We start from the raw sequence: 56,284 nt of genomic DNA on the forward strand, positions 1-56,284 counted from the left end.
ACATCGACTCAGCGAAATTGAATTGCCTGTCAAGATGCAGGCTTCCCGCGGTTAGACGGAAAGACCCCGTGCACCTTTACTACAGCTTCAGACTGGCAACAGGACTGGGATGTGCAGGATAGGTGGTAGGCTTTGAAGCAGGAACGCTAGTTTCTGTGGAGCCTCCCTTGAGATACCACCCTTCGCATTCTTGTTGTCTAACCGCGGTCCGTTATCCGGATCCGGGACCCTCTGTGGCGGGTAGTTTGACTGGGGCGGTCGCCTCCTAAAGAGTAACGGAGGCGCGCGAAGGTTGGCTCAGAGCGGTCGGAAATCGCTCGTTGAGTGCAATGGCAGAAGCCAGCCTGACTGCGAGACTGACAAGTCGAGCAGAGTCGAAAGACGGCCATAGTGATCCGGTGGTCCCGCGTGGAAGGGCCATCGCTCAACGGATAAAAGGTACGCCGGGGATAACAGGCTGATGATGCCCAAGAGTCCATATCGACGGCATCGTTTGGCACCTCGATGTCGGCTCATCTCATCCTGGGGCTGGAGCAGGTCCCAAGGGTATGGCTGTTCGCCATTTAAAGAGGTACGTGAGCTGGGTTTAGAACGTCGTGAGACAGTTCGGTCCCTATCTGCCGTGGGTGTAGGATACTTGAGAGGAGTTGCCCCTAGTACGAGAGGACCGGGGTGAACGATCCACTGGTGGACCAGTTGTCGTGCCAACGGCAGTGCTGGGTAGCTATGATCGGAAAGGATAACCGCTGAAGGCATCTAAGCGGGAAGCCCCCCTCAAAACAAGGTATCCCTGAGAACCGAAGTAGACCACTTCGTCGATAGGCCGGAGATGTAAGCGCAGTAATGCGTTCAGTTGACCGGTACTAATTGTTCGATAGGCTTGATTTGATCCAGTGAAAGCCAGGAATGGCTTGATTGGACCACAAGCGTCACACACCAATCATCAGTGTGCGCGACTTGGATGATGTTTCTTTTTTGGTTTGGTGGTCATAGCGAGAGCAAAACACCCGGCTCCATTCCGAACCCGGCCGTTAAGTGCCTTTGCGCCGATGGTACTGCATCTTAAGGTGTGGGAGAGTAGGTCACCGCCAAACCTAATAAGAAACATCACCCGTATCTCTCTAACGATTTCCACCTCAGACGCCTTAACAGACGCCACGAGGTGAAAAATTGGCGCGGGGTGGAGCAGCCCGGTAGCTCGTCAGGCTCATAACCTGAAGGTCGTAGGTTCAAATCCTACCCCCGCAACCAAAACCCATTCATGGAAACGAATTAGCGCAACGGCGCGATCGTGTGTGCGATCCGTACATGCGGCTGTCTGACCCGGGCACACACCTCCTCGCAATCAGCGGCACGGGGCGCGCAAGACGGAGCAATAGATACTTAGATCAGGTCAATAAGGCGAAAACCGCCTCAAGACGTGTGTGACTGGTTTCAATTGCAACTGCCCACTGCTACCCCAACCCAATGTCACGTTCCGAATTTCACCTGCCCCATTTTCTGCCCTATCTCCTCAACCAAGCGGCTGAGGCGGCAAGTCATGAATTCCAAGCCTATTACCGTGCGCGGTACGGAATGCTTCGCACAGAATGGCGCGTTCTGTTTCACTTGGGCTGCTACGGTGAACTGTCCGCCAAGCGGATCTGTGAGCTAGCGTCTTTGCATAAAACCAAAGTCAGCAGGGCAGTGGCTGCATTGGAAAGCAAACGCTTCCTCGCCCGGACCGAGACCGAAGCGGATCGACGGATTGAGCGTTTGTCGTTAACCGCGAGCGGACGGCAGACCTTCAAAGACTTGTCGGCTGCGGCTGCGCGTTTCGAATCTGAGCTGGTCGAAGGGCTGCCACCGGAAGAGGTCAGATTGCTGCGCTCCGTGTTGCTGAAAATGTCGGGGTTGGACCAAAAGCATCCCTGATTCGCCTGAAAAACTGCGCCAAACTGCGCGCACAAGCCGCTGTGCTCTGTGACCTCCGCACTGGTCTGAAAACCCTTAAAGGCCAATTGATATACGATTGATATACCGCAAGCGCAGGTTATCTGTCTGCATTCTCAGTTCACTTCTCGGATTGCTCTACTCGTGCGCGCTCGTTGAAAACCTTGACGTTGCGGCCAACCCAGCTGCCCACAATTAGGGTTGGACGCGCCCCCCACTTGTTTTTATCGTTTCGGTCAAAAGAAAAAATCCAATGGGAGGATCTTATGACCAAACTGCAGACTCTGCGGCTGACATGTGCCGCCACCGCTCTTGTCGCTGCGGGCGCCGCCTCGGCCGACGAAGTGAATTTCTTGTGCTACCAGAATGGTAATGAATGCGACGTTCTCGGTGAGCTTGCCGCGGCGTTCGAAGCTGAATCCGGCCACACCATCGCGATGGAAGTCGTGGGTTATGAAATCGTCCGCGATCAGTTGGAAAACCAGCTTCAAACGGATGCCGCGCCTGATGTGGCCCGCGTGACGAACCTGGGCGGACTGAACCAATATTACCTCGACCTGACCCCATACGTGGACGCGGACTACATGGAGGCGTCCTATGGCGCAGTTCTGCCGTGGTATCGCGCGCCCGGCGGTGAAGACACGGGCATCTACGGCTGGCCGACCGAGCTGACCGTGACCGGCCCGTATGTGAACGTCACCATGTTCGACGATGCTGGTGTTGAAATGCCTGGCGCGGGCGCGACGTGGGATGATTGGGCCGCGGCCCTTTCCGAGGTTCAGGAAACCCTTGGCATGGACGCCGCGCTTGCGATGGACCGTACCGCGCACCGTTGGGCCGGTCCCGCCTTCTCCTACGGCGCAGCGTTCTTCGATGATGCTGGTGAGCCGATCCTCGTCGACGAAGGCTTCCGCAACTATGCCGAGACCTTCGTGGGCTGGCACGAAAGCGGCCTGATGCCCGCCGATGGCTGGCCCGCCGGCACCGGCACCAACTATCGCAACGCGGCGCCACTGTTCCTTGATGGCTCGGTTGCAATGCACATGTCGGGGTCGTGGATGATCGGCAACTATGCCGAGAACATCACCAACTTCGAATGGCGTGCAGTTCCCGCGCCTTGCGGCCCGGGCGGTTGTGGCGCAATGCCAGGCGGCGCAGGCATCGTGGCGTTTGAGTCCACCGATGTGCCGGAAGCGGCAGCCGCTTGGATCGAGTTCCTCGCCCGTGAGGAGAACGCGGCCACGTTCGCGGCGCAAACCCGCTCGATCACGGCACACCAGGGCCTTCAGGCCTCGGGCGTTGATTATGGTGACACCGACCCGGCGGTTGCCTCGGCACTGTCGACTTTCGCGGCCTCCATCGGTGAAGCGGCCAATTCCACGCCGCAGGCCTTTACCTTCCAGGGCTACTCCAAGAACTTCGTGATTTACGGGGTTGTGCCGGATTACATCACGCAGGTGATCACCGGCGAAATGAGCATGGATGACGCGCTGGCCGCCATCGACGCGGACGTTGCCGCCCAGATCGCCGAGTAAGACGGCTCAGGCGGGGCCATGTGGGACGCGATTTATAACGCTTTCGCAGGCTCCTCCTGGCCTCTGGGCTTTCTGATTTACCTTATCGTTGGGGCGGTCGTTGCCCGCCCCAGCGGATCCTTGGGGTCTCGCGCCATGGCCGTGCTCGGCTGGCCGGTCGAATTGGCGCAGAAGATGCGCGGCCACGGGCCGCTGCCATATGTCTTTCTGCTACCGAACCTCCTTGTCTTCGGAATTTTCACGTTTGCGCCGTTGTTCATCAACGTGGGTTTCAGTGTCACCGAAGGGCAGTCAATCAACTTCGCCGATCGCCCCTATGCGGGGACCGACAACTGGTCGCGCCTGTTGGCAGAGACGCAGATTGATACAGGCCAACCGAACCTTGAAGACGACCAATTCCGTCAAGCGGTTCTGGATACCTCCGTCTTCGTGATCTTTCAGGTTCCGATCATGGTGCTGTTTGCGCTGATCACAGCGCTCGTCCTGAACCGTCCGATCATTGCACGCGGTTTCTGGCGGTCGATCTTCTTCTACCCCGTAATGCTGTCGCCCGTGGTGGTGGGTTTCTTGTGGACCCTGATCCTGAAGCGGCAGGGGGTTTTGTCCCTAACCCTGATGGAATGGGGTTGGATTGATGAACCAATCCAATGGCTGGTCGATCCGGCTTGGACGATGTTCTGGTCCGTCTTCGTGTTCACGTGGGCGCATCTGGGCTTTTACATGCTGATCCTGTTGGCAGGCCTTCAGGCGATCCCGGGTGATCTCTATGAGGCAGCGGAAATGGACGGCGCCTCGCCCTGGCGAGTACTGACCAAGATCACTCTGCCGCTTCTGATGCCGACACTTCTGGTCGTGACCGTCCTGTCGCTCATCAAAGCCTTCCAAGCATTTGAGGAACTCTACGCCATGCAGGTCGGCTGGATTTCCATTGTCGCCTACATCTTCGAAACCGCCGGCCTGCGCGGCAACCCAACGCCCAATGGCCTTGGCATTGCAGCCACGGCTTCGCTGATCATTGCGGGTGCGCTGGCGGTGCTGTCGATCATCCAGATATTCCTCAGCGGACGGAACGCGAGATGAGCGCGGTATGGGAGTTCATGGCCCGCACTCAAGGGCGCAATGGGCGGCTGACTTGGACCGATTGGTTGTCCTACGCGTACCTGATGCTGGGTTTCTTGATCATCCTGCTGCCAGTGCTTTGGCTCGGTCTGAACTCCATCAAGACGCAGTTCCAGATTGAGTCGCAGGATCTGTCGCTTCTGCCAGGTGATTTTGACCGCGTGGCGCGGGCGACTGTGAACGGCCCGGACGGCCGAGAGATTTTCGTGATCGGAGATCTTCCCGGTTGGGTGCTGAACTGGTCCGACCTCAGCGCAGCAGAGCGCGCCGATCAGGATGTGGCCGGGTTCCTGGCCGGGCTGGAGGGCAATGCGCTTTACGCCTTGCGTTCGCACTTGGGCGAGGTTGCGCCCGCGGCCCGCGCCATGATCGCGGAGGAGGGGCTTCCGGAATGGCTCAACCGCTACGGCGCCCTAACCCCTACCGCGCGGGAGGCGTTCGACCTGAACGCGGTGGTCGAGACACTCGACGAGGATCAGCAGCGCCTGCTGCTCGAATATCTCGGCCAACCACCCTATGAGCCCAACCGCATCGTCACCCAGGCCCTTGTGACGGCACCAAACCCGGAGACGGGTGAGGCCATGCAATGGGCTATTCCCAACCCCAACGCGACGTCCGAGTTCTTTCCGGGCCGTGCGGTTGACGGCTCCATCGACGGCGTTGTGCGTTTGCCTGCCGATAGCGTCACGGCCACCCGTACCGTCTCGCCCGCATGGGAAAACTATGCCGAGCCGCTTGCGGGCGATGCCTTTGGCCTGACCATCGACTTCACGACCTGCATCACGAACTCGGTCCTTGTGACGGTTATCGCCACGTTCATCACGCTGCTGATCAACTCCATGGCGGCCTTTGCCCTGTCAAAATACACGTTCCGGGGGCAGACTTTTTTCCTTGTGCTGATCCTGGCGACATTGATGGTGCCGGCCACCATAACGCTTGTGGGAGTGTTCAAGGCCATTGATGCGACCGGCCTGTCAGGCTCGATCTGGGGTGTGATTGTCCCCGGTGCAGCCACGCCTGCGGGCGTCTTCTTGCTGCGCCAGTACATGCTGACGATCCCTGAAGAGCTGCTGGAAGCCGCACGCATGGACAGCGCGTCTGAATGGAAAGTTTTCTGGCGTATTGTGCTGCCGCTGGCCCTTCCGGCCATCGCAGCGCTCGGCATCCTGTCGATCATCTGGCGCTGGAATGACCTGATCATCCCGATGATCGCCATTTCAACGAACACCGAGGCTTATACGATCCAACTCTGCCTGCTGGCCTTCCGGGGGGAACAGGTAAGCCAGGAACATTACCGTCTAGCGATGACGGTGGTGTCGCTGATCCCGACGACCCTCGTGTTCATCTTCCTGCAGAAATACATCACGACCGGTATCGCGAATACCGGCATGAAGTGAGGCCCCAATGGCGCTACTAGAGCTTCGCAACGTTAAGAAATCCTACGGCCCTGTGGACGTGATCCACGGCATCGACATTACGGTTCAATCGGGGGAGTTCTGCGTCTTCGTCGGCCCGTCGGGCTGCGGCAAGTCCACTCTGTTGCGCATGATCGCGGGGCTGGAGAAGATCACGGGTGGCGAAATCGCAATCGATGATGAAGTGCTGAACAACGTCACAGCATCTGAGCGGGGCCTTGCGATGGTGTTCCAAAGCTACGCGCTCTACCCCCACATGTCGGTGCGCGCGAACCTCAGCTTCGGGTTGGAGAACATCTCGACCCCTAAAGCCGAAATTGAGCAGCGGGTGAACGAAGCCGCTCGGATGCTGCAGATCGAAGACTATCTCGACCGAAAACCCGGCCAGCTTTCTGGCGGGCAGCGCCAGCGTGTCGCTATTGGCCGCGCTGTGGTGCGCGAGCCGCGTGTCTTCCTGTTCGATGAGCCGCTATCAAATCTCGATGCCGAACTGCGCGTCGCCACACGCGGTGAGATAAGCGCGTTACACAAACGCCTAGGCAATACGATGGTCTACGTCACCCACGATCAGGTCGAAGCCATGACCATGGCCGACAAGATCGCCGTCCTCCGCGCCGGGCGCCTTGAGCAATTCGGTCCGCCGCTTGAGCTGTTCAACGCCCCCGCCAACCGCTTCGTCGCGGGTTTCATTGGCTCTCCCAAGATGAACTTTGTGAAGGGCACGATGGGCGAGGGCGGCAAGTTCATCTCCGCAGGCGGGGCCGAAGTCCAATTGGATGCAGCCCGTTTCAACACGCGCCCAAATCAGGCGGTCGAGCTCGGCGTCCGCCCCAGCCACACCTCGCCCTCCGATGGCGGCATTCCTTTAAAGGTTCGCGCGGTTGAGCAACTCGGAACCGAAACTTTTGTCTACGGGTCTGTCGACGGGGCCGAAGAATTTGCCATGCAGCTGGCAGGCCAAGTGGGTATCCAGCCAGATACGATACAGCACGTCGCCATCGACGCATCCTCCGCACACCTCTTCGACCTCGATAGCGGTCTGTCCTGCGCAAACTAACTGTGCGATGGGGCGGGTATGAAACACGGCTTGACTCTGTGAGTGGAACGTTCCAGTAATCCAAAATCGGAACGTTCCAATTGTGTCGGAGAAAAGCCATGCGTTGGGGATTGATCGGGGCCAGCACCATCGCTGCCGAGCACATGATCGGCGCGATCCGTGCTTCCGGTGGACAGATTGCAACGGTGATGTCTTCAGATGCCGACCGCGCGGCCAGTTATGCCGCCGCGCATGACATCGACGCAGGCGTGACTGATCTTCATGCGGCGATGGATGGCGTGGCCGCCGTCTACATCTCCACCACAAACGAAAAGCACATGGCGCAGGCGATGGCGGCCATCGAGGCGGGCAAACATGTGCTGTGTGAAAAGCCGCTTGCCATGAGCGTGGCCGATGCCGTGACCATGGTGAAGGCTGCGGATGCGGCGGGTGTCACGTTCGGCACCAATCATCACCTGCGCAATGCGGGCTCCCACCTCGCGATCCGCGAGTTGATCGAGACGGGCCGCATCGGCGATGTCCTGTCAGTCCGCGTTTTCCACGCCGTCCACCTGCCGCCGCACCTGCAAGGCTGGCGCATCGACAACCCAGATGCGGGTGGGGGTGTGATCCCTGATATCACAGTGCACGACGCCGACACGGTGCGGTTTCACTTGGATGAAGACCCGGTTGAGGTCGTCGCGATGAAAACCGCGCGCGGCATGGGGCAGGGAGTGGAAGACAGTGCAATGTCCGTCTGGTCCATGCCCTCGGGCGCGATGGTGCAGACCCACGAAAGCTTCACCCATGCCCATGCTGGCACGGGGATTGAGGTGCATGGCACCGAGGGCTCCATCATCGCGCGCAACGTGATGACGCAGCAGCCCACGGGCGACGTCATGCTACGTTTTGACGGGGGTGAGCAGGCGGTCGAGTATTCCGATCATTCCCTCTATGAGCGGGCCGTAGGCCTGTTCGCCAAGGCCTGCGCGGGCGAAGCTCGCCCCGCTGCCGATGGTGTGGATGGCGTGAAATCACTGGCCGTGGCCGCCGCCGTCAGCGAGGCCGCTGAAAAAGGCCAGCGCGTCACTGTCGACTATGGCGGAATCTGAGATGTCGAAGCTTGTCTCCGCCGCCGAAGCTGTCGCCCGGATAAAGGACAACGCCGTTGTCACTGTCTCAAGCTCTTCGGCGCTCGGTTGCCCGGACGCCGTGCTGGAGGCGCTGGGGGCGCGGTTCGACCAAGAAGGTGCACCGCGCAACCTGACGACGATCCACCCAATTGCGGCGGGTGACATGTATGGCGTGAAGGGCGTGGACCATATCGCCAGGGACGGGCTACTGGCGCGCATTATCGGCGGCTCCTACCCATCCGGCCCCTCCTCTCTGCCCATGCCTGCGATCTGGCAAATGGTCGTCGAAGACCGCGTGGCCGCCTACAACGTGCCGTCCGGTATCCTCTTCGACATGCACCGAGACGTCGCCGCGCGTCGCCCCGGTGTGTTGACACAAGTGGGGTTGGAGACCTTCGTCGACCCGATCCGCGAAGGCTGCGCGATGAACGACAGCGCCGCGAAAGCCCCCATCGTCCAGCGCACGGAATTTGCAGGCGACACCTGGCTGCACTTCCCAAATATCGTGCCGGACGTAGCCATCATTCGTGCCACGACCGCTGACGAAAACGGCAACCTGACCTACGAACATGAGGGCGCCTATCTGGGCGGGCTCGACCAGGCGATTGCCACCCGCAATCATGGCGGGCTTGTCATCGCGCAGGTCAAACGCATGACCGCCGCCGGATCGCTGCGCCCGCATGACGTGCATGTGCCCGGCCACCTTGTCGACCTTATAGTGCTGGCCCCCGACCAGAAGCAAACTACAGAAACGCCGTATGATCCCGCCATAAGTGGAGAGGTCATGCGCCCTTGGTCGTCCTTCAGTCTTGCGGAACACGGCGTTGAAAAAATTATCGCCCGCCGCGCTGCGATGGAATTGCAGACGGGCATGACCGCCAACCTCGGCTTTGGCATTTCGGCTATGGTGCCTCGCATTCTGCTAGAAGAAGGCGCCCATGACGCGGTCACTTGGGCCATTGAACAAGGCGCCGTAGGCGGTATGCCCCTGACCGGTTTCGCATTCGGTTGTGCCTCCAACGCCGACGCATTCGTCCCCTCACCCAATCAGTTCAGTTACTTTCAGGGCGGTGGGTTCGACGTCTCGTTTCTGTCGTTCATGGAGGTCGACGTGGATGGCAACGTCAATGTCTCCAAGCTTGGCAAAAAGCCCTACCTAACCGCCGGGTGCGGCGGCTTTGTCGACATCACGGCGCACGCGAAGAAGATCGTTTTCAGCGGTTATTTTGAAGCGGGCGCTCAGCTGGAACTGAAAGACGATGGCCTCCACGTCGCAAGCCCCGGCAAGTTCACCAAGATGGTTCAGGCCGTGGAGCATGTGACCTTCGCGGGTCGCCGTGCCAAGGCGCGTGGCGCAGACGTGCTCTACATCACCGAACGCTGCGTGATGCGCTTAGGCGAAGACGGTCTTGTCGCCCATGAAGTTATGCCGGGCATCGACCCGCAGCGCGACATCGTCGATGCCTCCGAGGGGCGGGTGTCCGTGGCACAAGACGCCACGACTATGCCGCTCTCCCTCCTGCGCGACACGCCAATGGGGCTTGAGCTATGAGTGCCGTTCACCTCGACATCGAAGGCGAAATCGCCCGTATTCGCCTCGACAATCCGTCGAAGCTCAATGCGCTCACGATGGAAATGTTGGAGCAGCTTGAACAAGCCTGCGCGACACTTGAACGTTCGCCCAATATCCGCGCCGTGATCCTTACGGGTGATGGTGACCGCGCCTTTTGCGCCGGGGCCGACATCAAGGCTTGGGGCGAGCTCAGCCCCACCGACTTCGCCCGCAATTGGGTGCGTGAAGGCCATCGCATCTATGACCGTTTCGCACGGCTATCCATCCCGACCATCGCCGCAATCCACGCTCCCGCAATGGGCGGCGGGTTAGAATTGGCCGCCTGCGCCGATATCCGCGTCATGGCCCCAATGGCGACGCTGGCCTTACCAGAGGCGCAGGTCGGCATCGTGCCCGGCTGGGGAGGGACAAACCGCCTACTTCGCCTGCTGCCGGAACCTGTCGTCAAGGAAATGGCGCTCTTCGGGCGCAAACTGACCGCCGACAAGGCGTGGTCGCTCGGCTTCGTGGCCGAGGTCGCAGAAAACCCGCTGGCCACGGCTGTGGCCATCGCCGAGCAAGCCGCGCAAGCCAGCCCCCGTGCCCATGAGGTCGCTAAATACCAAATCCACGCGGCTGTCGGCGAAGACCGTGCGGCCCTTATCGAGGCCCTGGGCGGCGGCATGATAGGCGCAACCGATGATCGCGCCGAGGGCGTGGCGCGCTTCAAAGACAAACGCAAACCAGTTTTTCCGGGGACGTGAAACATGACCGAGATGACGATTATTCCCGGATCGCCCTTCAAGGCACCTCCACTCTTCGAGGGGCGGCACCTGATTGATGGCGTATGGACGAAAAGCGCCGACGCCGAGCAATCGGCCCGCAAATCCCCGGCGCACGGTGCCTTGGTCAGCACCGCCGCGCTTGGCGGTCGAGCCGACGCCGAAGCCGCCATTGCAGCGGCGCGCAAGACCTTTGACGCGGGGGATTGGGCGTTTTCCAGCGGGGCGTCCCGCGCGAAGATCCTGCTCAAGACCGCCGATCTGATCGAGCGTGATCTTGACCGCATTGCCGCTATGGAAACCCTCGAGTCCGGCAAACCGATTAGCCAGGCGAAGGCCGAGATTGCCGGTGCCGCAGACCTTTGGCGCTATGCCGCCAGCCTCGCCCGGATGATCCACGGTGACAGCCACAACAGCCTTGGTGCCGACATGCTGGGCGTCGTACTGAAGGAACCCATTGGTGTCGTCTCTCTCATCACTCCATGGAACTTCCCGTTCCTCATCATCTCGCAGAAACTGCCATTCGCGCTCGCTGCTGGCTGCACCGCCGTCATCAAGCCCTCCGAACTGACGCCGTCGACCACCTGCATTCTTGGGGAGTTGCTGATCGAAGCCGGTCTGCCAGCTGGTGTTGCCAATATCGTCTTGGGTTTCGGTGATCCGGTGGGGGAGGTCCTATCCACTGATCCCCGCGTCGACATGGTCTCCTTCACCGGCTCCACTGGCGTCGGAAAGCGCATCAGCGCTGCGGCGTCCGGCACCCTCAAGAAGGTCTCGCTCGAACTGGGCGGCAAGAACCCGCAGGTGATCTTCCCCGATGCCGACCTCGATCAGGCCGCCGATGCCATCACCTTCGGCGTCTATTTCAATGCTGGCGAATGCTGCAATTCCGGCAGCCGCATCATTGTGCATGAGGATGTAGCGGAGGCGCTGACCGACAAGGTCGTCGCCCTGTCCCGCAAGGTGCCCTTCGGCGACCCGCTCGATCCCGCCACGCAGGTTGGCGCGATCATCAGTCCGGAGCATATGGCAAAGATTGACGGCTACGTGCAGGATGCTGTGGCGGATGGGGCCAAGATCGCAATCGGTGGCGCGGCCCTCAACGTGGATGGTGCCAGCCCGCAATTCTACCAGCCAACAGTCGTCACAAACCTTCGCCCCGACATGCCCATTGCGCGGGAGGAGGTGTTCGGTCCGGTCCTTTCGGTTCTCACCTTCAAGACTCTCGATGAAGCCCTAAGCCTTTGTAACGACGCAGCCTATGGACTGTCGGCTGGCGTTTGGTCGAAGGACATGTCGACCTGCCTCGATTTCGCGCGCCGCGTGCAGGCGGGCACCGTATGGACGAACACGTGGATGGATGGCTACCCCGAAATGCCCTTCGGCGGCGTCAAGGAAAGTGGGCAGGGGAGGGAGCTTGGGCGCTACGGCCTCGACGAATTCCTCGAAGTGAAAACCGTGCAAATGCGTATCGGTGACACGCGTCAGCCTTGGGTTTCGTCCGAATGATGCAGCCGCTCGAAATCCGGCATCAGGATATGCGACAGGGCGCCGGGGTCCTCGCCCTGCATCCGACGCAGCAGCATTTCTGCCATCTTGCGCCCGGTCTCGCGCAGATCCTCGAACACGGTGTCGATACGTGGCCGGATATTGTCGAAGATGGGCGAGGCGCGTTTGGCAAAGACATCGGCGTCCCGACCCAGAACGGCGTCGCTGTCCGCCATTGCCGACAGCGTGACAAGCGCCGTCACCTCACCCACGCAAACATAGCCATCGGGCGGCGTGTCGCCCGCGCGACTGGCGCGCAGCGCCTCGGCGATGCGGGCAGCGGGGCTGTCGAGCGTCACGCCTTCGACAATCTCATGTTCGACACCAACATTCCGCGCCTCGCTCAAAAAGCCGTAGCGGAGGTGTTGCGTGAAGGTGAACCGATCCTCCGGCAGGATCAGCGACAGCCGAGTGCGCCCCTTGGCGACAAGGCGTTGGACCGCCTGCCGCGCGAAGGCTTCATTGTCGAAATCGACGTAAGGGTGTGGGGCGGTGAACTCCGTCCGGCCATGGCTGACGAAGGGGAAATCGTTTTCCATCAGCAGGCGCACGCGCGGATCGAACGCTTCTGTTCGCGTAAACAGAACGCCATCGGCCAGATGGTTGCGCAGAATGTTGCGAACAGGCGCAAGGCGGTCATCGCCGACGTCATCGGGAACGACGTTGACGGAATATCCTGTGCCTTGCAGCGCCTCTGTGATGCCCGAAAGAAACTCATGAGTGAATCCAAGGAATTCGTGCTCGGTGTTGAGAAGCAGGGTAACAACCTGAGTGCGTCCGGTCCGCAATCTGCGAGCGGCGCGGTCGGGCACATAGCCTGCCAGGGCCGCAGCCTCGGCCACCAGCGCGCGCGTCTTCGCAGCGATTCGCGGATCATCGGCCAATGCGCGGCTGACCGTCGCCACCGAGAAACCCGTCGCCTCCGCAAGGCTGCGCAGCGTCGGCTTGTCCCCGCTTGGCGCGGTCGGCAGGTCGGTTGTTTCGCGGCTCATGGCGAGAGGTCGCCCTTTGGTTGCATCGCGCACTATATTGCGCGAGATTTCAAACGTTTCAATAGCCGTCTTCAGACATGCGATCATTCCGCACTGCAGCAAAACCCAAGCATTTATGCTGTTGTGCAGCGATGCTTGCATGTGAAAGTCTCAATTTCTGGTTGACTTCAACCGGATTTATAACGTTTTAATTCTGTCAGCCCCGGTAAGGGGATTGGTCAATAGGGAGGAAACGACATGACCATGATGAAAAAACTACACCTCGGTGTGGCGGCTCTGGCCATCACGGCAACCGGTGCTGTGGCTCAGGAAGTTGAGGTTCTGCACTGGTGGACGTCGGGTGGCGAAGCGGCCGCTCTGAACGTTTTGCGTGAAGACCTTGCCGGTGGCGGCATCGGCTGGACCGATATGCCCGTTGCCGGTGGTGGCGGCTCCGACGCCATGACCGTCCTGCGCGCCCGCGTCACCGCAGGTGACCCGCCGACCGCCGTTCAGATGCTCGGCTTCGCCATTCAGGACTGGGCCGCCGAAGGTGCGCTGGCTGACCTGAACGCACTCGCAGAAGAGCAGAACTGGAACGAAGTGGTTCCTGAGGCGCTTCAGCGCTTCTCGACCTATGAGGGCAATTGGGTTGCCGCACCCGTGAACGTGCACTCGACCAACTGGGTCTGGGCCAACACCGCGCTCATGGAAGAGCTTGGCATCGAACAGCCCGGCACTTGGGAAGAATTCGTCGCCGCCATGCAGGCCGCTCAGGATGCAGGCTACACGGCACTGGCCCACGGTGGTCAGGCTTGGCAGGACGCCACGGTGTTTGACTCGATGGTGATGGGTGTTGGCGGGCCTGAGTTCTATCAGGCAGCTTTCGTAGACCTCGACCCCGAAGCGCTCGGCAGCGACATGATGGTCGAAGCCTTCGACCGCATGAGCACCCTGCGCGGCTTCGTGGACGACAACTTCTCGGGTCGTGACTGGAACCTGGCCTCGGCCATGGTCATCAACGGCGAAGCTCTGTTCCAGATCATGGGTGATTGGGCGAAGGGTGAATTCGTCAACGCGGGCATGACCGCTGGTGAAGAATTCCAGTGCTTCCGCGTGCCCGGCACCGAAGGCACTGTGACCTTCAACTCCGACCAGTTCGCGATGTTCAACGTGGAAGACGAAGGTGACCAGGCCAGCCAGGTTGCCATGGCCTCCGCCGTGATGAGCCCTGAGTTCCAGATCGCGTTCAACGTGGTCAAAGGTTCCGCGCCTGCACGCACCGACATCGACCCGTCTTCGTTCGACGCTTGCGGTCAGGCTGCTATGGCAGACCTCGCGGCAGCCGGTGAATCCGGTGGCCTCTTCGGCTCCATGGCCCACGGCCACGCCAACCCGCCGTCGATCCAGAACGCGATGTATGACGTGATTACCGCGCACTTCAACGGTGAGTTCGACTCCGCAACTGCGGCTGAAGAAATGGTCACCGCTGTTGAGCTGGCTCAATAATCACTGACCCGGACCGGCCCTTTTGTGGGGCCGGTCCACTCTAATCGACCCACCCGATTTCGAAGGAGAGGCCCCATGGCCGCCACCGATCCCATGTTGGACAGCGGTGCGGATTTCCGCACGCGTCTTCAGGCCTGGTTGCCGAAGATCGTCCTCGCCCCATCCTTCGCCGTGATGGTGATCTTCGTCTACGGTTTCATCGCCTTCACGCTTTATCTTAGCTTCACCGACAGCCGGATGCTTCCCAGCTACGATCTAGTCGGCTGGCAAAACTACGAGCGCCTCTTCCGCGTCCGCCAGTGGGACACAGCGATTATCAACCTCGGCATATTCGCGGGCCTGTATATTGTGATCTCCACGATCATCGGCCTGTTGCTCGCCATCTTCCTCGACCAGAAAATCCGCGGCGAAGGCCTGCTGCGCCCGATTTTCCTCTATCCCATGGCCCTGTCGTTCATTGTGACAGGCACCGCTTGGAAATGGATCCTCGACCCCGCCATCGGGCTAGAGACGACCATGCACCGCTGGGGGTTTGAGAACTTCCAGTTCGACTGGATCAAGGACAGCGACATGGCGATCTACACCATCGTCATCGCCGCCGTCTGGCAATCGTCGGGCTTCGTGATGGCCATGTTCCTTGCGGGCTTGCGCGGGATCGACAACGAAATTCTCAAAGCCGCGCAAATGGACGGCGCGTCGAACTTCCAGATGTATCGCCGCATCATCCTGCCGCAGCTGCGCCCGGCCTTCCTGTCAGCCTTCGTGATCCTCAGCCACCTTGCCATCAAATCCTACGACCTCGTCGTCGCAATGACAGACGGCGGCCCCGGCACGTCCACATGGCTGCCCGCGCTCTTCATGTATGAATACACCTTCACGCGGAATCAGATGGGGATCGGCGCCTCGTCGGCCGTCATCATGCTGATGACCATCGCCGCGATCATGGTCCCCTACCTCTACGCCGAATTGAAGGAGCAGAAGTAATGGCCGTCGCATCATCCGACACCGCGATCCGCTCCTCCAAGGTGACGCGAACGTTCATCTACCTGTTCCTGCTGCTGTTTGCGCTGTTCTACCTGATGCCGCTGGGCATCATGCTGGTGAACTCGCTCAAACCCCTCAGCGAGATCACGGCTGGCGGCATGATCGCCATGCCCAACGAATGGACGATTGAGCCGTGGCTCAGCGCATGGTCCACCGCTCAGATCGGGGTAGAGCCCACGGGCCTGCGCCCCTATTTCATCAACTCCATCGCCATGGCTGTGCCCGCTGTCGCCATCTCCACCGTTGCAGGCGCGCTGAACGGATATGTCCTGACGAAATGGCACTTCCGGGGCGCCACATGGATCTTCGGCCTGCTGCTCTTCTCCTGCTTCATCCCCTTCCAGATCGTCCTGATCCCCATGGCCCGCATCCTCGGCCTGCTGGAAATCGCTGGCACGACCTACGGGTTGATCCTCGTGCACGTCGTCTACGGTATCGGCTTCTCCACGCTCTACTTCCGCAACTACTACGCGGCCTTCCCGACCGAGCTTGTCCGTGCCGCGCAAATCGACGGGGCAGGGTTCTTCCAGATCTTCTGGCGCATCATGCTGCCGTCCTCCGGCCCGATCATCGCGGTCTGCTGCATCTGGCAATTCACCAACATCTGGAATGACTTCCTGTTTGGGGCGTCCTTCGCCTCTGGCGACGCTGCCCCGATGACGGTGGCGCTGAACAACCTGGTGAACTCGTCAACAGGCGAACGCCCGTACAACGTCCACTTCGCTGGCGCCATCATGGCCGCCGCACCAACTCTCCTCGTCTACATCGTGGCCGGTCGATACTTCGTCCGTGGCCTGATGGCAGGGAGTGTAAAGGGATGAGCGAGCGCGTTTTTCTCAAGAAAAACGGCACGAAAAACTCGAGTTTTTCGCATGCCAAGACTGCAACGGAAGGACTCTGACCCATGGGTTTCCTCGACATCAACAACGTCACCAAATCCTACGGCGCGGTGGAGGTCCTGCATAAGGTCGACATCCAGGTGGAGGAGGGCGAATTCCTTGTCCTCGTCGGCCCGTCTGGCTGCGGCAAGTCCACGCTTCTCAACATGATCGCGGGGCTTGAGGGGATTTCCTCGGGCCAGATCGCCATCAAGGACCGCGTCGTAAATGACGTCACGCCGTCCAAGCGCAACATCGCGATGGTGTTCCAATCCTACGCGCTCTACCCGAACATGACCGTGGGCCAAAACATCACCTTCGGACTTGAAATGCAGGGCACGCCCAAGGCCGAGCGCGACAAGGCCATGAAGGAGGTTGCCGAACTCCTCCAGATCGAAAACCTGCTCGACCGCAAGCCCGGGCAACTCTCCGGCGGCCAGCGCCAGCGCGTCGCCATGGGCCGCGCGTTGGTCCGCGACCCTGACGTATTCCTCTTCGATGAGCCGCTGTCTAACCTCGACGCGAAACTGCGCGTCGATATGCGGACCGAGATCAAGAAGCTGCATCAGAAGCTTGGCACCACCATCGTCTACGTCACCCACGACCAGATTGAGGCGATGACGCTGAGTACCCGGATTGCCGTGATGTACGACGGCTACGTCCAGCAACTCGGCACACCGAAAGAGATCTACGACAGCCCCGCCAATCTCTTCGTGGCAACCTTCATGGGCTCGCCCGCAATGAACGTTTTGCCCGCCAAGCTCGTGGAAATGAACGGCGCGCTTCATGCGGAAGTGGCTGGGGCGGATGGTGACAAGCACCTCCGCATCGAAGACGCGCCCGCCGCCTACCGCAACTACGTCGGTAAATCCGTCATGCTCGGTATCCGACCCGAGGCGATCACCGACCCCGAAGGCGCAGACCGCAACGCGAAGAACATTCAGAGCCTCACCAACGAAGTCACCGTAACCGAGCCCGCAGGTGCGGACACCTTCGTGACCATGTCACTCGGCGGCAAGGATTGCGTCGCCCGGATGCGTGCGGATGCCGAAGCACATCCCGGCCAGCCTTTCGAGTTTGCGGTGAACATGGACAAGGCCGTTCTGTTCGACCTGTCGACCGAGGCCCGCATCGCCTGAACCCAAACCCCGGCTTCGCGGTCGGGGTTACTTTTTCGCTTGGAATTGGAACGTTCCAGATATACGCAGAGAGGGCAATGAGCGACGCGGATATCATCATCGTCGGCTCCGGCATGGGGGGCGCGACATTGGCGGCGGGGCTGAAGGGCTCCGGCCTGCGCGTTCTGATCGTGGAGCGTGGCCAGCTCCTGCGCGACAGCCCCGAAGCGCGTGATCCCGACGCCATCTTTCGCGACGGCCATTACCGCCCGGATGAGACATGGCTGACCCCGCAGGGCGAGCGTTTCAATCCCGGTAACTACGCCTATGTCGGCGGCAACTCCAAGTTTTACGGCGCGGTGATGATGCGCTACCGAGAGGCCGATTTCGCGCAGCACTGGCCCGTCGGTCATGCGACCCTCGCGCCGTTCTACACCCGCGCAGAAGCCCTCTTCCAGGTGCGCGGTGACGCCTCGTTTGACCCGTCTGAGCCGCCCCACGACGCACCGTATCCGCATCCGCCTGTCCCCCACGAGCCCGACATCGCCGACCTTGCCATTCGTCTGAAACACGCGGGCCTTACTCCATCCCCCCTGCCGCTCGCCGTCAACCTCGACCGATGGCTGGCGCGCGGGCAGACGCCGTGGGATGCTCACCCCGATACAAATGGCGGCAAGCTGGACGCCGAAAGCGCGGCGCTGGCTGACGCCTTCAAAGACCCGAACATCACGCTTCGCACGGGCGTCACCGTCCGCAAGATCGAAACCGAAGGCGATCGCGTTACCGCACTTATCACCTCCGGCGGCCGCCTCACCGCCACCCGCATCGTCCTCGCCGCCGGGGCCGTTCACACTGCGGCGCTTCTGCTGAAATCCGCGTCTGAGGCGCATCCCAATGGCCTCGCCAACCGGTCCGATCAGGTCGGACGCAACTTCATGAACCACAACGCAAGCGCTGTTCTGGCCGTCAGCCATCGGCGCAACAGGTCGGTCTACCAGAAGACCCTCCAGATCAATGATTGGTATGCCGAGGGCCTTGGCAATGTGCAGCTTTTGGGGCGGGTCTCCACCCCCATCCTTGCCGCGCAGGCCGGTCTACCGAAGCCGCTCGCAGCCGTCATCGCCAACCACGCAATCGACTTCTACGCCATGTCCGAAGATCTCCCGAACCCCGACAGCCGCGTGACGATCAAAGGCGACGACATCGTGCTCGACTGGAAGCGCTCCAACTGGGACGCGCATCTGGCCCTCGTGGCCAGGCTCAAGAAAACGCTCAAGAAAGCGGGCTTTCCAATCGTTCTCTCCAAAGCCTTCGACCGCCGCACCCCGTCGCACCAATGCGGAACGGCCCGGCTGGGTGATGACCCGGCAAGCTCTGTCTGCGATCCGCTCGGCAAGGCCCACGACCTCGACAACCTCTATATCTGCGACGCCTCACTGCTGCCCACATCCGCGGCTGTAAATCCGTCGCTGACCATCGCAGCGCTGGCATTGCGCCAAGCCGACCATCTCAAGGAAACGACATGAAAGCCCTCATCACAGGCGGTCAGCAGGGCATCGGCCTTGGCATCGCGCAGGCGCTTTACGACGCGGGCTGGCAGATCGCCGTCGCGTCCGAACAGCCGTCTGCGGACCTCCCGTTCGAGGCCGAGTATTACCAGCACGACGTCCGCAACATCGACGCGATCCCCGCCCTGCTCGACGCGATAGGCCCCATCACCACCTTCGTCTCCAATGCTGGTGTCGGCGCACTCCAGCGCGGCGACCTGCTCGATTTGACGCCCGAAAGCTTCGATCGCTGCATCGACATCAACACGAAGGGCGCGTTCTTTTTTGCACAAGAAGTGGCGCGTCGAATGCTCGCTTCACCCGCCGAAAGCTACCGCTCAATCACCTTCATCACCTCGGTCAGCGCCGCCATGGTCAGCCCCGACCGCGCCGAATATTGCGCCTCCAAGGCGGCCACGGCGATGCTCGCGCAAGCCTTCGCCGCCCGCCTCGCACCAGACAATATCGGCGTCTTCGACATCCGCCCCGGTATTATTGAAACGCCCCTGACCGCCCCCGTCGCCGACCGCTACAACGATCGCATCCCGCAGATCGTGCCCTCCGCCCGCTGGGGCCAGCCCGCCGACATTGGCGAGGTCATCGTCCCCCTCGCGCGCGGCGATTTCGCCTTCGCCACCGGCGCGCAAATCCCTGTGGATGGCGGCCTGTCCATCCATCGTCTTTAGAGGCCGCACATGACCGAATCCTACGATTTCCTGATCATCGGCGGTGGCTCGGCAGGCTCCGTCATCGCGAGCCGCCTGTCGGAGAACCCGGACGTCTCCGTCTGCCTGCTGGAAGCCGGCGGATCAGACCGTCACCCGTACTTCCACCTTCCCGCAGGCTTTGCGAAAATGACCAAGGGCATCGGCTCGTGGGGGTGGTCCACGACGCCGCAAAAACACATGCAGAACAAGGTGTTTACCTATACGCAGGCCAAGGTGATCGGCGGTGGATCAGCCATCAACGCCCAGATCTACACACGCGGCCATCCGCTCGATTACGACGAATGGCGGCAAATGGGCTGCGAGAGGTGGAGCTACGAAGATGTCCTCCCCTACTTCCGCAAATCTGAAGGGAACGACACCTACGACAACCGCTACCACGGAAAAGACGGCCCCCTCGGAGTGTCTAAACCCTCCGCACCCCTTCCGATCTGCGAAGCGTATTTCGAGGCCGCACAGGTCCTTGGCATCCCTTTTAACGAAGACGTCACCGGAGAGGTTCAGGAAGGCGCCGCCTACTACCAGCTGACCCAGAAGAACGCTCGCCGATGCTCAGCCGCGATGGCATTCCTGCACCCCAACAAGCGTCGCCCGAACCTGACAGTGAAACTCGGCGCGCAGGTGCGCCGGATGCTCTTTGACAAGGGCAGGGCGGTGGGGGTCGAGATGATCGACCGATCCCTGATCCACGCGGGCACAGAAGTGATCCTATCCTCCGGCGCGATCGGCTCGCCCCGCCTGCTGCAACTCAGCGGCATCGGCCCCGCAGATCATTTACAAGAACTTGGCATCGACGTCCTGCTCGACCAGCCGCAGGTGGGCAGCAACCTGCAAGACCACCTCGACCTCTATTGCATCGCCGAGGTCTCCGGCCCCCACACCTATGACCGCTTCGCCAAGCCGCATCTCAGCGCGCTCGCTGGCATTCAATACCTGCTGACGAAGAACGGCCCCGTCGCTTCCAGCCTCTTCGAGACCGGTGGATTCTGGTATGCCGACGAAAACGCCCGCTCGCCCGATCTGCAATTCCACCTCGGCCTCGGCACTGGAATCGAGGCGGGCGTGGCTGCGATGCCCGAAGGCGGTGTCACGCTGAACTCCTGCTACCTCCGCCCCCGTTCCCGCGGCACCGTCCGCTTGCAATCAGATGACCCCACGAAAGCGCCGCTGATCGACCCCAATTACTGCGCCGATCCTCAGGATCGTGAAATGTCCATCCGTGGCCTCAAGCTGACGCAAGAGATACTCTCACAAGCCCCGCTCAAACCCTTCATCAAGGCCGAACGTCTGCCGGGGCCGGACGTCAAAACCGACGACGACTACTTCAACTTCATCTGCCAGCATTCCAAGACGTCCCACCATTGCGCGGGCACCTGCGCCATGGGGCCGGGCGACAGCGCCGTGGTCACGCCGCGCCTGACGTTCAACGGCATCGAAAACCTCCGCGTGGCCGATGCCTCGATCATGCCGAATGTCGTCTCCTCCAACACCAACGCACCCACGATCATGATTGGCGAAAAAGCCGCCGACATGATCCGCGAAGATCACGGGATATAAACCATGCGATTGCCCACCTACGCCGGAACGCTGGAAGACTACGCGCTGCAAGGCGACCCGCTCACACCTCGCGCGCCGTCCGTCCCACTCACCCGCACCGCCTTCGCCGCCGCCCATGTCGTCAGTGATCCGCTGGCCGAACGTGACCCGTGGCAGGGCCGCCCTGCCGTCGACTGGGACGCCACCCTGCACTTCCGCGAAAGCCTGTGGGATCAGGGCCTTGGGCTGGCCGAGGCGATGGACACCGCGCAACGGGGCATGGGTGTGGACTGGGAAACCGCGAAGGAATTGATCGAACGCACAATGCGCGCCGCCAAGGCCCATCCCATGAAGCCTCGCGTCGCTTGCGGTGCAGGAACCGACCATGTCCCGCTCAATGAACTCACCGACCCCGTCCGCATCAAGGCCGCCTATTCTGAACAGATGGAGGCCATTGAGGCCGCTGGCGGCCAACTCATTCTCATGGCCACCCGCGCGCTGCCTGCCATCGGAGCAGGCCCGGAATCCTATGCCCGAGTCTACGATGACCTCATCGCGCAGGCCTCCGAGCCCGTCATCCTCCACTGGCTCGGCGACATGTTCGACCCTGCGCTGAAGGGCTATTGGGGCAGCGCAACCCTCGACGAGGCCAACCAGATCGTCCTCGACCTCATCACCCGCAACGCCGCCAAGATCGACGGCATCAAGATCTCTTTGCTAGACCAGAGCCATGAGGAAGCCTTCCGCGCCCGACTCCCCGAAACTGCCCGTCTCTATACCGGCGACGATTTCAACTATGCCGATCTCATCGAAGGCGACGGCACGCACTATTCCCACGCGCTCCTCGGCATCTTCGCGGCCATCGCGCCTGCCGCATCGCAAGCCCTCGAAGCGCTGGCCCAAGGGGACCACGAAACCTACCACGCGCTGCTCGCCCCAACCGTTCCCCTCAGCCGCGAAATCTTCAAAGCGCCCACGCAGTATTACAAAGCGGGCATCGCCTTCCTCTCCTGGGTGAACGGCCAACAATCCCACTTCATCATGCCCGCAGGCTTCCAATCCTCGCGAGAGATCACGCATTACGCCGAGGTGTTCCGCCTCGCCGATCAGGCCCGTTTGCTGGCCGATCCAGACCTCGCCACCCAACGCATGAAACAGCTGCTTTCCATACACGGTTTCGGTGGATAACAACGCGTCATGAGCCGCCGTCCCACCATCCTCGACGTTGCCGCAAAGGCGGGCGTGTCCAAGTCGACGGTCTCGCTCGTCCTACAGAACTCCAAGCAGGTGAAGGGTGAAACGCGCGACGCCGTGCGCGCGGCGATGGCCGAGATCGGCTATGTCTACAACCGCGCCGCCGCCCAGATGCGCTCCCAATCCGCGGGCCTTGTGGGCCTTGTCATCAACGACCTGCGCAACCCGTTCTTCACCGAATTCGCCACCGTCCTGCAGATGACGCTGGCCGCCAAAGGCTATGCCACGGTCATCGCCAACAGCGACGAAGACGCCGACCTTCAAGCCAAACTCGTGGGCTCCATGATCGAACATGGCGTCTCGGCCCTTGTCGTTTCTCCCGCCTATGGGGACGGCGGCGCGGCCTTTGACCAGATCGAACGCGCGGGCCTGCCTGCCATTCAGGTCCTGCGCAAAACCGATGCGCGCACCGGCCTCTTCCCCTTCGCCAGCTTCGATTATGCCGCAGGGTCCGCCCGTGCCACGCGTCACCTGATGAACCAAGGTGCGGAACGCATCGCCTTTGTTGGCGGCGTTGAGGGCCGCGAGATCACCGAGGAACGCAAATCCGGCTATTTGGCCGAGATGAAGCGCGCCGGGGCCGATCCGATCACCTTCCATGGCCGCTCCACCCGCGCATTCGGCGTTGAATCCGCCCAATCCCTGATCGACGCAGAGGCAGACGCTGCCGTCTGCTTCAACGACCTCGTCGCACTCGGCCTGCACGCAGGCTTCGCTAAGGCCGGCAAAACGCTTGGCCGCGAGTTCCGCATCGTGGGCTTCGACGATATCGAGGATTGCGCGCTGGTCTGGCCGCAGCTTTCGTCCGTCGCCTGCGATATCGACGGCTTCGCCCGCGCCACCGCCGACCGTCTTCTGGCGTGGATGCAGGATGGCGAAACCCCACCCCCCGAACACCGCGCACCGGTCGATCTGGTGGCGCGCACCTCAAGCACGGGACGAACGCAATGACCCCTGACGCCTTCCTCCGCTCCCTCTTTGCCCGCGCGGTCGAAGTTGCCGATCCGATGCAATCCCTCGCCGCCGCCCTCCCGCCAAAGCCCGAGGGCCGGGTGCTGGTGATCGGTGCAGGCAAAGCCAGCGCCCGCATGGCCGAAGCGGTGGAGGCTGAATGGGGCCCTTGCGAAGGCTTCGTCATCACCCGCTACGGATACGCCCGCCCCTGCCAAGGCATCGAGATTGTCGAGGCCGCACACCCTGTTCCCGACGCGGCCGGCGAAGAGGCCACCAAACGCCTGCTGGAAATCCTCGCCACGGCGGGTGAAGACGATTTCGTCCTCGCCCTCATCTCTGGCGGTGGCTCCGCGCTGCTTACCGCCCCAGCAGGCGACATCACGCTAGAAGAGAAACAGGCACTGACACAGGCGCTTCTGGCCTCTGGCGCGCCAATTGGTGAGATCAACGGCATCCGAAAGGAACTGTCCGCCGTGAAGGGCGGGCGATTGGCCGTCGCGGCCCACCCGGCGCGGATGCTCGCCCTGATGATCTCGGACGTGCCAGGCGATGACCCCGGCGATATCGCAAGCGGTCCGACGGTTGGCCATACCGGCAGCGCAGCCCGGGCCTTGGCCGCTTTGGACGCATGGAACGTTGAACCGCCCGCCTCCATCAGGGCGTTTCTCGAGGCTGGTGGCGACCCTGTCTCACCGGACGATCCGCGCCTCTCGCGGGTTGAAAACGTAATATACGCCGCCCCGTCCCAATCCCTCGCCGCCGCCGCCGATTTGGCGGAAGAACGGGGCTACCACGTGGAAATCCTTGGCGATTCCATCGAAGGCGAAGCGCGCGACGTGGCCGCTGCCCACGCCGAAATCGCCAAAGCCGCAAAGCCCGGCACGCTTATCCTGTCGGGCGGTGAGCTTACCGTTACACGTCGCGGCGACGGTGTCGGCGGGCCGAACGCCGAATACGCTCTCGCGTTGGCAATCGAATTGGACGGCGCTGCAGGCATCCACGCCATTGCCTGTGACACCGATGGCGTCGATGGCGCCGCCGAAGTGGCCGGGGCAGTCATTGGGCCTGAGACCTTGGCCAAAGCCCGCGCCGCCGGGATCGACCCGGCCGAGGCGCTCGCCAACAACGATGCCCACACATTCTTCGCCACCATCAACGATCAGGTCGTGCCCGGCCCGACCCTGACCAACGTGAACGATTTCCGCGCCATCCTTGTCGGCCCAAAGTCCTGAAGGAGCCTTGTAATGCTGATCCACACGGTTTTGCTTGAACCTGCCTCTGACACGGCTCAGGCGGCGTTCGACGAAGCAATGGTGATCCTTGAACAGGTGGCCTCCAACCTGCCGGGCATGATCGCCTTCCATCATGGCCCGAACCGCGACTTTGAAGGTAAATCGCAGGCCTACCCTTATGGCTTCACCTGCCTGTTCGAGGATCAGACGGCGCTGGAGGCCTATGCCGCCGACCCAGAACATCAACGCGCAGGCGGTATGTTGGTGGCCAATTGTAAGAACGGCGCAGATGGGATTTTCGTCTCGGATCTGGAGGTCTGACTGGCGAAATCGGTCAATCCGGGGCAGGGTGTTGCCAGAGCAGTGAAACAGCGGACCAACCGCCATGGCCAATCAAACATCTCTGGGTCTTTTCTACGTCGCCGACGGTGTGCGGCTTGAGAAGCAGTCATGGCTTTTAGCGGCCAGCCTGAAGGCGGCGCATGACGGCGACGACCGTGTGAAGCAATTCGCCTATGTGTCAGAAGCCTACCGGCCTGAACTCAACGATCTCACCCACGCTATGTTCGAGACCTGCGGGGTCGAATTACGAACGCTGGCCAAGCCGCCCAAGTGGAAAGGTCCATACCCGCACGGCAACAAGATTGTCGCGGCCTGCGATGATCGCGCGACATCGCATTCGATCTTTCTGGACACAGACATGGCCTGCACCCGTAGCCTGGCCGAATTCATGGAGCTCGCGCCCGATACCGTCAGCGCCGCGCCTGAGGGACGCCCCACATGGGGGGGCAAGAACGCACGCTGGACGCGGGCCTATGCGCATTTTGGCATGGAAATCCCAACGGAGCGCGTTCGCCTGCTGCGGGGCACGAAGATGGAATATCTGCCGTATTACAACGCAGGCTTCGTGGCGTTCCCCGAGGCGGCGCATCCTGAGGACGGGCTGCGGTTCCCCCAGCACTGGCTCGACACGGCCCTCGATTTCGACAAACGCTGCAAGATCGCCAATAAGCGCCCGTGGCTCGATCAGATCAGCTTGCCCCTGACCATCCATCGTTTCGGCTACAAGACCCGCGTGCTGGACGAGCTGCACAATTACTCGCTCTCGCACCGTGGTGATTACTCCAAGACGCCGGACGCCGTGATCCTGCATTACCACAGGATGCGGTTTCTCTATCAATCACCGCAATGGAAGGGCCTGCGCGACATGTTGCTGGACACGGTGCCGAGTGCCCATCGCGACGGCATCGTGGATTGGGTGAAAGACGTGGAAAGCTCACTCGATCCCGCGCCCGAGGGCGAATAGGAAAACTCCAGTCTTCCTACCGGAAATCTCGAGATTTCCATCGCCCTATAGCAACGCGTCGATGTCCGCGCGCGTCGGCATAGAAGCCGCAGTGCCATGTTTCGTGACAGACAGCGCAGCGGTAGCCGTTGCAAATTGCAAAGCGTCGTCAATAGGTTGACCTTGCGAAAGCGCCCTTGCGAAGCCTCCATTGAAAGCATCCCCCGCACCGGTTGTGTCAACGGTTGGACCAGCATTCATGGGTGGCGTGTGCACCGCCCGCGCACCATCCCAGAACAGCGACCCGTTCTCACCCAGCGTGATCAACGCCCCTTTCCGAACGCCCTGCGCCATCAACGCTTTCGCGGCTTCCAGCGCATCATCGGGCCCCGTCACGGGGCATCCGGTCAGCTCCTCCGCCTCCGTCTCATTCGGCGTCACGTAATCGCACAGTGCCAGCATCCCCTCCGGCAACTCCGCCGCCGGGGCAGGGTTCAAAATCGTCGTGACCCCAGCCTGCGCCGCGATCTGCAAGAACCGCTCCGCAGCCTCCATCGGCTGCTCCAGCTGCGTCATGGCCACCTTCGCGCCAGCAATCTCCGCCGCCCGAGCTTCCACATCCGCAACACCAATCGCCCCTGCCGCCCCCGGCACGATCACGATGGCGTTCTTTCCCGTGGCCTCCTCAATGAAGATCCCCGCCGAGCCGGTCGGCCGTTCCGTATCCTCCACCACCATCGGCTCCACGCCCGCCTCCGCCCAAACGTCGCGCCCCATCTGCCCGAACGTGTCGGCCCCGATCCGGCTCAGAAACCCGACCGATCCGCCCGCCTTCGCCGCCGCCACCGCTTGGTTCGATCCCTTGCCGCCCGGCCCAAGCTGAAACCCCGTGCCAAGCAACGTCTGGCCGGTCACCGGCATCTTCTCCGTCCAGTAGGCGGCGTCAGCGACAAACACACCGAGGATAACAATATCAGGCATCGGACCCCTCTTTCCCTTACCCGCGCAGCGAAGCATGATGGCGGGAACACATTCAAGGGAGCACGCGATGAGACTGGTAAGATGGGGCGAGGGGGGGTCCGAGAAACCGGGTGTCCTCGACGAAAACGATCAGGTCCGCGACCTCAGCGCGATCACCGACGACATCAACGGCGCGTTCCTGTCCGACATGCCCGACTTCGACGTCGAAAGCCTGCCGCCCGTCGGCGACACCCGCCTCGGCGCGTGCGTCGCACGCCCCGGGAAACTGGTCTGCGTTGGCCTCAACTACGCCGACCACGCCGCAGAAGGCGGTTGGGACGTGCCGACTGAGCCGGTGCTGTTCATGAAAGCCACCAGCGCCATCTCCGGCCCCAACGACCCCGTCATCCTGCCCCCCGGCAGCGAGAAGACCGATTGGGAGGTGGAGCTTGGCATCATCATCTGCCAAACCGCCAAACACGCCGCCGACGGGGCCGCCCACATCGCGGGCTATTGCGTTGTGAATGACGTGTCCGAGCGCGCCTACCAGCAAGAGATGGGCGGCCAATGGACCAAGGGCAAAAGCTACGACACATTCGCCCCCATCGGCCCATGGCTTGTGACGGCGGATGAACTCGGCGACCCGACTGGCCGATCCATCTGGCTGGAGGTCGACGGCCAGCGCATGCAGGACGGCAATACAGACACGATGATCTTCAAGCCCGCCTTCCTCGTCGAATATATCTCCCGCTTCATGACGTTGGAGCCGGGTGACGTTATCACCACCGGCACGCCCCCCGGCGTCGGCATGGGTAAACGCCCACAGGTCTTCCTGCGCGGCGGGCAAGAGATGCGGCTTGGCATCGACGGCCTCGGCGAACAACGCCTGCCGGTGCGCGCCTCTTGAACATTGCGCAGTGGCTCGACCGCACCGCCGCCACCCGCGGCGACACCCCGGCACTCCTGCTGGGGGCGGACACCGTCGCCACCTATGCGCAATTCGCCGATCAAGCCGCCCGCCTCGCCGGTGGGCTGCACGCCCAAGGCATCCAACCCGGTGACCGCGTCGGCATCTTCGCCAAGAACTGCCCCGACTACCTGATCGCAATGTTCGGCATCTGGTGGGCCGGGGCTGTCGCCGTCCCGGTCAACGCCAAGCTGCACCCGAAAGAGGCGGAGTTCATCCTGACGAACGCGGGCGCGAAGCTCAGCTTCACCTCCGAAGGTATGCAGGCCCCCAATGCCACGCCCCTGGGCTCCATCACCGCCGAGCCGATCCCCGTCACCGACCGCGCGCCCTCGGACCTCGCGTGGCTCTTCTACACCTCCGGCACCACCGGCAAACCCAAAGGCGTGCAAATCACCCACGGCATGATCGCGGCCACCTCCACCTGCTACCCCATCGATGTCGACCCGGTCAGCCCCGACGACGCCTCCCTTTACGCCGCACCCATGAGCCACGGCGCAGGTATCTACGCCCCGATCCACGTCCGCTGCGGCGCGCGCCATATCTCGCCTATCTCTGGCGGCTTTGACCCCGCCGAAGTCCTCACCCTGTCCAAAACCCACGGCCCGATCTCCATGTTCATGGCCCCCACGATGGTCCGCCGCCTGCTCGACACGGCCAAGTCGCAGGGCGAGACGGGGCAGGGGATCAAAACCATCGTCTACGGCGGTGGCCCAATGTACCGCGCCGACATTGAAGAAGCCGTCGCCCTCATGGGCCCCAAATTCGTGCAAATCTACGGCCAGGGCGAATGCCCCATGGCCATCACCGCGCTCAGCCGCGAAGAGGTCGCCGACCGCACCCGCCCCCACTGGGGCGAGCGCCTTCTCTCGGTCGGACGCGCCCAATCGCTGGTGGAAGTGAAAGTCGATGCCCCGCCGGGAGAGATTGGCGAGATTATGGTCAAAGGCGCGCCCGTCATGCCCGGTTACTGGCAGAACCCGGAGGCGACGGAAAAGACCCTGAAAGACGGCTGGCTGATGACCGGCGATGTGGGCCACCTCGACGAAGACGGCTACCTGACCCTGCAAGACCGCTCCAAGGACGTGATCATCTCCGGCGGCTCCAACATCTACCCGCGTGAGGTGGAAGAGGCTTTGCTGACCCACCCAACCGTGCACGAAGTCTCCGTCGTGGGCCGCCCTAGCGCAGAATGGGGGGAGGATGTGGTGGCCTTCATCGTGTGCACGGACCTTGATGAAGCCGCCCTCGACGAACATTGCCTCGACCAGATCGCGCGGTTCAAACGACCCAAGGCCTACATCGCCGTGCCCGAGCTTCCGAAGAACAATTACGGCAAGGTTTTGAAGACCGAACTCCGCAAAAGGTTGTGAGAACCGCAACAGGGGGGAGAAATCGCCGCGCCTCTCCTTGTTGCCAATGGCCACGCGGCCTACATCGCGAAGGCAATGAAACGTTTTATTCCCTTCCTGAAATCCGAGCCGTTGGTGTCGGTGATCCGCCTGCAGGGTGCGATCGCTGCGGGCGCACGCGGCGGGATAAGTGACGCGGGCTATGCAGCGGTGATCGAGAAGGCCTTCGCCAAAGGCAAGCCCAAGGCGGTGGCGCTGTCCATCAACTCGCCCGGTGGCTCCCCTGTGCAATCCGCTCTCGTCGCAGCTCGCATCCGCAGGCTCGCCGCAGAAAAGGACGTGAAAGTCCACGCCTTCGTTGAGGATGTCGCGGCGTCGGGTGGCTACTGGCTGGCCTGTGCGGGCGATGACATCTGGGTCGATCAGGCCTCGATCGTCGGCTCAATTGGCGTGATTTCGGCCACATTCGGTTTCGTCGAAGCGATCAACAAGATCGGAGTCGAACGCCGCGTCTACACCGCCGGCAAGAACAAATCCGTGCTGGACCCGTTCCGTCCGGAAAACCCTGACGATGTGGAGCGGCTGAAAGAGCTTCAGTTGCAGGTCCACGAGGTTTTCATCGACCATGTGAAATCAAGCCGGGGCGATCGGTTGTCGGATCACGACGACATGTTCACGGGCGCGTTCTGGGCAGGGGCCAAGGGGGTTGAGCTTGGATTGGCCGACGGCATCGGCCATCTCGTGCCCAAGATGAAGGAGCTCTACGGCGACAAGGTCCGCTTTGCCGTGCATGGCCCCAAGAAGGGCCTGTTGTCGCGGTTTGGTGCGCAGATCATGGAAGACGTCGATCTCGGCCTGCAAGAGCGTGCGCTTTACGCAAGGTATGGGCTGTCGTGATCCTCAAGGTCGTCTTCCTTTTCCTGATCGGCATGGCGGTTCTGGCGATGTTCGGGCGGCTCCGCTGGCCGGGCGGCGCGAAAGGTGTGGGTCGTGAAAAGCGCGGCGCGCTGCCGAAACCCAAGACCTGTCCGAAATGCGGTCGCATGAACTTGCGCGGCGGTCCGTGCCGCGCCTGCCGCGAGGGCGGGAATGGCTGACGAGTTCGGTTTTGCGATCCTCGGGCTGGTGATCCTGCTGCTGGCCGGTGATGTGCTTGTGAAGGGTGCGGTCAACCTGGCGCTGCGCCTTGGCATACCCGCGCTGATCGTGTCGCTGACCATCGTAGCCTTTGGAACCTCGGCACCAGAGCTTCTGATTTCTGTCCAGTCGATCCTGGAAGGCGTGCCGGGCCTCGCGCTCGGGAACGTGGTGGGCTCCAACACCGCCAATGTCTTGCTGGTTCTTGGTGTGCCCGCGCTCCTCGCCGGGCTTGGTGCCACGTCCGACACCCGCCGCGAATTCGTCTTCATGCTGGGGGCATCCGCCCTCTTCATAATCCTCTGCTTCTTTGGCCCGCTCACGTGGTGGCACGGCCTGATCCTTCTGGCCGGTCTTGCCATCATGCTGGGCGACGCCGTCCGCTCCGCAAAGGCGCACCGTGATGCCTGCGCTGATGATGCGGATGAGTTGGAAGAAGCCGACCCCAATATGGAATGGTGGAAGATCGCCACCTACCTCGTGCTTGGCATGGTGGGCCTGCCGCTGGGCGCGAACCTCCTGATCGACAGCGCCACGGAAATCGCAACCGCCTACGGCATCTCCGACACCGTTATTGGCCTGACCCTTGTGGCCGTCGGCACCTCACTGCCGGAACTCGCGACCACCGTCATGGCCGCCTTCCGCAGGCAGGCCGATGTGGCCATCGGTAATGTCATCGGCTCCAACGTCTTCAACCTGCTCGCGATCATCGGTATCGCCACGCTTGTTGGTCCCATCCCCGTCGATCCTGGCATCCTGCAATTCGACCTTTGGGTCATGCTCGCCGCCTCTCTGGTGCTGATCCCTTTCGTATTCAAACAGCTTCCCATGGGCCGTGGTGTCGGTCTGGCCTTTTCTGCGCTCTATGCGGGCTATATCGTGATCCTCCTGATCTGAGGGGAGCATCGAGTATGACAGCACTTGTAACAGGCGCCGCGAAGCGGCTGGGCCGGGCCATGGCGTTGGAACTTGCCAGCCACGGGCACGATGTCGCCGTCCACTACAACGGCAGCGCCGACGCAGCCGAGGAAACCTGCGAAGACATCCGCGCCCTCGGCGTGAAGGCCGTCGCCCTGCAAGCCAACCTGTTGGAGGAGGACGAGGTTCAATCCCTGCTGCCCCGCGCGGTCGACGCTCTCGGTTCCGTTGAGATCCTCGTCAACAACGCCTCAATCTTCGATTACGACAATATCGAAAGCGCCAACCGCGAAAGCTGGGACAGGCACCTCGAGTCGAACCTCCGCGCCCCCTTCGTCCTAACTCAGGCGCTGGCTGCCCAACTCCCCGATCCAGCCATCGACGCAAATGATGAACCCGTTGCTCGCGGCCTGGTCATCAACATGTGCGATCAGCGCGTCCACAAGCTGACGCCTGAGTTCATGACCTACACAATCGCCAAGATGGGCCTGTGGGCCTTCACCCGCACCGCAGCACAAGCCCTCGCCCCCAAATGCCGCGTCAACGCCATCGGCCCGGGCCCCACAATGCAGGGCGGTCGCCAGTCGGCCGAGCACTTCGCCAAGCAGCGCGCAGCCACCATTCTGGAGCGTGGCGCCGATCCGCAGGCCATCTGCGAAGCCCTGCGCTATTTCCTGACCGCAAAGTCTGTCACAGGGCAGTTGATTTGCGTGGATGGGGGCCAACATCTGGGCTGGGAAACACCGGACGTCGTCGGAGTGGAGTGACGCTAGGGAACGCGATTCTCCACCGGCCTCTGGAATGCGACGGTTTTGTAAAGGTTTCGTTAGGCTTTATCTATTCGCTGTATACAGGTGGAAAATAACCAACGAAATCAATACTATAAATAACTGCCTAAAAATTGTGCAAAGCGTAGAAACCTGCCAAAAACAACGAAAAAATCGGCATGCCAAATAGTTTTCCGCAAGGTTATCCACAGAAACGGTGGAAAGCTTATGGGTTGATAGGCCCCGGAATTCGTTGCAGCAGGAAATAGAATCACGGAACCGTGAATTTCGATGAAAAATGAGACTCAAAACCAGCCGAAAACCGGCCATGAGGTGATCCAAAGCTACCTCAAGACGCTCGACAACAGCCCGGGCGTCTACCGGATGCTGGATGAGCAATCGCGCGTCCTTTACGTCGGCAAAGCCCGCGCACTCAAGCGCCGTGTCTCGAACTACGCCAAGCCCGCCGGCCATTCCCCCCGCATCGCGCGCATGATCCGCGAAACCGCCTCGATGATGTTCCTCACCACGCGCACGGAGACCGAGGCGCTGCTGCTGGAACAGAACCTCATCAAGCAGCTCAAGCCGAAATTCAACGTCCTCCTCCGCGACGACAAATCGTTCCCCAACATCCTCGTCAGCCGCACCCACGCCTTCCCGCAGATCAAAAAGCATCGCGGCGCGAAAAAGGAGAAAGGCGAATATTTCGGCCCCTTCGCCTCCGCCGGAGCCGTCAACCGCACCCTCAACCAGCTGCAAAAGGTCTTCCTTCTGCGCAACTGCACCGATGCGACCTTTGAAACCCGCACGCGCCCCTGCCTGCTATACCAGATCAAACGCTGCTCCGGTCCCTGTGTCGGCTACATCAGCGAACAGGATTATGAGGCCTCCGTCGCCGACGCCATGCGCTTCCTCAAAGGCGACTCCACCGAACTCCAGGCCAACCTCGCCGAACAGATGGCCGAGGCCTCCAAGGACATGGAATTCGAACGCGCCGCCGCCCTCCGCGACCGCATCCGCGCGCTCACCAACGTGCAATCTGCCCAAGGGATCAACCCCCGTGGCGTGCGCGAAGCCGACGTGATCGCGCTCCACATGGAAGGCGGCCAGGCCTGCGTGCAGGTCTTCTTCATCCGCGCCAACCAGAACTGGGGAAACAAGGATTACTACCCCCGCATCGGCCCCGACATCGATGAACCCGAAGTGCTGGAGGCCTTTGTCGGCCAATTCTACGACACCAAGGATGTGCCCCGGCAGGTCATCCTCTCCCACCCCGTCGAGAACATGGACCTCATGGCCGACGCGCTCTCCCAGAAGCGCGGCACCAAGGTCGAAATCCTCGTCCCCCAGCGTGGCGAAAAACTCGAACTCGTCGAAGGCGCGCGCCGCAATGCCCGCGAAAGCTTGGGCCGCCAGATGGCCGAAAGCCAGGCGCAGGGCAAACTCCTGCGCGGTCTGGCCGAGGCCTTTGATCTGGACGGCCCGCCCAAGCGGATCGAGGTCTACGACAACTCCCACATTCAGGGCACCAATGCCGTCGGCGGCATGATCGTCGCGGGCCCGGACGGCTTCATGAAAAGCCAATACCGCAAGTTCAACATCCGCGGCGAAGAGCTCACCCCCGGCGACGATTTCGGCATGATGAAAGAGGTCCTCAAACGCCGCTTCAAACGTCTGCTCAAGGAAGACCCGGACCGGGAAACCGAGGCCTGGCCCGACCTGCTGCTCATCGACGGCGGCGCGGGGCAGATCTCCGCCGTGAAGGAAATCATGGACGATCTCGGCGTCGAAGACGTGCCCTTCATCGGCGTCGCCAAAGGCATCGACCGCGATCAGGGCAAGGAAGAATTCTACCGCCTCGGCCAGTCGGTCTTCGCGCTGAAACGCAACGACCCGGTACTCTATTTCGTCCAACGTATGCGGGATGAGGCCCACCGGTTTGCCATCGGCGCCCACCGGCAGAAACGGTCAAAGGCCGTCTCCGCCACGCCTTTGGACGATGTGCCGGGCGTTGGGGCGGCGCGGAAGCGGGCGTTGCTGTCCCATTTCGGGTCAGCGAAGGCGGTGACGCGCGCGAACCTCGCCGATCTGAAGGCGGTGGAGGGTGTCAGCGAAGGGCTGGCCCAGAAAATCTACGACTATTTCCATGAGGGCGGGTGAGCGGGCAAACCTCCGCCTCTAAGAGGTTAGCCCCGCCATCGACGGGCCGGGGACTGTCGAACCGACGGCATTTCTAAGCACTTTGTGCCAGCCAAACCCGAACTCAGCTCATTCGATGCGCTCAGCCTCACCAAATCGACCACTGCCCGACAGGCTCTTTTACAACGCAAAAGATGCCGAGAGGGGGCCGCCGGACGGCCCGTCGATAGCGGGGCGGGCAAGCCCGCTGTTAACCCGCTTGGGGGAGGGCTAGTGTTCCGATATCGTGATCAAACAAGGATCCAAAACAGTGTTCAAATCCACTGAAAGAGTCATTTTCTGGCTTAGGGACTCAGATAACCCTGACAGATTTGACATCGTGGTGCAGGAGCCGCGCATAAAGAAGACGCTTGGGGTGCAGCGGCTAGATCGCCTGAGCTGCGATGGTTGTCCTGACGGTATCATTCAATTCGCCAGAGAGCCGGTTGAGCATTTTGCGCCATATTTAGATGAGGTTGGCCTGAAATTCAAAAAAGGCGTCTCACGTGAAGTTCCGGACCGTTTGAGCTACAAGGGCCACACGATCGTTAGCGAGCGTTGCCGAAAGGTTATCGAAAGGATCGATCCAGACGGTGGCCACCTGTACATGCCTACTCGAATTTTGAGCGAGGACGGTGAGCAGTTGGGACGGCAATACTTCTATATGTGGTGCGGAAGGATATATGCGTCACGGGAAAGGTCCAATACTTCAAGTATCACCACCGACGCCATTGGAAATGGCTATCATTATCACACCACGCTGGCGACTCCGGACCGATTTGAATTCTTCGAACATATGCCCGTTTGGTCGGGGAGCACAGTCGCACGCGGACCTGACTTTTTGTCGAGGAGTGTTTTCGAGCAGATTAAAGATGCGGGTCTAACTGGGTTTCGTGAGTATACGCACCGCCACGGAATGGACCTTAAAGACGATCACGACACATGGGCCGATGTGATAACGCCCCAGAACGTTGCCCACATCTGGATGTAGCGGGCCGAGGGACCCGGCAAGCCACCGACGCGCTGTGCTTACCCCGTCCCATCGCACCTCAATCAAAGGAGAAACACCCGTTTGAACCCCTGAACAAAACCTTATCAAAATCCACAATTTCGCTCCTTTTCAATGCCTTAACCCCCGGTTGCAACCTTGCAACCCGACCCACACACCCGCCCCCTCTGGCCCCGGCCCCGCATCCCGGCTAACAAGGCGCTATGCGTTTGAACCTGCCCAACAGCCTGACTCTCGTTCGCCTCATCGCGGCGCCCATGGTGGCGTTTGTGTTCCTCCTGCTGCCCCGCCCCTTCGCCGATTGGGTGGCGCTTTTGCTGTTCATGTCCGCGGCCTTCACCGACTATGTCGACGGCGTTTTGGCCCGCGCCTGGAAGCAGGAAACCAAGTTCGGCGCGATGCTGGATCCGATCGCCGACAAGGCCATGGTGGTGATCGCGCTGGCCGTGGTGTTGGCGCTCTACGGCATCAATTTCAACGCAGGCAGCCTGTCGCTGAACCCGGTCTTCCTGATCCCCATCATCGTGATCCTGCTGCGCGAAATCTTCGTGTCAGGCCTGCGGGAATTTCTGGGGTCAAACGCCAGTCAGTTGAAGGTCACAAAGCTCGCCAAGTGGAAAACGACCGTCCAGATGTTCGCCATCGGTCTGCTGTTCTGCTGGGGTCTGTTCTCTCACTACCTTTGGGCGCTGTCGGTGGGGATGGATGCTGCGATCATCGAGGGCATCATGGCGGGTGAGATCGAGGATGAGTTCAACCTGCGCTGGATCCTCTTCGGCTATCAGTGGAGCGAGCTTCTGGGCGTTGGCCTGCTGTGGCTTTCCGCTCTTCTGACGGCGATCACTGGGATCGACTATTTCCGCAAGGCACGCCCCTTTTTGACGGAGGCCGAGTGATGGAAATCCGCTACTTCGCCTGGCTGCGCGAACGCATTGGAACTGGCCACGAACAGATCGAGACGCAGGCGCAAACTGTGGCTGAGCTGATCGAAGACCTGAAAACCAAGTCCGAGGCCCACGCCTTCGCGCTCGCAGACACTGCCGCCATCCGCGCCGCCGTGGATCAGGAGCTTGTCGCCTTCGACGCCCCGATCACGGGTGCAAAGGAAGTCGCCTTCTTCCCGCCCATGACGGGGGGCTGACCCATGGGTGTCGAGGTCTGTGACCGCGCCTTCGATCCGGGCTCAATCCTTTCGGCGTTCACTCAACGGGTGGACTGTGCGGGCGCCATCGTGACCTTCACCGGCATCACGCGCGATGTGGCCGAAGGCGATTTGCAAGCGATGGAGATCGAGCACTATCCCGGCATGACCGAGAGGGCCCTTGCTGACATTCGCACACAGGCCATGGACCGGTTCAATCTGATCGATGCCCTGATTATCCACCGCCATGGCTGTCTGAGCCCCGGTGAGACGATCATGATGGTTGCAACGGCCGCGCCGCACAGACGGGATGCCTTTGAGGCCGCGGATTTCCTGATGGACTATCTGAAATCCCGCGCACCGTTCTGGAAGCGTGAGATCACCGCACGTGGTGCAGATTGGGTCGTCGCGAAAGATGAAGACGAAGAGGCGCTGAACCGTTGGTAGCGGGCGTACCTAGTTGCCCTGATTGACGCTTTCCACGTAGGTCCGAAGCTCTTCCGCTTCGGTCCGCGCCTCGCGCAGGCCCTCCATCGCGGCGCGCAGTTCCGCTTCGGTTTGGCTCAGCTGGTTGGTCAACTCACCCTCACGCTGCTGCAAATACGCAATCGCCTGATCGCGGGTTTCTTCGGCGTCGTGCAGTGCGCGCGCAAGGTTCTCCATCTCACCCAGATCGGCGGAAGACACCTGATTGAACCGGGTGACAAGCCAATGCGCGAGCCACCCAAGGGCGAAAGCCACGAACAGGATGATGGCGATGGCGATAATAAATTCCAGGCGGTTCATGGAGCTGTTGCTTTCGTCCTAGTTCACGTCGGGCCGGGGCAGGGGGCGGACCTCGAAGGGCCAGTCGGCAATGGCGCCTTGTGCCAGAATACCGGCCCGTGTGCGCGGCTGATCATCTTCACCGGCTGCAATCCCGGCCACTTCGGCAGAGGCAAGAAGGCGGAACTCGATCCGGCGGTTCTGTTCCCGGCCGTCTTCGGTCTCATTGTCCGCAATGGGCTGACTTTCACCATAGCCCTGCGCCGTGAGGTTCGAGATTAGGATGCCGCGTGCCAGAAGTCCGTTCAGAACCGCATCGGCGCGCGCTTGGCTGAGGTTGAGGTTCATCGTCTCGCCGCCCTGCGCATCGGTGTGCCCGCCAATCTCCATCCGGACATGAAGGCAATTCGGCAGAACCTCGGCAATCTGGTCTAAGACGGCACCAGCGGCTTCGTTGATCTCGGTCGAGCCGGGATCGAAAGTGATCTTGGTCTCGTCTTGAATAGCGCGAATGCTTGCTACGCATTCTTCGTCTGTCGGCTGTGAGGCGACGGGATCCAGCGCCTCAACATAGCTGACGTCGAGCTGGAAATTCGCGCCTTGGCCCAAGTCTTCAGACAGCATGCGCGTAAGCTGAGAGACCATTTCCTGATCGCCGGTTTCGCCGGTCAGGCGCAAAGTGTCGGGCTCGACGGTCAATTGGCCAGAGTTCAATTCAGACAGGGCGTTCAGGCCTGCCATCACGCGTACTGACCAACCCTGCGGCAGGTCCGTGACAGAACGTGTGGCCACATCGGTGCGGTCGGCGCCGAACAAGGCTGTTGCAAAGGTCTGCACCGAGGCCCCGATGGCGCCCTCGGGAAGGCGACCCCGCAAGCGCGCACCGGTGTCGGGATCGAGCGTGGCGGTGAACCGTGCAGGTCCGGTGCTGGCGAGGGTCTCAGGTTCCGGCAAAACGGCTTGCAGCGAGAACAGGTCTGGCAGGGCGGCACCGAGTTCGCCGACCACGGTATCGAAATGGTCCTGCTCCGTGCGCTCTGACGCGATCAGGGTGACGTCCGCGTCAGAGAAGGTCACGCTGCCTTCGCCCAGTTCGGTCAGGGCTGCCAATGCGGTTTCCACGGCATCGCCCCACGAAGGGGAGGGCACGCCAAGCCCGATGGTGCATGGGATCGTTCCGGATGCTCCGGCAGCCCGTCCTGCGGTCACGATCTGGTCGCGCGTTTGGACCGTGTCTGCCGTGCAGGTTTCGAACCGTCCCCCGGTTTCGTCGCGCACGAAGCGAAGCGCAAACGGTGTGATGACGGGGCGCGGCGCCGAGATGTCGAGGACGACCTGAACACCTTCTGGTTGGTCCTGCTGCAACCGGGCAATGAACTCCGCCCGTTCTTCGCGGGTCTCGCCCACCGCTTCGATCTCAACACGATCCGCGAGGACCGTCACTTTGGACCGCGGCAGGGTCTGAAGCGCGCGCAGACCGTAGGCGAGCGCGTCGGCCCAAGTGTCGGGCGCGGCCATTTCGGCGGTTTCGATCATGTTCACGACGTCCGCCTCGCCCGCGATGTCGGCGATGGCCTCGGCCACGGCGAAGGCTTCGTCGCCCTCAGGTGCGGGGATCAGACCGATCAACTGGATGCCATCGCCATTGCGCAGCATGTCGAGCGAGAAACGTGGCGGCGCGGAAAAGTCCTGCGCGGCGACGTCGAGGCGGTTAATAACACGGTCCGCGTCGATGATTGCAGAGGCCTGGGTCTGCGCCCGGAAGCGTGCGGCTTCGTCTGGGGCCTCGCCATCGAGGAAGACTTGTAGACCGTTTGCAGAGACCTCAACCCACGTGATCCCATCAGCTTCAAGTGCTGTGCCGATGTCTTCGACCGTGCGTCGCTCGATCACCAAAGCCGAAAAAATCGCGACGCCAACGGACAGCGCACCCGCCACCACGAAGGAGGCTGGTCCGACCAGTGCGGATATGCGTTCGGATATAGACATGGGTGTTGTACCCGGTTTCCCTGCTCGGGGCCTTTATCCCTTAGCCCTAGCCTGTCCGGCGCGGGCTTTCAATCAGACGAATAGGGCAACGGCGAAAAACAGCGCGGGGATCAGCCCGGCGTCGCGGTTGGAACGGAAGAGTTTCAGGCAGAGCTCCGCATCGTCGATCTTGAGCCGGACGAGCTGCCAGGACAGGTGCCATCCCATGGCCCAGACCCCGGCAAGCGCGATGATCAGAGCAAGGAAATTCTGCCCCGGAACAAGGGCCACAAGGATCGCAGCGCCGATCAGGCCAACCGTGGCGGCGAGAAAACCACGTAGCCAGGTTTTCGTGTTCTCTCCAAAAAGGCGCGCCGTGGATTTGATGCCGATGAGCGCATCATCCTCCCGATCCTGATGGGCGTAGATCGTGTCGTAGAACAGCGTCCAGGCAATGCCGCCAAGGTAGAGCAGGACGGGCGCGAGTGAGAGGCTGCCGGTATGGGCGGTCCACGCCAGAAGGGCGCCCCAGTTGAAGGCGATGCCCAGAAAGACCTGTGGCCACCACGTAATGCGCTTGGCGAACGGGTAAATCGCGACGGGGATCAGGGCGATGACCCCCAGTAGGATCGCAGTCCAGTTGAAGGTGATCAGGATGAGGAAGGCGAGCAGCGACTGCGCGATGGCCCAGGCAAGGGCCTGTTTCACGCTGACCTGACCAGATGGGATGGGGCGGGAGGCGGTGCGCGCGACCGAGCCGTCGAAATCGCGGTCGGTGATGTCGTTCCATGTGCAACCCGCCCCGCGCATCAAGAAGGCCCCAATGGCGCAACCAAGGAAGATCCATGCATCGTACAGCGTCGGCGTGCGGCCCGTGTGGGACAGCGCCAGAAGCAAGCCCCACCAACAGGGCAACAACAGAAGCCAGGTGCCGATGGGCCGGTCCGCGCGGCTGAGGCGGAGGTAAGGGCGGGTGGGCGCGGGGGCGAGCCTGTCGACCCAATTCCCCTTCACGGCGTCAGCGACTTGTCCCTGCTCAGTCTCGCTCATAGGGTTCGCTCCATGCCTGTGCGCCCGAAAATCCGCCTCTTTGTAGACCAGCCGTTGGGGGAGGGCGAGCGTGTCGCCCTGTCGCGGGACCACGCAAATTACCTGTTCAACGTAATGCGCCTGCGGGAGGGGGCGGAACTGGCGCTGTTCAACGGCGTGGCTGGGGAATGGCGGGCGGAGGTTGTGGCCGCGGGCAAGCGTGCGGGAGAGGCGGTTTGTGTGGAGCAGGTCGCTAACCAGCGCGACCCGCCGGATCTGTGGCTATTGTTTGCGCCGATCAAAAAGACGCGCACGGACTTCATCGTTGAGAAGGCGGTGGAGCTTGGCGTGCGTCGGATCGTGCCGGTGCAGACGGAGTTCACCAACGCCGAGCGCATTCGGCAGGACCGCTTGCAAGCACATGCCGTTGAAGCAGCCGAGCAGTGCGGCGCGGTGTTCGTGCCAGAAGTTGCAGAATTGCGGCCCTTGGCCAAAGTTTTGGACGAATGGAGTGAGCGGGCCTTGGTGTTTGCGGATGAGGGAGCATCCGGCCTTTCCTCCAGGCTGTCGGCTGTCCTCACAGAGGCTGCGCCGCCTGCGGCGGTTTTGGTTGGTCCGGAGGGCGGATTCTCGGACGCTGAACGCGCGCGATTGCGGGGGATGGAACAGGTGGTGCCGGTGGGGCTAGGTCCGCGCATATTGCGGGCAGATACGGCGGCGGTTTCGGTTCTGACGCTGTGGCAGGCATCAGCGGGGGATTGGGGATGAGTGACCGCCCGCCATGCCGCCTAAGCATCTACTTTGCGTCCGAGAAACCGCGCGCCGTTATCCTGCGCCGGGGTCCGACGCGGAATGTCTGTATGATCGAATGGAACACCAAGACCGACACGTTCAAGGATGGGCAATGGGTCAAACACCGTGTCTATGAGGAGAAATGTGATCTGTCGACGGACAGTAAGCACTTTGCTTACTTCGGGTTCAGCGACCACCAAAGCCATGGGCAGATGACTGGCGGCTTCGCGGCAGTCAGCGAGGTTCCATATTTCACGGCTCTTGCCATCTTGGTTGAAGGCAGCACGTGGGGGCATGGAGGACGGTTCGTGGACCGACATCATGTGCTGTGCCCCTACCTTCACAATGATGGTGTTCCACCTTTACCCGCACCTTTACGCTGGGTTTGGCACCCGAACGCCTTTGGTGTTGCGCGTGATCAGGCCCCGCCGTCGCGAGACGTTCGTCCCACTCATTTCGTACTGTCATCTGGTAAGGCAGCATCGATCCAACCCGCTGCCTTGAAGCGGTTTCTGGAGGCATGGCCGCCCGTGCCCAAAGCACCTGTTTTGCCAAAATGGTGCACAGTCGAAGACGGATGCCTATATCGGATCGGGCCGAAGGGGCGACGCATCTTGCTGAAAGATTTCAATGCCATGGAGTTTGAGGCCATCGAGGCACCCTATAGTGGAGTGGTCATATGAGCAGCTTCTTTCGTCCGGAGGCCATGGCGGCCCTGACCCGTTGGCGCGAAGTGCTGATGGCGGCCGCAATAATGGCGATCGGCCTTTGGATCGCGCTGCGGCCCGGCGGGGTGATCGTGACTGGCTTCGGGTACGTCCTGATCGCGCTGGGCGCGGCCTTCATGGTGCCGGCTTTTCGGCGTGCGCGGTTCATCACGGGCGGCGAAGGGCCCGGCGCAGTTCAAGTGGATGAGAGGCGCATCCTTTACATGGGGCCGGTCACGGGCGGCGCGATGGCACTGGACGATCTGACCGTCCTGTCCGTGCGGCGTGACAGGAACGATGAGGTGTCCTGGGTGCTGGCCGATGCGACGCAACTTCTTGTGATCCCGGTCGATGCGGCTGGCGCTGACGCTCTGTTTGACGCTTTCGCGGCGCTTCCTGGCCTCAACGTCGAAAGGCTGATCCGGGCTGTGCAATCGCGCACAAAGGGGTCGCAGCGTCTATGGGCAAGAGACCGCCCCATGGCCTTGACACCCTGACCGCTGCGGGCCACGCCTATGCCTGACACGACGGCAAAGGCGAACGCGAATGTCCATTCCCCAGCAAGGCGGCGGGCCGATTGAGCGGCACGAGCAACTCGCAGAATATCTGGCCGAAGGCTGCAAGCCGAAAGCCGATTGGCGGATCGGGACGGAGCATGAGAAATTTGGGTTCTGCCGCGATACGCACAAGCCTATCCCTTATGAAGGCGAGCGGTCCGTCAAAGCGGTTCTGGAAGGGCTGCGGGATCGGTTCGGGTGGTCGCCAGTAGAGGAAGGCGGCAACATCATTGGCCTTGAGAAAGACGGCGCGAATGTCTCGCTGGAGCCGGGCGGGCAGTTGGAGCTGTCGGGTGCGCCTTTGGAGACGATCCACCAGACCTGTGACGAGGTGAATGAACACCTTCGGCAAGTGCGCGAGGTGGCTGATATCATCGGCGTGGACTTCATCGGCCTTGGGGCAGCGCCGGCCTGGACGCACGAGGATATGCCCCTGATGCCCAAGGGGCGATACAAGTTGATGGACGCCTATATGCAGAAGGTCGGCACTATGGGTCGGACGATGATGCGGCGGACCTGCACCGTTCAGGTGAACCTCGATTTCGCGTCAGAAGCCGACATGGTCCAGAAGATGCGCGTGGCGATTGCGCTGCAGCCCGTGGCGACCGCGTTGTTTGCGAATTCCCCGTTCTTGGACGGCAAGCCGAATGGTCACAAAAGCTGGCGCAGCCGAGTCTGGCGCGATCTGGATGCCGACCGGACGGGCATGGTGCCGTTTGTCTTTGACGAGGGGTTCGGGTTTGAGCGGTGGGTGGAATACGCGCTCGATGTTCCCATGTATTTTGTCTACCGCGACGGCGAATATGTGGACGCACTGGGACAGAGCTTTCGGGATTTCCTAAGGGGTGAATTGCCAGCACTGCCCGGTGAAATGCCGACGCTGAGTGATTGGGCGGATCATCTGACCACGATCTTCCCCGAGGCGCGCGTCAAGAAGTTCATCGAGATGCGGGGTGCTGATGGCGGGCCCTGGCGGCGGCTTTGTGCATTGCCGGCGTTCTGGGTTGGTCTGATGTATGATCAGGGCGCTTTGGACGCGGCATGGGACCTTGCGAAACGCTTCGACGAAGAAACCCGGCAGGAGATGCGCGTAGCGGCCTCTGTCGATGGATTGCAGGCCGAAGCGGGTGGTCACAAGATGATCGATCTGGCGCGCGAGGTACTGGCGATTTCTGAGGCGGGTCTGAAGTCGCGGGCGATGCCCGGTGCCGGGGGGCTGGTGCCGGATGAGACGCACTTCCTCAACGCGCTGAAGGACTCGGTAGAGACGGGGCAGGTGCCCGCCGATGAGCTGTTGGAGTGCTACAACGGCGCATGGGCAGGCGATCTGAGCCGTATCTACGCGGAATTTTCTTACTGAGTTTGCGGTCCTTGAACGCTCGGCAGAACGTGGCGCTTGTAATAGTCGCGTGCAGCAGCCTTGCGAGCCACTTCTGAGCGGTCTGCGGCCTCGCCCTCCAGTGCAGGTGCGAATGCAGGATGCGCTGGCACGGGTTGTTTGCGATCCGGCGCGCTATCTGGCCCAAACCGGTTGGGACCGTTTGTGCCCGCTTGGCATAGCCAAACCAAGAACCAGATGGATGCGATGAGCGTTGGGACGGTCATTACGAGCGAGGCAAGAAATACGCCGCCTGCACTGCCGCCAGCTGCGGCTGAGCCGGTCAGGACAATGCCACCAATGGCAGAGATGAAGGCCACCAATGCCGGCATGAAAATCCGCCAGCCGCTGCGGTCAGTGTCGTGCAATCGCCGGATCGTGACGGACAAGTTTGGAATGTAGAACAGGAGGATCGAGCCGATAAAGATCGGCCATTCGTAGCCCGCGAACAGAGAGTTGAAATAGGCCTCGGCCCGGACCGGGTCCTGCATCATCGTCGCGAAGGCCGGATCAGTTGCGGCGCGACTGGCCATGTGAAAGCCGAAGTAACCGCCGACGACCCCACCCAAAAGCGTTTGCCAAAGGAAGAACCACCAGTATTCAGCCCGACGCGCGCGACCGAAAAAATCGAACATGCGGATGTAGCACCGTCCAACTGCTCTGAAAAAGCCCATTCTCTCTACCCCAATACATGCATGCCGGCTCTCCGGCGGTTTGGGGAAAGATCGAATGGAATTGTGCCGTAGATTGGGCGGTGCCACGGCATTCTTTTGGGAATTCAATGCCCAAATGACAAACGGCCCGCCAATTGGCGGGCCGTCGTCAGGTTTAGTATGACCCCAGCTTAGGATGCTGCGGGCGCGTCGTAAGGATCGTTGCCGTATTCGTTCGAGCCCACGGTGCCGCGCTGGACGAACCAGTAGATCACCAAGATAATGCCGACGAGCGGCACGAGCAGGATCAGCAGCCACCAGCCGGAGCGGCCCACATCGTGCATGCGGCGCACAGCGACAGCGATGCCGGGAATGATCAGGCCGAGGAACGCAATGATCGACACGATTGGCATGCCAATGGCGCCGTCAACGATAGAGGCCACGACGTTGACGATGATGTTGAACAGGTAGAACCACCAATACTCCGAGCGGCGGGCACGGCCCGAGAAGTTGGCGTAGTTTGCGAAGACGTGCTTCACAGCAGTCATGAAATCCATTGGAAAGTCCTTTCAGGGTCCGGTCTTATCATTGTGACGGTGGCTCGTATTGGGTGTTTGGAAATGAACCCCTGGCCTCCGTTCGGCGACACATTTGCGTGAGGTCCTTGCGAAATCAACGAAATTAACCATCGGGTAAGGAAACCCGCCGGTCAGTGTGCCGATCTAGTAGCATTCGCCACTCTTGAGCGGTCCGAAATGCCTATTTCTGCAACATTTCCTGATAGTAGCGTTGTACTTCCGCCAATCGTTGCTCCTCGGTATCTGCGCGTTCGTCGAGTGCCGGATGATCTCCGCGAGGCACCTTTCGCCAAGGGGCCGGATCTGGACCATATTGATTGGGTCCATGTGACCCGCGCATCAGCAGCAAAGCTGCAAGGGCAACCCAACCGATAACTGGCAGGAGAATAAGCAGGATCCATCCGGTATGGTGGCCGCTGTCATGCAAGCGACGGCACGCGGATGTCAGCAACATGATGCTCAGAAGGGCAGACAAACAAAGAACGATCATGAGGAAATCGAAGGGCAGCTTCTCGTCCATCTCCGTCCAACGCGGCACTTGCAGGAGCACTGCAAATCCCAATGCGCCAAGTGATGCTGTCCACCAGAACTCCGCCCTTCCCGTACGACCACGGACGGTGAAAATGTATGATAGGCTACGGACCAGAGAACGTCCGGGCGACATGGCATTACCTCGATACTTCCATGAGGCGAGTGCCACGGTACCGCGGCGAAAATTGGGCAAATTAGAGGGCGTGTTAGCCCTTTTGGCCAATCCGAGGCTCTTCGCCGCGCGCGATGCGGCGAATGTTTGGGGCATGGCGCACCAAAATCAGTAAAGCGAGGGCTATGCAGAATAGCGTGGCTTCAGGTCGCCCGAGTGCAAGCGCCGCAAGCGGGCTGGCTGCCGCCGCGACCAGTGCGGCAAGCGACGATATGCGAAAGGCACCCGCGGTCACGGCCCAAACTGCGCAAGCTGCCGCGCCGAGAGGCAGGGCAAGCGCCAGCAAAGTGCCCAGAAAGGTTGCCACGCCTTTGCCGCCGCGAAAGCCCAGGAAGACCGGGAAGCAATGGCCAAGAAAGGCGCAGAAGCCCGCCAGTTGTGCAGCATCATCGCCCAAGGCTGCCCGTGCAACCAAAACGGCGATGGCCCCTTTGCCCGCGTCCAGCACTAGGGTCAGAAAGGCTGCAACCTTGTTTCCCGTTCGCAAAACGTTCGTGGCGCCGATGTTGCCCGATCCCACTTGGCGTAGATCACCTAGTCCGAACAGTCGGGCCATTACGATGCCGAATGGGATGGACCCAAGAAGGTAGGCGAGCACGGCGGTGAGCCCAAGCAGGCTTGCGGTGGTGTCGATCGGCGGGATCATGCCCCGGCCTCAAAAACCTCGGCCCCACCAACCCAAGTCCGCAGGACACGGCCCTGCATACGGGACAGATCGAATGGAGTATTCTTGGATTTTGACTGCAACTCGGCTCGATCCAGGACGAAGGGTGCGTCTGGGTCGAACAAGATCAAATCCGCCGGAGCCCCCGCAAAAAGACGGCCACCGGGCAACCCAAATCGTTGCGCGGGTTTAAGCGCCAACGCGCCAAACAACTCAGCCAGGGTCAGTTGGCCCGCGTGATAGAGCCGAAGCGCTGCGGGCAGAAGTGTTTCAAGTCCAACCGCGCCACTGGCGGCTGCCTCAAACGGCAAGCGTTTGCTTTCTTCGTCCTGCGGCGTGTGCATGGAGCAAATGATGTCGATTGTGCCATCCCGCACGGCCTCAACCATTGCCATGCGGTCGTCTTCCGAGCGTAGCGGGGGCTTGAGCTTGAAGAAGGTCCGATAGTCGCTAACGTCAAATTCGTTTAGCGTGAGGTGATGGATGGACACGCCCGCCGTCACGTCCTGCCCTGCGGCTTTGGCGCGTTGCAGGGCTGGTAGGGCGATGGCGGTGGAGATCTGGTCGGCGTGATAAGCCACACCTGTCATCTCGGCCAGTGCGAGGTCACGCTCCAGCCCCAAGCGCTCCGCCATGGGGGAGACGGCAGGAAGGCCTTTGAGAGAGGCGAATTTACCCGAAGTGACGGCAGCTCCATCGCTCAGTACGGGATCTTGCGGGTGGCCGACGATGAGCGCACCAAGTGAGCGTGCATAGGTCATGCAGCGGCCCAGGACCTTGGTGTTCGTCACCACACGGTCCCCATCAGAGAAGGCAACGGCACCGGCATCGCGCATGAACCCCACCTCGACCATTTCGCGGCCTTCGCGCGCTTTGGTCAGCGCTGCCATGGGGGCTACCCTAACCTTCGCTTCATCGCGCGCGCGGCGGATAACGAATTCCAGCACCTCGGGCGTGTCGATCGGGGTTGTGGTGTCGGGCCGCGTGACCATTGTTGTGACACCGCCCGCGGCCGCGGCCAGACCGGCGGTGCGGAAGCTTTCTTTGTGACGTTCGCCCGGTTCGCCGACTTTCACACCGACATCCACGATACCTGGAGCAAGGCATGCGCCCCCGCAATCCATGCCGCCCGCCCGCGTCCCTTCTCCGGTTTCTGCGATCAAGCCATCTTCGATCCGGACCCAACCGAGGGTTTCGGTCCCGGCGTCAGGGTCGATCAAGCGAGCATTGTGGAGGAGTGCGTTCGTCATGGGGTTAGTCCCTCGCTTGCCGTTCGGCGAAATTCAAGGCCCCACGTGCCTCGCGCATTTGCCTGTAAACCTCGCGTGCCGCGATGATGTTCCGAAACCCGACCCGGCGCGGCATGCTATTGTTGGAAGGCCGAACCCTGCCTTCCTTGAAAATCACGCTTCCCGGCACACCGTCTTCCAGTTCCAACATATCCATGTCGCGGATGCGGAAGCTTTCCAACTTGCGCCGGCCGAAGGCATTGGTGGCAATGAATGCTGACCTATCCGTCAACGTGTACCATGTGGTCGACCGTATATAGGCGTCCGCCAAGACATGGCCTGCCATCAGGTAGAGGCCGACAAACAGGAAGGGCAAACCGAACAACGGAAACAGATTGAACGGAAAGCCTGGGCCGTTGCCTGCTATGAACGACGCGGTTGCCATCCAGAACAGGGCAAAGGCTGCAAAGGCCGCGCCAAAGAAGCCCTGAAAACCGAGCGCGTCCCGCCAGCGAATGCCAGCCTCGGGCTGGCCTTGCCACAGGATGGTTTCATCCTGCTCGAGAATGCCGCTCCAACTGTCATCCACGGTCAATTCCACCCTACAAATATGGCGAGAACGGCGAACGCTGCGATGGCCAATAACATGTATAGAGCAATGGGCGGGACCGTTTCGCGCTCGGGTTCGGAGTGCGGTTTTACGCTTGGTGCGGGGCTGACCTCGGCCTTGGGAAGCGTCGCGGTATTGTCGGGCTGCGCCAGAGGAACCTTGGCAATTTCCGTGGCTTGAGGGCCCGGAGCGAAGGTGCCGGATATGGCGTTGTCTGGCACCAAAAGAACTGCGCCTTCCAGCGCGTCGAGGCGACGCTGATCGTCGGCGGGGATGCCGGTCTCGGGCGTGAAGGCGAGCTGGATGTAATCGCTAAGGGCCATGCCGCCGAGGTCGTCGACCGGGAACATCTCGATCTGGTCCGTGTCGAGTGCGTCGAGGCCGAGCCACTCGGTCAGCAGCGGCAGGTCAGGCGCCTCGCCCTTCTGGCGGGTGAGGTTGGTGTGGGAGACGGTGACGGGTTCGTTGAGGGCGAAGATGTGAAGCTGGGTCATTTTTCAAGTCTTTCAATGGCTTGTCGGGCGAGTTGAAAAACCTGATACGGGTTTTTGATCGCCCGAAAGGCAAAGCGGTTGTCATTTCTGTTCTTGCCGACAAGAGATGCCCAGAACCCGGGTGAGACTTGGTCCCTTTCGAAATGTACTTCGCCAAAGCTTGATCCATGAATGGAAATTGCCATCCCAGAATAGAGGCGTTTTTCGCCAAAGTATCTCTTGCCCGATAAGCGCGTGATCATGACGCGCTTTGAAGTAAGCGCGAAACGTGTGCGTCGACGAGTCTCCAAGAAGCGGAGCATCGGGAGCCACAAGATCAAAGCGCCGAATGCGAACATAATAGCCATGATCAAGCGAGGATCGCCTACCTGTTGACCTGGATTGGATGGCGTAATGATGAAGACTATCGGCACCATTGCTAAGAAAATGATGCCGTTCAGTATGTTGATCTTTGGCAATTCCAGTGCGGACCTGGCAAGACTTGGCCTCCCCTGCCACAGAACCTCCTCACCCTCCTGCAAATGCCGCGTCCAGTCGTAATCGTCGCTCACGCCGCCACCCGCCTTTCACGCAAGTTCTCCGCCAGCAACTCCATCGCCGCCATGCGCACGGCGACACCCATTTCGACCTGTTCCTGGATGACGGACCGGTTGATGTCATCAGCCAGCACGCCGTCGATCTCGACCCCACGGTTCATCGGGCCGGGGTGCATCACAATTGCGTCGTCCTTAGCCACCGACAGCTTTGCCGCGTCGAGTCCGTAGCGGTGGTAGTATTCCCGCTCGGACGGGATGAAGCCGCCGTCCATCCGCTCTTTCTGGAGCCGCAGCATCATCACGACATCGCAACCCTCAAGCCCCGTCTCCATATCGTCGTAGACCTCCACTCCCCAATCTGCGACGCCCGACGGCATCAGCGTGGGCGGGCCGATCAGGCGGATGCGGTTTTCCATTTTGCCCAGAAGCAGGATGTTGGACCGCGCCACGCGGGAATGGGCGATGTCGCCACAGATCGCGATGTTCAGCCTGTGCAACCGTCCCTTGGCGCGGCGGATTGTCAGTGCATCCAGCAGCGCCTGCGTGGGGTGTTCGTGTCGCCCATCGCCTGCATTAAGGACCGCGCAGTTCACCTTGTCGGCCAACAGCTTCACCGCGCCGGAATGGGGGTGGCGCACGACCAGTAGGTCGGGATGCATGGCGTTGAGCGTCAGAGCGGTGTCGATCAGTGTCTCACCCTTCTTCACGCTGCTCGTCTGCATCGCCATGTTCATCACGTCCGCCCCAAGACGCTTGCCCGCAATCTCGAAACTAGCCTGCGTCCTCGTCGAGTTCTCGAAGAACATATTGATCTGGGTGAGGCCCCTGAGCGGTTGACCATGATCGCGGCTGCCACGTTCGGCCTCTGCATGGATATCAGCGCGGTCGAGAAGGGTGGTTATCTCCGGGGGCGAAAGCTCTTCGATGCCAAGTAGATGCGGCTTGTCGAAACTCATGGGCGGCCCTCCGGTTTGGCGGCTTATAGGGGGCGGGGTGGGGCTTCGTCCAGCCTCAGGCACGGGTGATTGAGACGGAGATGTCCTGGCCCTGCCGGTTCGAGTGACGACGGCGGTAGAGCTTGCTGCCGACCCAGGCCATGTAGCCAGTAGCCCAGGAGCAATCGATTTCGATCCGGTCGGTCCAGCGGCAGCCATCGCCTTCGGGCTCAACGGTCAGGGTGTGGTCCCAGGTGCGGATCATGAACCCGTATTCCCGGCTTTGGATCAGGCGCGCAGCCCGGTCGAGCCGCTCGACATGCACCTGATAATTCGGATTCCGCATCACGCCCCAAACCGTGACGTTGAGGGTATAGGTTTCGCCTTCGACAAAATTGCCCTTCGGCAGGTCCTTGTAGGTGGCCACGCCACGCGTGGCCTCGGCCATTTCTTTAAAGCTCAAAGCCTCTGCGAACACCGCATCGGCATCGCGGGGGTAGAGAGCGGAGACGGTCAGGATGCGGGACATGGACAAACGATGGCAGGCCTTTCCGCCCCCCGCAATAGGGCCTAGCTTAGCGGCAATGGACGAGTCGGTGGGATATTGGGACGCGCTTGCCGCGCTGGACTGGCAGGTGGAGCTTGGCGCCGATGAGGCGATCCTTGATCTGCCCGTTGATCGGTTCGATCTGCCCTTACCAACACCCGCGCCGAAACCAGCCGCAGCACTCGTGACACAAGCCGCGCCTGTTCAGCCTGCCTCACCCGCCGTCGATACTGTCGCTATTGCCAAACAACTTGCCGAAAGCGCCGGATCGCTGGACGTTTTGCGCGCAGCGATGGAGGGGTTCGAGCATTGCGACCTGAAGCGTGGTGCGCGGAATTTCGTTTTCAGCGACGGGCACCCTTCGGCCCGCGTCATGGTTGTCGGCGAAGCGCCGGGGCGGGATGAAGACCAGCTGGGCAAACCGTTCGTCGGGCGTGCCGGTCAGCTGCTCGACAAGATGTTTGCGGCGATTGGGTTGGACCGGCAAGTGGACGGTGCGGGAGGGCTCTACATCACCAACATGCTGCCATGGCGGCCACCGCAAAACCGCGATCCGAAACCGGAAGAGCTGGCGATGATGCAGCCCTTCACGCGGCGGCACATCGAACTGGCGGAGCCGGATGTGGTTGTGCTGATGGGCAACCATGCCTGTGCCGGGTTGCTCGGACGGCGCGGGATCACACGAATGCGCGGGAATTGGGAGGATGTGTTAGGCAGACCGGCCATGCCGATGTTCCACCCTGCCTATCTGCTGAGAAATCCGGCGGCGAAGCGGGAGGCCTGGGCGGACCTGTTGGAGATCAAGGCGCGGCTGCAGGGATGAAATGGTTTGGGTCTCAACTCCACAACCTTCGCTGGACGGCGCTGGCGCTGGTTACGACCCTTGCAGCAGCGCCCCTTGCCGCCGATCCTTTGCGGATTTTGGACTTAGAGACACTAGCCGCACAGGCTGGCCCATACGAGACACGTATCGGTCAAGTCGGGGTCGCACCCCTTCCTGATGGTACAATCGTTTCAATCCTTCGATCAGGCGATATTGACCTCTGTGATCCAGGTCCGGACCCGGCATTTGGTACGGCCATCGTTGATGTTTTGCAGGCGCAAATGCTGATCCGCGAATGCCCGGTGTTCTCATCGCCACAGACAGAAACGCGTTTGGAAGCACTCAGGGATCTCGCCATCCCGCGCTATGCCGCACTGGTTGATGCGTCGCCTGAAACCGTTCGTGAAGCCTATGACGCGGCGTTGGACGGCATGAACCTTCCCGTTTTGTGCGACCAATATGTTGCCGCCAGACTGCAAGAGTGGACATCGCCTGAGATGGAAACGCGCCTGCGGTTGTCGATGGTGGCGGATCGGTATCCAGCCTATGCCTGTACATGGATTGTTAATGAGCAACCTTGATCAAACCCGCCCCTTCATCCCCTGCCGCATTGCGGTTCTTGCGGTAAGCGACACGCGTACGCTAGCCGAAGACAAATCCGGCGACGTGCTCGTTCAGCGTTTGACTGATGCGGGCCACATCCTCGCCGCGCGACAGATCCTGCGCGACGACCGTGAGCAAATTGCGGATCAGTTGCGCCAGTGGTGCGCGAATCCTGAGATTGACGTGATCCTCAGCACCGGAGGCACTGGCCTCACGGGCCGTGATGTAACCGTTGAAGCGCATCGTGATGTCTATGAAAAAGAAGTCGACGCGTTCGGAACCGTATTTACCCATGTCTCCATGGCCAAGATCGGCACCTCAGCGGTACAATCCCGCGCGACGGGCGGCGTCTCCAACGGCACCTACCTTTTCGCGCTGCCCGGTTCCTCAGGCGCTTGCAAGGATGCCTGGGATGAAATCCTGGCCTATCAGCTCGACTATCGGCACCGGCCCTGCAATTTCGTGGAAATCATGCCGCGTTTGGACGAACACAAGCGACGGAAATAACGCGATCGTGCGTGTTCTTGGACGGACGCCCATGCGCCGCTACATAGTTATAAACGCTTCACCCTAAACCCGGGACATGAAAATGCGGTTTTTTGGTCGCGCTGTGATCGGACTTTTCCTGACTGCGCTGACAGTCGGCCTTCTGGCTTTCGCCGGTTACACGACTTATGGCGCGCTTCAGGCGCGTTGGGCGGATGAAGGCCGCCCGCCGCAGGGACGCGAGCGGGTGTTTGCAGTTGAGGTGGCCCCCCTCACCTTTGGTGAAGAGACGCCCGTGTTGACGGCGTTTGGCGAAATCCTGTCGCGGCGCACGCTTGAATTGCGGGCACCGGCAGAAGGGACGGTCGTTGAACTTTCGGAGGTGTTTGAAGAGGGCGGCGCTGTCGAGGAAGGCCAGCTTCTGCTGCGCATCGATCCCTTTGAAGCGCAATCAGCCCGCGATACGGCAGCGGCTGACCTTCAAGACGCAGAGAATGAGCTGGCCGAAGCGGAACGCGCGCTGGAGCTTGCGGCAGAAGAAGTAGCGGCAGCGCGTGCTCAAGCCGATCTGCGCGCCACGGCCTTGGCGCGTGCTCAGGACTTGGCGGACCGAGGCGTGGGTTCTGCCGCCGCGGTCGAAACCGCAGAATTGGCAGCGGCAACGGCCAATCAGGCAATCCTATCGCAGCGACGCGCCCTGGCGCAGGCCGAGGCGCGGTTGGACAATGCCGGCACAGCGCTTGAGCGTCGCCGTATCGCGCTGGCGGAAGCTGAACGTCGGCTGTCACAGACCGAGCTTTACGCGGCCTTTGAGGGCGTCCTGACGGATGTGGATGTTGCCGCTGGACGCTTAGTGGGGCGCAATGAGCGGTTGGGCAGTCTGCTGGACAATGAGGCGCTTGAGGTCGCATTCCGAGTTTCCACCGCACAGTACGTGCGTCTTCTGGAAGAGGGCGGGCAGCTGACCGAACGCCCGGTGCGCGTAATCCTGGATGTCTTCGGCCTTGATGTGCAAGCGGAGGCCACGCTGACCCGCGAAAGTGGCTCGGTTGAGGAGGGCCAGACCGGCCGTCTGCTTTTCGCGCGCCTCGACGCACCGCGTGGTATGCGTGTGGGTGATTTCGTGCGGGTTGAGGTGGATGAGCCGCCTTTGCCCTTCGTGGCGCGCTTGCCCGCCACGGCCCTGGGTTCGGACGGGCAGATCCTGGTGCTTGGGGACGATGACGTGCTTGAGGCCGTATCAGTTGAGTTGATGCGCCGTCAGGGCAATGATGTGCTGATCCGGGGCGAAGGGCTGCGCGACCGCGAAGTGGTGGTGGCCCGCACACCCGTTTTGGGGGACGGCATTCGCGTGAACCCAATCCGCCCGGATGCCGCTGATGCGCCTGAGGAACCAGATACCATCGCGCTCGACCCCGAACGCCGCGCAAGACTGATCACCTTCGTCGAAGGAAACAGCTTCATTCCATCAGACGTGCGCGACCGCATGTTGCGACAATTGAATGAGGAAGAGGTTCCGGCCCGCATGGTGGCCCGTATCGAAGCCCGGATGGGCAGCTGATATGCGTGCCTTGCCCAATAGCGCAGGCGGCTTGCTGAGCTACTTCACCCGTCATCGCACGGCGGCAAATCTGCTGCTTGTCGTCATGATCGTCACGGGCCTTGCTGCCTTCCCGCAAATGCGCGCGCAGTTCTTCCCCGATGTCGTCAGCGACACGGTTGAGCTCCGTTTTGTGTGGGACGGGGCAGGGGCCGAGGATGTCGATGAAGGCATTGTCGCGGTGGTGGAACCTACGCTGCTGGCTGTGGCCGGCGTCGTCTCTTCCGAAGCGCAGTCAAATGAAGGCCGGGCCTATATCGGGTTGGAGTTCGAACCGGGCTGGGACATGGACCGCGCCGCCGATGATGTGCAGGCCGCGCTCGATACGATCACCGATTTGCCGGAAGATGCCGAAGAGGGGCAGGTCAGGAGAGGCAATTGGTTTGATCGGGTTACGGACGTCGTGATCACTGGCCCAGTTGCCACCGAGCAGATCGGGCGCTTTGCCGACGAATTTGTGACGCGCCTGTTCGATGTGGGTGTCACCAATACAACGATCCGGGGCGTTGCCGCGCCCGAGACAGTTATCGAAATCCCCTCCGCCAACCTGATCCGCTATGACATTTCGATGGCCGAAATTGCGCGCGTTGTTGGTGAAGCCGCCGCGACGGCACCGGCCGGGGATGTTGACGCCGCCAACGCACGCATACGCACTGGTGGCGAGGCCCGCACCGCAGAGGCCATCGCCGCCCTGACCTTGCGGATCAACGATGATGGCTCGGCCCTGACCATCGGTGACGTTGCCCTAATCGAAGTGAACGGTATTGACCGAGAGCGTGCTTTTTTCGTGGGAGAAAATCCTGCGATCACGATCCGCATCGACCGCACCGAAGATGGCGATGCTATTGCCATGCAGGAAGCGGTTGAACAGGTAGCCGCGTCACTTGAGGCCACGCTTCCTGCCGGAAGCTCCATTGATTTGATCAATACGCGGGCCGAGGCGATTTCCGGCCGCCTTAATATCCTGCTCGATAACGCGCTGTTGGGCTTGGGCCTTGTCGTCGCGCTGTTGTTTTTGTTCCTGAACGCACGCACGGCGTTTTGGGTCGCCATGGGCATCCCGGTGGCTTTGACGGCGGCCATTGCGCTTATGTGGTTGGCGGGTCTAACCATAAACATGATCTCGCTCTTTGCGTTGATCATCACGCTTGGGATCGTGGTCGATGATGCCATCGTGGTGGGGGAGCACGCCGATTATCGTGCGCGACAATTGGGAGAGCCGCCGGTCGTCGCCTCCGAGAACGCAGCACAGCGCATGGCAGCCCCCGTTTTCAGTGCCACGATTACAACTGTTCTGGCCTTTACCGGCCTCGTCGCTATCGGCGGGACGTTCGGAAATCTGATTGCTGACATCCCTTTCACGGTGATTGTGGTTCTTATTGCATCGCTCGTGGAATGCTTCCTGATCCTGCCCAACCACATGGCGCACGCGCTGGCGCATTCTGCGAAGACCCATTGGTATGATCTGCCGAGCCGCGTCGTGAATCGCGGCTTTGATTGGGTCCGTGACATGCTGTTCCGGCCCCTTATGCGCTTCGTGGTCTGGGCCCGATACCCGGTAATCGCCCTGGTGATTGTGATCCTGTCAACGCAAACAGCCTCCTTCATTCGCGGCGACGTAATCTTCCGCTTCTTCAATGCGCCTGAGACAGGCAGCGTGACGGGCAATTTCGCGATGGTCGATGGCGCGACCCGCGCCGACACGATGGCGCAAATGGCCGAGTTGCAGCGCGCGGCAGAGGCGGTGGGGGCTGAGTTCGAGGCTGAGCACGGCGTGAACCCGTTGGCCTATGTGCTTGCGCAAGTGGGTGGCGGCACGGGGCGGGGGTTGGCCGGGGCAGACAACAAAGATGCCGATCTTTTGGGGTCCCTCGACATTGAGTTGATCAGTGCGGACCTGCGCCCCTATTCTAGTTTCGCCTTTGCGAGCGCCTTGCAGGACGAGGTGCGCCAACTGCCGCTGACAGAAACGCTGAGCTTTCGTGGCTGGCGGGGCGGACCGGGTGGTGATGCCATCGACGTGCAGATTTTCGGGGCCGAGACGGAAACGTTGAAGGCCGCCTCTGAAGCGCTGCAAACGGCCCTTGTGGTCT

Annotated in this window: 56 protein-coding genes, 1 tRNA gene and 2 rRNA genes (2 of these 59 cut by a window edge); 44 read left to right on the forward strand and 15 right to left on the reverse strand. The window is 61.3% G+C overall.

From position 1 onward, the window contains the following. The 12 genes from V8J81_RS19395 to V8J81_RS19450 all read left to right on the forward strand — a co-directional run. Positions 1–888, forward strand: a 23S ribosomal RNA gene (locus V8J81_RS19395); it begins 1,940 nt to the left of the window's first position. 91 nt (positions 889–979) lie between these two features. Continuing rightward, positions 980–1,094: ribosomal RNA gene (gene rrf, locus V8J81_RS19400) — 5S ribosomal RNA — on the forward strand. A gap of 80 nt (positions 1,095–1,174) precedes the next feature. Further along, a tRNA-Met gene (locus tag V8J81_RS19405) sits at positions 1,175–1,251 on the forward strand. Between the two features lie 216 nt (positions 1,252–1,467). Then, positions 1,468–1,914, forward strand: coding sequence for a MarR family winged helix-turn-helix transcriptional regulator (locus tag V8J81_RS19410; protein ID WP_368477387.1), 447 nt, complete (start codon positions 1,468–1,470; stop codon positions 1,912–1,914). 284 nt (positions 1,915–2,198) lie between these two features. Then, a complete protein-coding gene (locus V8J81_RS19415; RefSeq protein ID WP_368477388.1) occupies positions 2,199–3,467 on the forward strand; it encodes an ABC transporter substrate-binding protein in 1,269 nt (422 codons plus the stop codon). A gap of 18 nt (positions 3,468–3,485) precedes the next feature. Beyond that, positions 3,486–4,547 (forward strand): carbohydrate ABC transporter permease, encoded by a 1,062-nt coding sequence (locus V8J81_RS19420; RefSeq protein WP_368477389.1) that lies wholly within the window; start codon positions 3,486–3,488, stop codon positions 4,545–4,547. Beyond that, complete coding sequence (locus tag V8J81_RS19425; RefSeq protein WP_368477390.1) at positions 4,544–5,983, forward strand: carbohydrate ABC transporter permease; 1,440 nt, start codon at positions 4,544–4,546, stop codon at positions 5,981–5,983. The genes V8J81_RS19420 and V8J81_RS19425 overlap by 4 nt, the downstream gene beginning before the upstream one ends. Before the next feature lie 7 nt (positions 5,984–5,990). Next, the gene (locus V8J81_RS19430) at positions 5,991–7,058 is read left to right on the forward strand and encodes an ABC transporter ATP-binding protein (RefSeq protein ID WP_368477391.1); all 1,068 of its coding nucleotides are present in this window, start codon (positions 5,991–5,993) and stop codon (positions 7,056–7,058) included. A 98-nt stretch (positions 7,059–7,156) separates the two neighbouring features. Beyond that, positions 7,157–8,149, forward strand: coding sequence for a Gfo/Idh/MocA family protein (locus tag V8J81_RS19435; RefSeq protein ID WP_368477392.1), 993 nt, complete (start codon positions 7,157–7,159; stop codon positions 8,147–8,149). A 1-nt stretch (position 8,150) separates the two neighbouring features. After that, on the forward strand, positions 8,151–9,722 hold the full coding sequence (locus V8J81_RS19440) for an acyl CoA:acetate/3-ketoacid CoA transferase (protein ID WP_368477393.1): 1,572 nt from the start codon (positions 8,151–8,153) through the stop codon (positions 9,720–9,722). Then, positions 9,719–10,486 carry an enoyl-CoA hydratase/isomerase family protein gene (locus V8J81_RS19445; RefSeq protein ID WP_368477394.1) on the forward strand — a complete coding sequence of 256 codons (768 nt, stop codon included), beginning with the start codon at positions 9,719–9,721 and terminating at the stop codon, positions 10,484–10,486. Before V8J81_RS19440 ends, V8J81_RS19445 begins: the two co-directional genes overlap by 4 nt. Before the next feature lie 3 nt (positions 10,487–10,489). Further along, positions 10,490–12,013, forward strand: a complete 1,524-nt coding sequence (locus V8J81_RS19450) for an aldehyde dehydrogenase family protein (RefSeq protein WP_368477395.1) — start codon at positions 10,490–10,492, stop codon at positions 12,011–12,013. On the opposite strand, the gene V8J81_RS19455 is transcribed toward V8J81_RS19450, so the two are convergent. Continuing rightward, on the reverse strand, positions 11,989–13,044 hold the full coding sequence (locus tag V8J81_RS19455; RefSeq protein ID WP_368477396.1) for a LacI family transcriptional regulator: 1,056 nt from the start codon (positions 13,042–13,044) through the stop codon (positions 11,989–11,991). The genes V8J81_RS19450 and V8J81_RS19455 overlap by 25 nt on opposite strands. Positions 13,045–13,281: 237 nt before the next feature. On the opposite strand from V8J81_RS19455, the gene V8J81_RS19460 reads away from it, so the two are divergent. The 12 genes from V8J81_RS19460 (at position 13,282) to V8J81_RS19515 (ending at position 26,126) form a co-directional block, all read left to right on the forward strand. Then, complete coding sequence (locus tag V8J81_RS19460; RefSeq protein WP_439649914.1) at positions 13,282–14,532, forward strand: ABC transporter substrate-binding protein; 1,251 nt, start codon at positions 13,282–13,284, stop codon at positions 14,530–14,532. 75 nt (positions 14,533–14,607) lie between these two features. After that, entirely contained in the window at positions 14,608–15,516 is a 909-nt protein-coding gene (locus V8J81_RS19465; RefSeq protein ID WP_368477397.1) for a carbohydrate ABC transporter permease, read from the forward strand. Beyond that, positions 15,516–16,397, forward strand: coding sequence for a carbohydrate ABC transporter permease (locus V8J81_RS19470; RefSeq protein WP_368477398.1), 882 nt, complete (start codon positions 15,516–15,518; stop codon positions 16,395–16,397). The genes V8J81_RS19465 and V8J81_RS19470 overlap by 1 nt, the downstream gene beginning before the upstream one ends. A gap of 83 nt (positions 16,398–16,480) precedes the next feature. Continuing rightward, complete coding sequence (locus V8J81_RS19475) at positions 16,481–17,593, forward strand: ABC transporter ATP-binding protein (protein WP_368477399.1); 1,113 nt, start codon at positions 16,481–16,483, stop codon at positions 17,591–17,593. Between the two features lie 77 nt (positions 17,594–17,670). After that, positions 17,671–19,098: a GMC oxidoreductase gene (locus V8J81_RS19480; RefSeq protein ID WP_368477400.1), complete on the forward strand. Its 1,428-nt coding sequence runs from the start codon at positions 17,671–17,673 to the stop codon at positions 19,096–19,098. Continuing rightward, entirely contained in the window at positions 19,095–19,805 is a 711-nt protein-coding gene (locus tag V8J81_RS19485) for a 3-ketoacyl-ACP reductase (RefSeq protein ID WP_368477401.1), read from the forward strand. The genes V8J81_RS19480 and V8J81_RS19485 overlap by 4 nt, the downstream gene beginning before the upstream one ends. 9 nt (positions 19,806–19,814) lie before the next feature. Next, positions 19,815–21,401, forward strand: a complete 1,587-nt coding sequence (locus tag V8J81_RS19490) for a GMC family oxidoreductase (RefSeq protein WP_368477402.1) — start codon at positions 19,815–19,817, stop codon at positions 21,399–21,401. 3 nt (positions 21,402–21,404) lie between these two features. Continuing rightward, positions 21,405–22,568: a dihydrodipicolinate synthase family protein gene (locus V8J81_RS19495; RefSeq protein ID WP_368477403.1), complete on the forward strand. Its 1,164-nt coding sequence runs from the start codon at positions 21,405–21,407 to the stop codon at positions 22,566–22,568. Positions 22,569–22,577: 9 nt separating this feature from the next. After that, positions 22,578–23,585 (forward strand): LacI family DNA-binding transcriptional regulator, encoded by a 1,008-nt coding sequence (locus tag V8J81_RS19500; protein WP_368477404.1) that lies wholly within the window; start codon positions 22,578–22,580, stop codon positions 23,583–23,585. Continuing rightward, complete coding sequence (locus V8J81_RS19505; protein ID WP_368477405.1) at positions 23,582–24,820, forward strand: glycerate kinase type-2 family protein; 1,239 nt, start codon at positions 23,582–23,584, stop codon at positions 24,818–24,820. The genes V8J81_RS19500 and V8J81_RS19505 overlap by 4 nt, the downstream gene beginning before the upstream one ends. Before the next feature lie 12 nt (positions 24,821–24,832). After that, positions 24,833–25,141 carry a Dabb family protein gene (locus V8J81_RS19510; protein WP_368477406.1) on the forward strand — a complete coding sequence of 103 codons (309 nt, stop codon included), beginning with the start codon at positions 24,833–24,835 and terminating at the stop codon, positions 25,139–25,141. A gap of 64 nt (positions 25,142–25,205) precedes the next feature. Continuing rightward, positions 25,206–26,126: a GT-B fold glycosyltransferase domain-containing protein gene (locus V8J81_RS19515; RefSeq protein WP_368477407.1), complete on the forward strand. Its 921-nt coding sequence runs from the start codon at positions 25,206–25,208 to the stop codon at positions 26,124–26,126. A gap of 45 nt (positions 26,127–26,171) precedes the next feature. Here V8J81_RS19515 and V8J81_RS19520 read toward each other — a convergent pair whose 3' ends face one another. Then, a complete protein-coding gene (locus tag V8J81_RS19520) occupies positions 26,172–27,086 on the reverse strand; it encodes a ribokinase (RefSeq protein ID WP_368477408.1) in 915 nt (304 codons plus the stop codon). A gap of 67 nt (positions 27,087–27,153) precedes the next feature. Between V8J81_RS19520 and V8J81_RS19525 the strand changes: the two genes are divergently transcribed. From V8J81_RS19525 to V8J81_RS19575, 11 genes are all read left to right on the forward strand, one after another. Further along, positions 27,154–27,972 (forward strand): fumarylacetoacetate hydrolase family protein, encoded by an 819-nt coding sequence (locus tag V8J81_RS19525; protein WP_368477409.1) that lies wholly within the window; start codon positions 27,154–27,156, stop codon positions 27,970–27,972. Next, the gene (locus tag V8J81_RS19530; RefSeq protein ID WP_368477410.1) at positions 27,969–29,405 is read left to right on the forward strand and encodes a class I adenylate-forming enzyme family protein; all 1,437 of its coding nucleotides are present in this window, start codon (positions 27,969–27,971) and stop codon (positions 29,403–29,405) included. The genes V8J81_RS19525 and V8J81_RS19530 overlap by 4 nt, the downstream gene beginning before the upstream one ends. Positions 29,406–29,480: 75 nt before the next feature. Continuing rightward, positions 29,481–30,281 carry a S49 family peptidase gene (locus V8J81_RS19535; protein WP_368477411.1) on the forward strand — a complete coding sequence of 267 codons (801 nt, stop codon included), beginning with the start codon at positions 29,481–29,483 and terminating at the stop codon, positions 30,279–30,281. Next, the gene (locus V8J81_RS19540; RefSeq protein ID WP_368477412.1) at positions 30,278–30,481 is read left to right on the forward strand and encodes a hypothetical protein; all 204 of its coding nucleotides are present in this window, start codon (positions 30,278–30,280) and stop codon (positions 30,479–30,481) included. Before V8J81_RS19535 ends, V8J81_RS19540 begins: the two co-directional genes overlap by 4 nt. Then, positions 30,474–31,418, forward strand: a complete 945-nt coding sequence (locus V8J81_RS19545; RefSeq protein WP_368477413.1) for a calcium/sodium antiporter — start codon at positions 30,474–30,476, stop codon at positions 31,416–31,418. Before V8J81_RS19540 ends, V8J81_RS19545 begins: the two co-directional genes overlap by 8 nt. 14 nt (positions 31,419–31,432) lie before the next feature. Then, on the forward strand, positions 31,433–32,206 hold the full coding sequence (locus V8J81_RS19550; RefSeq protein ID WP_368477414.1) for an SDR family oxidoreductase: 774 nt from the start codon (positions 31,433–31,435) through the stop codon (positions 32,204–32,206). Between the two features lie 291 nt (positions 32,207–32,497). Beyond that, on the forward strand, positions 32,498–34,366 hold the full coding sequence (gene uvrC / locus V8J81_RS19555; RefSeq protein WP_368477415.1) for an excinuclease ABC subunit UvrC: 1,869 nt from the start codon (positions 32,498–32,500) through the stop codon (positions 34,364–34,366). Positions 34,367–34,655: 289 nt separating this feature from the next. Beyond that, positions 34,656–35,375, forward strand: coding sequence for an imm11 family protein (locus V8J81_RS19560; RefSeq protein ID WP_368477416.1), 720 nt, complete (start codon positions 34,656–34,658; stop codon positions 35,373–35,375). A 221-nt stretch (positions 35,376–35,596) separates the two neighbouring features. Further along, positions 35,597–36,289 carry a CDP-diacylglycerol--glycerol-3-phosphate 3-phosphatidyltransferase gene (gene pgsA, locus V8J81_RS19565; protein WP_368477417.1) on the forward strand — a complete coding sequence of 231 codons (693 nt, stop codon included), beginning with the start codon at positions 35,597–35,599 and terminating at the stop codon, positions 36,287–36,289. Continuing rightward, the gene (gene moaD, locus V8J81_RS19570) at positions 36,289–36,534 is read left to right on the forward strand and encodes a molybdopterin converting factor subunit 1 (protein WP_368477418.1); all 246 of its coding nucleotides are present in this window, start codon (positions 36,289–36,291) and stop codon (positions 36,532–36,534) included. The genes pgsA and moaD overlap by 1 nt, the downstream gene beginning before the upstream one ends. Before the next feature lie 3 nt (positions 36,535–36,537). Continuing rightward, positions 36,538–36,981, forward strand: coding sequence for a molybdenum cofactor biosynthesis protein MoaE (locus V8J81_RS19575; RefSeq protein WP_368477419.1), 444 nt, complete (start codon positions 36,538–36,540; stop codon positions 36,979–36,981). A 9-nt stretch (positions 36,982–36,990) separates the two neighbouring features. Here V8J81_RS19575 and V8J81_RS19580 read toward each other — a convergent pair whose 3' ends face one another. The 3 genes from V8J81_RS19580 to ubiA form a co-directional block, all read right to left on the reverse strand. After that, complete coding sequence (locus V8J81_RS19580; RefSeq protein WP_368477420.1) at positions 36,991–37,320, reverse strand: hypothetical protein; 330 nt, start codon at positions 37,318–37,320, stop codon at positions 36,991–36,993. A gap of 18 nt (positions 37,321–37,338) precedes the next feature. Beyond that, complete coding sequence (locus V8J81_RS19585) at positions 37,339–39,288, reverse strand: OmpA family protein (protein WP_368477421.1); 1,950 nt, start codon at positions 39,286–39,288, stop codon at positions 37,339–37,341. Between the two features lie 72 nt (positions 39,289–39,360). After that, a complete protein-coding gene (gene ubiA, locus V8J81_RS19590) occupies positions 39,361–40,317 on the reverse strand; it encodes a 4-hydroxybenzoate octaprenyltransferase (RefSeq protein ID WP_368477422.1) in 957 nt (318 codons plus the stop codon). A 12-nt stretch (positions 40,318–40,329) separates the two neighbouring features. Here ubiA and V8J81_RS19595 point away from each other — a divergent pair, with 12 nt between their 5' ends. Genes V8J81_RS19595 through V8J81_RS19610 form a run of 4 tightly spaced genes read left to right on the forward strand, consistent with a single transcriptional unit; the run spans position 40,330 to position 43,712 of the window. Beyond that, positions 40,330–41,064 (forward strand): 16S rRNA (uracil(1498)-N(3))-methyltransferase, encoded by a 735-nt coding sequence (locus tag V8J81_RS19595; protein ID WP_368477423.1) that lies wholly within the window; start codon positions 40,330–40,332, stop codon positions 41,062–41,064. Then, complete coding sequence (locus tag V8J81_RS19600; RefSeq protein ID WP_368477424.1) at positions 41,061–41,771, forward strand: hypothetical protein; 711 nt, start codon at positions 41,061–41,063, stop codon at positions 41,769–41,771. Before V8J81_RS19595 ends, V8J81_RS19600 begins: the two co-directional genes overlap by 4 nt. After that, positions 41,768–42,292: a hypothetical protein gene (locus V8J81_RS19605; protein WP_368477425.1), complete on the forward strand. Its 525-nt coding sequence runs from the start codon at positions 41,768–41,770 to the stop codon at positions 42,290–42,292. The genes V8J81_RS19600 and V8J81_RS19605 overlap by 4 nt, the downstream gene beginning before the upstream one ends. Before the next feature lie 49 nt (positions 42,293–42,341). After that, entirely contained in the window at positions 42,342–43,712 is a 1,371-nt protein-coding gene (locus V8J81_RS19610) for a glutamate--cysteine ligase (protein WP_368477426.1), read from the forward strand. Here V8J81_RS19610 and V8J81_RS19615 read toward each other — a convergent pair. The 10 genes from V8J81_RS19615 to V8J81_RS19660 form a co-directional block, all read right to left on the reverse strand. After that, the gene (locus V8J81_RS19615) at positions 43,706–44,365 is read right to left on the reverse strand and encodes a DUF805 domain-containing protein (protein WP_368477427.1); all 660 of its coding nucleotides are present in this window, start codon (positions 44,363–44,365) and stop codon (positions 43,706–43,708) included. The genes V8J81_RS19610 and V8J81_RS19615 overlap by 7 nt on opposite strands. Before the next feature lie 209 nt (positions 44,366–44,574). Then, complete coding sequence (locus tag V8J81_RS19620; protein WP_368477428.1) at positions 44,575–44,940, reverse strand: DUF805 domain-containing protein; 366 nt, start codon at positions 44,938–44,940, stop codon at positions 44,575–44,577. 202 nt (positions 44,941–45,142) lie between these two features. Then, complete coding sequence (locus V8J81_RS19625) at positions 45,143–45,760, reverse strand: DUF805 domain-containing protein (RefSeq protein ID WP_368477429.1); 618 nt, start codon at positions 45,758–45,760, stop codon at positions 45,143–45,145. Then, positions 45,699–46,307 (reverse strand): glycerol-3-phosphate 1-O-acyltransferase PlsY, encoded by a 609-nt coding sequence (gene plsY, locus V8J81_RS19630; RefSeq protein ID WP_368477688.1) that lies wholly within the window; start codon positions 46,305–46,307, stop codon positions 45,699–45,701. The genes V8J81_RS19625 and plsY overlap by 62 nt, the downstream gene beginning before the upstream one ends. Further along, positions 46,307–47,578, reverse strand: a complete 1,272-nt coding sequence (gene pyrC / locus V8J81_RS19635; RefSeq protein WP_368477430.1) for a dihydroorotase — start codon at positions 47,576–47,578, stop codon at positions 46,307–46,309. Before pyrC ends, plsY begins: the two co-directional genes overlap by 1 nt. A gap of 4 nt (positions 47,579–47,582) precedes the next feature. Continuing rightward, a complete protein-coding gene (locus tag V8J81_RS19640; protein WP_368477431.1) occupies positions 47,583–48,146 on the reverse strand; it encodes an aspartate carbamoyltransferase catalytic subunit in 564 nt (187 codons plus the stop codon). Positions 48,147–48,148: 2 nt separating this feature from the next. Next, the gene (locus V8J81_RS19645) at positions 48,149–48,661 is read right to left on the reverse strand and encodes a hypothetical protein (RefSeq protein WP_368477432.1); all 513 of its coding nucleotides are present in this window, start codon (positions 48,659–48,661) and stop codon (positions 48,149–48,151) included. Further along, a complete protein-coding gene (locus tag V8J81_RS19650; protein ID WP_368477433.1) occupies positions 48,658–49,212 on the reverse strand; it encodes a hypothetical protein in 555 nt (184 codons plus the stop codon). The genes V8J81_RS19645 and V8J81_RS19650 overlap by 4 nt, the downstream gene beginning before the upstream one ends. Then, the gene (locus tag V8J81_RS19655) at positions 49,209–50,153 is read right to left on the reverse strand and encodes an aspartate carbamoyltransferase catalytic subunit (protein WP_368477434.1); all 945 of its coding nucleotides are present in this window, start codon (positions 50,151–50,153) and stop codon (positions 49,209–49,211) included. Before V8J81_RS19655 ends, V8J81_RS19650 begins: the two co-directional genes overlap by 4 nt. 55 nt (positions 50,154–50,208) lie before the next feature. After that, the gene (locus tag V8J81_RS19660) at positions 50,209–50,661 is read right to left on the reverse strand and encodes a hypothetical protein (protein ID WP_368477435.1); all 453 of its coding nucleotides are present in this window, start codon (positions 50,659–50,661) and stop codon (positions 50,209–50,211) included. Between the two features lie 55 nt (positions 50,662–50,716). Between V8J81_RS19660 and V8J81_RS19665 the strand changes: the two genes are divergently transcribed. The 5 genes from V8J81_RS19665 to V8J81_RS19685 all read left to right on the forward strand — a co-directional run. Continuing rightward, on the forward strand, positions 50,717–51,502 hold the full coding sequence (locus V8J81_RS19665; protein WP_368477436.1) for a uracil-DNA glycosylase: 786 nt from the start codon (positions 50,717–50,719) through the stop codon (positions 51,500–51,502). Next, on the forward strand, positions 51,499–52,083 hold the full coding sequence (locus tag V8J81_RS19670) for a hypothetical protein (protein ID WP_368477437.1): 585 nt from the start codon (positions 51,499–51,501) through the stop codon (positions 52,081–52,083). Before V8J81_RS19665 ends, V8J81_RS19670 begins: the two co-directional genes overlap by 4 nt. Next, complete coding sequence (gene moaB / locus V8J81_RS19675; protein WP_368477438.1) at positions 52,070–52,612, forward strand: molybdenum cofactor biosynthesis protein B; 543 nt, start codon at positions 52,070–52,072, stop codon at positions 52,610–52,612. The genes V8J81_RS19670 and moaB overlap by 14 nt, the downstream gene beginning before the upstream one ends. A gap of 82 nt (positions 52,613–52,694) precedes the next feature. Next, on the forward strand, positions 52,695–54,152 hold the full coding sequence (locus V8J81_RS19680) for an efflux RND transporter periplasmic adaptor subunit (RefSeq protein WP_368477439.1): 1,458 nt from the start codon (positions 52,695–52,697) through the stop codon (positions 54,150–54,152). Between the two features lies 1 nt (position 54,153). Then, a protein-coding gene (locus tag V8J81_RS19685; RefSeq protein ID WP_368477440.1) for an efflux RND transporter permease subunit crosses the window boundary here: on the forward strand, positions 54,154–56,284 show its 5' portion. 1,253 nt of this gene lie beyond the right edge of the window; 2,131 of the gene's 3,384 nt are visible here — the first part of the coding sequence; it begins with the start codon at positions 54,154–54,156; its stop codon lies beyond the right edge, outside the window.

This window comes from Gymnodinialimonas sp. 202GB13-11 (genome assembly GCF_040932485.1).
Taxonomy (GTDB): Bacteria; Pseudomonadota; Alphaproteobacteria; order Rhodobacterales; family Rhodobacteraceae; genus Gymnodinialimonas; species Gymnodinialimonas hymeniacidonis.

Coding starts and splice junctions, on each gene's coding strand:
- V8J81_RS19410 (WP_368477387.1), top strand. CDS start 1,468: ATGTCACGTTCCGAATTTCACCTGCCCCATTTTCTGCCCTATCTCCTC.
- V8J81_RS19415 (WP_368477388.1), top strand. CDS start 2,199: ATGACCAAACTGCAGACTCTGCGGCTGACATGTGCCGCCACCGCTCTT.
- V8J81_RS19420 (WP_368477389.1), top strand. CDS start 3,486: ATGTGGGACGCGATTTATAACGCTTTCGCAGGCTCCTCCTGGCCTCTG.
- V8J81_RS19425 (WP_368477390.1), top strand. CDS start 4,544: ATGAGCGCGGTATGGGAGTTCATGGCCCGCACTCAAGGGCGCAATGGG.
- V8J81_RS19430 (WP_368477391.1), top strand. CDS start 5,991: ATGGCGCTACTAGAGCTTCGCAACGTTAAGAAATCCTACGGCCCTGTG.
- V8J81_RS19435 (WP_368477392.1), top strand. CDS start 7,157: ATGCGTTGGGGATTGATCGGGGCCAGCACCATCGCTGCCGAGCACATG.
- V8J81_RS19440 (WP_368477393.1), top strand. CDS start 8,151: ATGTCGAAGCTTGTCTCCGCCGCCGAAGCTGTCGCCCGGATAAAGGAC.
- V8J81_RS19445 (WP_368477394.1), top strand. CDS start 9,719: ATGAGTGCCGTTCACCTCGACATCGAAGGCGAAATCGCCCGTATTCGC.
- V8J81_RS19450 (WP_368477395.1), top strand. CDS start 10,490: ATGACCGAGATGACGATTATTCCCGGATCGCCCTTCAAGGCACCTCCA.
- V8J81_RS19455 (WP_368477396.1), bottom strand. CDS start 13,044: ATGAGCCGCGAAACAACCGACCTGCCGACCGCGCCAAGCGGGGACAAG.
- V8J81_RS19460 (WP_439649914.1), top strand. CDS start 13,282: ATGACCATGATGAAAAAACTACACCTCGGTGTGGCGGCTCTGGCCATC.
- V8J81_RS19465 (WP_368477397.1), top strand. CDS start 14,608: ATGGCCGCCACCGATCCCATGTTGGACAGCGGTGCGGATTTCCGCACG.
- V8J81_RS19470 (WP_368477398.1), top strand. CDS start 15,516: ATGGCCGTCGCATCATCCGACACCGCGATCCGCTCCTCCAAGGTGACG.
- V8J81_RS19475 (WP_368477399.1), top strand. CDS start 16,481: ATGGGTTTCCTCGACATCAACAACGTCACCAAATCCTACGGCGCGGTG.
- V8J81_RS19480 (WP_368477400.1), top strand. CDS start 17,671: ATGAGCGACGCGGATATCATCATCGTCGGCTCCGGCATGGGGGGCGCG.
- V8J81_RS19485 (WP_368477401.1), top strand. CDS start 19,095: ATGAAAGCCCTCATCACAGGCGGTCAGCAGGGCATCGGCCTTGGCATC.
- V8J81_RS19490 (WP_368477402.1), top strand. CDS start 19,815: ATGACCGAATCCTACGATTTCCTGATCATCGGCGGTGGCTCGGCAGGC.
- V8J81_RS19495 (WP_368477403.1), top strand. CDS start 21,405: ATGCGATTGCCCACCTACGCCGGAACGCTGGAAGACTACGCGCTGCAA.
- V8J81_RS19500 (WP_368477404.1), top strand. CDS start 22,578: ATGAGCCGCCGTCCCACCATCCTCGACGTTGCCGCAAAGGCGGGCGTG.
- V8J81_RS19505 (WP_368477405.1), top strand. CDS start 23,582: ATGACCCCTGACGCCTTCCTCCGCTCCCTCTTTGCCCGCGCGGTCGAA.
- V8J81_RS19510 (WP_368477406.1), top strand. CDS start 24,833: ATGCTGATCCACACGGTTTTGCTTGAACCTGCCTCTGACACGGCTCAG.
- V8J81_RS19515 (WP_368477407.1), top strand. CDS start 25,206: ATGGCCAATCAAACATCTCTGGGTCTTTTCTACGTCGCCGACGGTGTG.
- V8J81_RS19520 (WP_368477408.1), bottom strand. CDS start 27,086: ATGCCTGATATTGTTATCCTCGGTGTGTTTGTCGCTGACGCCGCCTAC.
- V8J81_RS19525 (WP_368477409.1), top strand. CDS start 27,154: ATGAGACTGGTAAGATGGGGCGAGGGGGGGTCCGAGAAACCGGGTGTC.
- V8J81_RS19535 (WP_368477411.1), top strand. CDS start 29,481: ATGAAACGTTTTATTCCCTTCCTGAAATCCGAGCCGTTGGTGTCGGTG.
- V8J81_RS19545 (WP_368477413.1), top strand. CDS start 30,474: ATGGCTGACGAGTTCGGTTTTGCGATCCTCGGGCTGGTGATCCTGCTG.
- V8J81_RS19550 (WP_368477414.1), top strand. CDS start 31,433: ATGACAGCACTTGTAACAGGCGCCGCGAAGCGGCTGGGCCGGGCCATG.
- uvrC (WP_368477415.1), top strand. CDS start 32,498: ATGAAAAATGAGACTCAAAACCAGCCGAAAACCGGCCATGAGGTGATC.
- pgsA (WP_368477417.1), top strand. CDS start 35,597: ATGCGTTTGAACCTGCCCAACAGCCTGACTCTCGTTCGCCTCATCGCG.
- moaD (WP_368477418.1), top strand. CDS start 36,289: ATGGAAATCCGCTACTTCGCCTGGCTGCGCGAACGCATTGGAACTGGC.
- V8J81_RS19575 (WP_368477419.1), top strand. CDS start 36,538: ATGGGTGTCGAGGTCTGTGACCGCGCCTTCGATCCGGGCTCAATCCTT.
- V8J81_RS19580 (WP_368477420.1), bottom strand. CDS start 37,320: ATGAACCGCCTGGAATTTATTATCGCCATCGCCATCATCCTGTTCGTG.
- V8J81_RS19585 (WP_368477421.1), bottom strand. CDS start 39,288: ATGTCTATATCCGAACGCATATCCGCACTGGTCGGACCAGCCTCCTTC.
- ubiA (WP_368477422.1), bottom strand. CDS start 40,317: ATGAGCGAGACTGAGCAGGGACAAGTCGCTGACGCCGTGAAGGGGAAT.
- V8J81_RS19595 (WP_368477423.1), top strand. CDS start 40,330: ATGCCTGTGCGCCCGAAAATCCGCCTCTTTGTAGACCAGCCGTTGGGG.
- V8J81_RS19600 (WP_368477424.1), top strand. CDS start 41,061: ATGAGTGACCGCCCGCCATGCCGCCTAAGCATCTACTTTGCGTCCGAG.
- V8J81_RS19605 (WP_368477425.1), top strand. CDS start 41,768: ATGAGCAGCTTCTTTCGTCCGGAGGCCATGGCGGCCCTGACCCGTTGG.
- V8J81_RS19610 (WP_368477426.1), top strand. CDS start 42,342: ATGTCCATTCCCCAGCAAGGCGGCGGGCCGATTGAGCGGCACGAGCAA.
- V8J81_RS19615 (WP_368477427.1), bottom strand. CDS start 44,365: ATGTTCGATTTTTTCGGTCGCGCGCGTCGGGCTGAATACTGGTGGTTC.
- V8J81_RS19620 (WP_368477428.1), bottom strand. CDS start 44,940: ATGGATTTCATGACTGCTGTGAAGCACGTCTTCGCAAACTACGCCAAC.
- V8J81_RS19625 (WP_368477429.1), bottom strand. CDS start 45,760: ATGCCCCAAACATTCGCCGCATCGCGCGCGGCGAAGAGCCTCGGATTG.
- pyrC (WP_368477430.1), bottom strand. CDS start 47,578: ATGACGAACGCACTCCTCCACAATGCTCGCTTGATCGACCCTGACGCC.
- V8J81_RS19645 (WP_368477432.1), bottom strand. CDS start 48,661: ATGACCCAGCTTCACATCTTCGCCCTCAACGAACCCGTCACCGTCTCC.
- V8J81_RS19655 (WP_368477434.1), bottom strand. CDS start 50,153: ATGAGTTTCGACAAGCCGCATCTACTTGGCATCGAAGAGCTTTCGCCC.
- V8J81_RS19660 (WP_368477435.1), bottom strand. CDS start 50,661: ATGTCCCGCATCCTGACCGTCTCCGCTCTCTACCCCCGCGATGCCGAT.
- V8J81_RS19665 (WP_368477436.1), top strand. CDS start 50,717: ATGGACGAGTCGGTGGGATATTGGGACGCGCTTGCCGCGCTGGACTGG.
- V8J81_RS19670 (WP_368477437.1), top strand. CDS start 51,499: ATGAAATGGTTTGGGTCTCAACTCCACAACCTTCGCTGGACGGCGCTG.
- moaB (WP_368477438.1), top strand. CDS start 52,070: ATGAGCAACCTTGATCAAACCCGCCCCTTCATCCCCTGCCGCATTGCG.
- V8J81_RS19680 (WP_368477439.1), top strand. CDS start 52,695: ATGCGGTTTTTTGGTCGCGCTGTGATCGGACTTTTCCTGACTGCGCTG.